This is a genomic window from Microbacterium sp. S1037 (assembly GCF_048381605.1).
GTDB lineage: Bacteria > Actinomycetota > Actinomycetes > Actinomycetales > Microbacteriaceae > Microbacterium > Microbacterium testaceum_B.
The window spans coordinates 362,966-420,636 of the sequence record NZ_JBLWIG010000001.1; the positions used below are offsets into that span (position 1 = coordinate 362,966).

48 protein-coding genes (2 of these 48 running past the window's edge) are annotated in these 57,671 nt (G+C 71.7%); 24 read left to right on the plus strand and 24 right to left on the minus strand.

The features are described 5' to 3' along the window. From ACMW4R_RS01555 to ACMW4R_RS01605, 11 genes are all read left to right on the plus strand, one after another. Positions 1 to 1,195: the 3' portion of a glutamyl-tRNA reductase gene (locus ACMW4R_RS01555; RefSeq protein WP_058596536.1), read on the plus strand. It extends 137 nt beyond the left edge of the window; 1,195 of the gene's 1,332 nt are visible here — the last part of the coding sequence; its start codon lies off the left edge, out of view; the stop codon is at positions 1,193 to 1,195. Positions 1,196 to 1,577: 382 nt separating this feature from the next. Then, a complete protein-coding gene (locus ACMW4R_RS01560) occupies positions 1,578 to 1,859 on the plus strand; it encodes a hypothetical protein (protein ID WP_058614900.1) in 282 nt (93 codons plus the stop codon). 92 nt (positions 1,860 to 1,951) lie between these two features. Continuing rightward, positions 1,952 to 2,527 carry an HhH-GPD-type base excision DNA repair protein gene (locus tag ACMW4R_RS01565; protein WP_058629808.1) on the plus strand — a complete coding sequence of 192 codons (576 nt, stop codon included), beginning with the start codon at positions 1,952 to 1,954 and terminating at the stop codon, positions 2,525 to 2,527. A 121-nt stretch (positions 2,528 to 2,648) separates the two neighbouring features. Then, complete coding sequence (locus tag ACMW4R_RS01570; RefSeq protein ID WP_058596539.1) at positions 2,649 to 2,981, plus strand: hypothetical protein; 333 nt, start codon at positions 2,649 to 2,651, stop codon at positions 2,979 to 2,981. A gap of 17 nt (positions 2,982 to 2,998) precedes the next feature. Continuing rightward, entirely contained in the window at positions 2,999 to 3,310 is a 312-nt protein-coding gene (locus ACMW4R_RS01575; protein WP_058596540.1) for a pore-forming ESAT-6 family protein, read from the plus strand. Positions 3,311 to 3,498: 188 nt separating this feature from the next. After that, entirely contained in the window at positions 3,499 to 4,311 is an 813-nt protein-coding gene (locus ACMW4R_RS01580) for an FHA domain-containing protein (RefSeq protein WP_418298953.1), read from the plus strand. Beyond that, on the plus strand, positions 4,311 to 4,586 hold the full coding sequence (locus ACMW4R_RS01585; protein WP_418298954.1) for a hypothetical protein: 276 nt from the start codon (positions 4,311 to 4,313) through the stop codon (positions 4,584 to 4,586). Before ACMW4R_RS01580 ends, ACMW4R_RS01585 begins: the two co-directional genes overlap by 1 nt. Then, positions 4,583 to 5,932 (plus strand): EsaB/YukD family protein, encoded by a 1,350-nt coding sequence (locus ACMW4R_RS01590; RefSeq protein WP_418298955.1) that lies wholly within the window; start codon positions 4,583 to 4,585, stop codon positions 5,930 to 5,932. The genes ACMW4R_RS01585 and ACMW4R_RS01590 overlap by 4 nt, the downstream gene beginning before the upstream one ends. Then, the gene (locus ACMW4R_RS01595; RefSeq protein WP_418298956.1) at positions 5,929 to 6,723 is read left to right on the plus strand and encodes a hypothetical protein; all 795 of its coding nucleotides are present in this window, start codon (positions 5,929 to 5,931) and stop codon (positions 6,721 to 6,723) included. Before ACMW4R_RS01590 ends, ACMW4R_RS01595 begins: the two co-directional genes overlap by 4 nt. After that, positions 6,720 to 10,907: a type VII secretion protein EccCa gene (gene eccCa, locus ACMW4R_RS01600; RefSeq protein ID WP_418298957.1), complete on the plus strand. Its 4,188-nt coding sequence runs from the start codon at positions 6,720 to 6,722 to the stop codon at positions 10,905 to 10,907. The genes ACMW4R_RS01595 and eccCa overlap by 4 nt, the downstream gene beginning before the upstream one ends. A 228-nt stretch (positions 10,908 to 11,135) precedes the next feature. Then, positions 11,136 to 12,446: a hypothetical protein gene (locus ACMW4R_RS01605; protein ID WP_418298958.1), complete on the plus strand. Its 1,311-nt coding sequence runs from the start codon at positions 11,136 to 11,138 to the stop codon at positions 12,444 to 12,446. A gap of 368 nt (positions 12,447 to 12,814) precedes the next feature. Here ACMW4R_RS01605 and ACMW4R_RS01610 read toward each other — a convergent pair whose 3' ends face one another. The 3 genes from ACMW4R_RS01610 to ACMW4R_RS01620 form a co-directional block, all read right to left on the minus strand. Continuing rightward, complete coding sequence (locus tag ACMW4R_RS01610; RefSeq protein WP_418298959.1) at positions 12,815 to 17,446, minus strand: SCO7613 C-terminal domain-containing membrane protein; 4,632 nt, start codon at positions 17,444 to 17,446, stop codon at positions 12,815 to 12,817. 78 nt (positions 17,447 to 17,524) lie between these two features. Next, complete coding sequence (locus ACMW4R_RS01615) at positions 17,525 to 19,225, minus strand: amidase (RefSeq protein ID WP_418298960.1); 1,701 nt, start codon at positions 19,223 to 19,225, stop codon at positions 17,525 to 17,527. Beyond that, positions 19,222 to 20,256, minus strand: coding sequence for an agmatine deiminase family protein (locus ACMW4R_RS01620; RefSeq protein ID WP_418298961.1), 1,035 nt, complete (start codon positions 20,254 to 20,256; stop codon positions 19,222 to 19,224). Before ACMW4R_RS01620 ends, ACMW4R_RS01615 begins: the two co-directional genes overlap by 4 nt. Before the next feature lie 201 nt (positions 20,257 to 20,457). Between ACMW4R_RS01620 and ACMW4R_RS01625 the strand changes: the two genes are divergently transcribed. Continuing rightward, positions 20,458 to 21,456: a LacI family DNA-binding transcriptional regulator gene (locus ACMW4R_RS01625; protein ID WP_418298962.1), complete on the plus strand. Its 999-nt coding sequence runs from the start codon at positions 20,458 to 20,460 to the stop codon at positions 21,454 to 21,456. A gap of 140 nt (positions 21,457 to 21,596) precedes the next feature. Continuing rightward, positions 21,597 to 24,428, plus strand: a complete 2,832-nt coding sequence (locus ACMW4R_RS01630; protein ID WP_418298963.1) for an ATP-binding protein — start codon at positions 21,597 to 21,599, stop codon at positions 24,426 to 24,428. Between the two features lie 11 nt (positions 24,429 to 24,439). On the opposite strand, the gene ACMW4R_RS01635 is transcribed toward ACMW4R_RS01630, so the two are convergent. The 6 genes from ACMW4R_RS01635 to menC all read right to left on the minus strand — a co-directional run bounded on the left by ACMW4R_RS01635 (position 24,440) and on the right by menC (position 31,454). Continuing rightward, positions 24,440 to 25,243, minus strand: coding sequence for an ABC transporter permease (locus ACMW4R_RS01635; protein ID WP_058615089.1), 804 nt, complete (start codon positions 25,241 to 25,243; stop codon positions 24,440 to 24,442). Continuing rightward, entirely contained in the window at positions 25,240 to 26,250 is a 1,011-nt protein-coding gene (locus ACMW4R_RS01640) for an ATP-binding cassette domain-containing protein (RefSeq protein ID WP_058595287.1), read from the minus strand. The genes ACMW4R_RS01635 and ACMW4R_RS01640 overlap by 4 nt, the downstream gene beginning before the upstream one ends. Before the next feature lie 155 nt (positions 26,251 to 26,405). Next, entirely contained in the window at positions 26,406 to 27,452 is a 1,047-nt protein-coding gene (locus ACMW4R_RS01645; protein ID WP_418298964.1) for a tetratricopeptide repeat protein, read from the minus strand. Position 27,453: 1 nt separating this feature from the next. Further along, the gene (locus tag ACMW4R_RS01650; protein WP_418298965.1) at positions 27,454 to 28,788 is read right to left on the minus strand and encodes an AAA family ATPase; all 1,335 of its coding nucleotides are present in this window, start codon (positions 28,786 to 28,788) and stop codon (positions 27,454 to 27,456) included. A gap of 7 nt (positions 28,789 to 28,795) precedes the next feature. After that, positions 28,796 to 30,184, minus strand: a complete 1,389-nt coding sequence (locus ACMW4R_RS01655) for a glycine--tRNA ligase (RefSeq protein WP_363336546.1) — start codon at positions 30,182 to 30,184, stop codon at positions 28,796 to 28,798. A gap of 136 nt (positions 30,185 to 30,320) precedes the next feature. Beyond that, on the minus strand, positions 30,321 to 31,454 hold the full coding sequence (gene menC / locus ACMW4R_RS01660; RefSeq protein WP_418298966.1) for an o-succinylbenzoate synthase: 1,134 nt from the start codon (positions 31,452 to 31,454) through the stop codon (positions 30,321 to 30,323). A 330-nt stretch (positions 31,455 to 31,784) separates the two neighbouring features. Here menC and ACMW4R_RS01665 point away from each other — a divergent pair, with 330 nt between their 5' ends. Beyond that, positions 31,785 to 32,597: an SDR family oxidoreductase gene (locus ACMW4R_RS01665; RefSeq protein ID WP_418298967.1), complete on the plus strand. Its 813-nt coding sequence runs from the start codon at positions 31,785 to 31,787 to the stop codon at positions 32,595 to 32,597. A gap of 5 nt (positions 32,598 to 32,602) precedes the next feature. Then, a complete protein-coding gene (locus tag ACMW4R_RS01670; protein WP_058595283.1) occupies positions 32,603 to 32,812 on the plus strand; it encodes a hypothetical protein in 210 nt (69 codons plus the stop codon). Positions 32,813 to 32,815: 3 nt separating this feature from the next. Here ACMW4R_RS01670 and ACMW4R_RS01675 read toward each other — a convergent pair whose 3' ends face one another. Next, the gene (locus ACMW4R_RS01675) at positions 32,816 to 33,502 is read right to left on the minus strand and encodes a GNAT family N-acetyltransferase (RefSeq protein WP_418298968.1); all 687 of its coding nucleotides are present in this window, start codon (positions 33,500 to 33,502) and stop codon (positions 32,816 to 32,818) included. Between the two features lie 256 nt (positions 33,503 to 33,758). On the opposite strand from ACMW4R_RS01675, the gene ACMW4R_RS01680 reads away from it, so the two are divergent. Beyond that, a complete protein-coding gene (locus ACMW4R_RS01680; protein WP_418298969.1) occupies positions 33,759 to 34,163 on the plus strand; it encodes an MFS transporter permease in 405 nt (134 codons plus the stop codon). A gap of 4 nt (positions 34,164 to 34,167) precedes the next feature. On the opposite strand, the gene ACMW4R_RS01685 is transcribed toward ACMW4R_RS01680, so the two are convergent. Beyond that, the gene (locus ACMW4R_RS01685) at positions 34,168 to 35,496 is read right to left on the minus strand and encodes an MFS transporter (RefSeq protein ID WP_058595280.1); all 1,329 of its coding nucleotides are present in this window, start codon (positions 35,494 to 35,496) and stop codon (positions 34,168 to 34,170) included. An 85-nt stretch (positions 35,497 to 35,581) separates the two neighbouring features. Continuing rightward, complete coding sequence (locus tag ACMW4R_RS01690; RefSeq protein ID WP_058626175.1) at positions 35,582 to 36,154, minus strand: TetR family transcriptional regulator; 573 nt, start codon at positions 36,152 to 36,154, stop codon at positions 35,582 to 35,584. Between the two features lie 81 nt (positions 36,155 to 36,235). On the opposite strand from ACMW4R_RS01690, the gene ACMW4R_RS01695 reads away from it, so the two are divergent. Both ACMW4R_RS01695 and purU read left to right on the plus strand, forming a co-directional pair. Then, a complete protein-coding gene (locus ACMW4R_RS01695; protein WP_418298970.1) occupies positions 36,236 to 37,354 on the plus strand; it encodes a zinc-binding alcohol dehydrogenase family protein in 1,119 nt (372 codons plus the stop codon). Positions 37,355 to 37,416: 62 nt separating this feature from the next. Then, positions 37,417 to 38,298, plus strand: a complete 882-nt coding sequence (purU, locus tag ACMW4R_RS01700; RefSeq protein ID WP_058595298.1) for a formyltetrahydrofolate deformylase — start codon at positions 37,417 to 37,419, stop codon at positions 38,296 to 38,298. Positions 38,299 to 38,344: 46 nt separating this feature from the next. Here the strand turns inward: purU and ACMW4R_RS01705 are convergent, their stop codons facing one another. The 7 genes from ACMW4R_RS01705 to ACMW4R_RS01735 form a co-directional block, all read right to left on the minus strand. Next, entirely contained in the window at positions 38,345 to 39,226 is an 882-nt protein-coding gene (locus tag ACMW4R_RS01705) for an FHA domain-containing protein (protein WP_418298971.1), read from the minus strand. Positions 39,227 to 39,240: 14 nt separating this feature from the next. Next, positions 39,241 to 39,516 (minus strand): hypothetical protein, encoded by a 276-nt coding sequence (locus tag ACMW4R_RS01710; RefSeq protein WP_058626178.1) that lies wholly within the window; start codon positions 39,514 to 39,516, stop codon positions 39,241 to 39,243. A 97-nt stretch (positions 39,517 to 39,613) separates the two neighbouring features. Then, on the minus strand, positions 39,614 to 40,369 hold the full coding sequence (locus tag ACMW4R_RS01715) for a FadR/GntR family transcriptional regulator (protein ID WP_058595275.1): 756 nt from the start codon (positions 40,367 to 40,369) through the stop codon (positions 39,614 to 39,616). 19 nt (positions 40,370 to 40,388) lie between these two features. Continuing rightward, positions 40,389 to 41,540, minus strand: coding sequence for a mandelate racemase/muconate lactonizing enzyme family protein (locus tag ACMW4R_RS01720; protein WP_418298972.1), 1,152 nt, complete (start codon positions 41,538 to 41,540; stop codon positions 40,389 to 40,391). A 31-nt stretch (positions 41,541 to 41,571) separates the two neighbouring features. Further along, positions 41,572 to 42,525, minus strand: coding sequence for a carbohydrate ABC transporter permease (locus ACMW4R_RS01725; protein WP_241490352.1), 954 nt, complete (start codon positions 42,523 to 42,525; stop codon positions 41,572 to 41,574). Continuing rightward, the gene (locus tag ACMW4R_RS01730; RefSeq protein WP_418299880.1) at positions 42,512 to 43,387 is read right to left on the minus strand and encodes a carbohydrate ABC transporter permease; all 876 of its coding nucleotides are present in this window, start codon (positions 43,385 to 43,387) and stop codon (positions 42,512 to 42,514) included. Before ACMW4R_RS01730 ends, ACMW4R_RS01725 begins: the two co-directional genes overlap by 14 nt. A gap of 77 nt (positions 43,388 to 43,464) precedes the next feature. Next, positions 43,465 to 44,838, minus strand: coding sequence for an ABC transporter substrate-binding protein (locus ACMW4R_RS01735; protein ID WP_418298973.1), 1,374 nt, complete (start codon positions 44,836 to 44,838; stop codon positions 43,465 to 43,467). 221 nt (positions 44,839 to 45,059) lie between these two features. Between ACMW4R_RS01735 and ACMW4R_RS01740 the strand changes: the two genes are divergently transcribed. Together ACMW4R_RS01740 and ACMW4R_RS01745 are read left to right on the plus strand one after the other, a co-directional pair. After that, positions 45,060 to 45,584, plus strand: coding sequence for an ArsR/SmtB family transcription factor (locus ACMW4R_RS01740; protein ID WP_058613688.1), 525 nt, complete (start codon positions 45,060 to 45,062; stop codon positions 45,582 to 45,584). Further along, entirely contained in the window at positions 45,581 to 46,792 is a 1,212-nt protein-coding gene (locus ACMW4R_RS01745) for an MFS transporter (protein ID WP_058613687.1), read from the plus strand. Before ACMW4R_RS01740 ends, ACMW4R_RS01745 begins: the two co-directional genes overlap by 4 nt. Positions 46,793 to 46,795: 3 nt before the next feature. Here ACMW4R_RS01745 and ACMW4R_RS01750 read toward each other — a convergent pair whose 3' ends face one another. Both ACMW4R_RS01750 and ACMW4R_RS01755 read right to left on the minus strand, forming a co-directional pair. Then, a complete protein-coding gene (locus ACMW4R_RS01750; RefSeq protein ID WP_058595272.1) occupies positions 46,796 to 47,758 on the minus strand; it encodes a serine hydrolase in 963 nt (320 codons plus the stop codon). A gap of 48 nt (positions 47,759 to 47,806) precedes the next feature. After that, entirely contained in the window at positions 47,807 to 49,783 is a 1,977-nt protein-coding gene (locus ACMW4R_RS01755; protein WP_418298974.1) for a M13 family metallopeptidase, read from the minus strand. Between the two features lie 182 nt (positions 49,784 to 49,965). Here ACMW4R_RS01755 and ACMW4R_RS01760 point away from each other — a divergent pair, with 182 nt between their 5' ends. Further along, entirely contained in the window at positions 49,966 to 51,294 is a 1,329-nt protein-coding gene (locus tag ACMW4R_RS01760; RefSeq protein WP_418298975.1) for an MATE family efflux transporter, read from the plus strand. 118 nt (positions 51,295 to 51,412) lie between these two features. Here the strand turns inward: ACMW4R_RS01760 and ACMW4R_RS01765 are convergent, their stop codons facing one another. Further along, positions 51,413 to 52,468 (minus strand): hypothetical protein, encoded by a 1,056-nt coding sequence (locus ACMW4R_RS01765; RefSeq protein WP_418298976.1) that lies wholly within the window; start codon positions 52,466 to 52,468, stop codon positions 51,413 to 51,415. Between the two features lie 95 nt (positions 52,469 to 52,563). Further along, a complete protein-coding gene (locus ACMW4R_RS01770; RefSeq protein ID WP_058626183.1) occupies positions 52,564 to 53,253 on the minus strand; it encodes a TrmH family RNA methyltransferase in 690 nt (229 codons plus the stop codon). A gap of 70 nt (positions 53,254 to 53,323) precedes the next feature. Here ACMW4R_RS01770 and ACMW4R_RS01775 point away from each other — a divergent pair, with 70 nt between their 5' ends. The 3 genes from ACMW4R_RS01775 to ACMW4R_RS01785 all read left to right on the plus strand — a co-directional run bounded on the left by ACMW4R_RS01775 (position 53,324) and on the right by ACMW4R_RS01785 (position 56,345). Then, positions 53,324 to 54,601, plus strand: coding sequence for an Nramp family divalent metal transporter (locus ACMW4R_RS01775; RefSeq protein WP_418298977.1), 1,278 nt, complete (start codon positions 53,324 to 53,326; stop codon positions 54,599 to 54,601). Positions 54,602 to 54,611: 10 nt separating this feature from the next. Then, positions 54,612 to 55,247, plus strand: a complete 636-nt coding sequence (locus ACMW4R_RS01780; protein ID WP_058626185.1) for a metal-dependent transcriptional regulator — start codon at positions 54,612 to 54,614, stop codon at positions 55,245 to 55,247. 675 nt (positions 55,248 to 55,922) lie between these two features. Next, positions 55,923 to 56,345, plus strand: coding sequence for a hypothetical protein (locus ACMW4R_RS01785; protein ID WP_153004694.1), 423 nt, complete (start codon positions 55,923 to 55,925; stop codon positions 56,343 to 56,345). A gap of 48 nt (positions 56,346 to 56,393) precedes the next feature. Here ACMW4R_RS01785 and ACMW4R_RS01790 read toward each other — a convergent pair whose 3' ends face one another. Beyond that, on the minus strand, positions 56,394 to 57,671 hold the 3' portion of the coding sequence (locus ACMW4R_RS01790; RefSeq protein ID WP_418298978.1) for an HAD-IC family P-type ATPase. Its footprint extends 1,164 nt past the window's final position; only the last 1,278 of its 2,442 coding nucleotides appear in the window; its start codon lies beyond the right edge, outside the window; the stop codon is at positions 56,394 to 56,396.

The following is a 57,671-nucleotide window of genomic DNA, read 5'->3' on the forward strand; positions in this document are numbered from 1 at the left end:
CACCTGCAATCGCTTCGAGGCGTACGTCGACATGGACGAGCCGGTCACCGCGGGTGTCGCCCTCGGCGTCGAAGCCACCCTCGCGGCGATCGAGAGCGCCACGGGCGTCCCCGCACGCGAGCTCGAGGGCTCATACACCGTTCTCGGCGGCAGCGAGGTCGCGGAGCACCTGTTCGCCGTGGCATCCGGGCTCGAATCCGTCGTGGTCGGCGAGGGCGAGATCGCCGGCCAGGTGCGCCGCGCACTCACCGAGTCGCGCGAGCAGGGAACGACCTCGGCCGAACTCGAGCGACTCTTCCAGCGGGCGTCCGAGGCTCAACGCGGTGTGAAGAACTCCACCGCGATCGGCCGGGCCGGGCGATCGCTCGTGCGCCTCGGCCTCGAGCTCGCGAGCAGCCGCATCGCCGACTGGTCGACCCAGCGCGTGCTGCTGGTCGGAACCGGCGCCTACGCCGCAGCGACCGTCGCCGCCCTCCGCGACCAGGGCGCCGAGAACATCTCGGTGCACTCGCCCTCGGGCCGCGCCGCGAAGTTCGCCGCGAAGCACGGCCTGCACGCCGTGTCGGCCGAGACGTTCCCCATGGCCGTCGCGCACGCCGACCTCGTGATCACGTGCACGACGAGCGAGCACCACGTCGTCAGCGCCGCGACCTTCGCCGCGGGCCGCACCGCGGTCGAAGCGGCTGCTCCCGCAGCGACCGGCTGCCCGGTCGACCACTCGGGTCGCCGTCTGGTGATCGACCTCGGCTTGCCCCGTAACGTCGACCCCGACGTCGCCACGGTGCCCGGCGTCGATCTGCTCGACCTCGAGACCATCCGCCTCCACGCCCCGCTCGAAGAGCTGCAGGCGACGGATGCCGCGCGCGACCTCGTCCGCGACGCCGCCCGCCGCTTCGTCTCGGTGGGAGAGCGCAAGAACATCACCCCCGCCGTCGTCGCCCTGCGCGCGCACGTCTTCGGGGTTCTCGACGCCGAGGTCGCGCGCGTCCGCGCCCGCGGCGACGAGGGCGGCCAGACCGAACAGGCCCTGCGTCACCTCGTCGGCGTGCTGCTGCACACCCCCACCACACGCGCGCACGAGCTCGCCGAGACCGGGCGCGCCGATGAGTACATCGACGCCCTCTCGGCCCTGTTCGGAATCGAGGTCGCCGAGTCCGCGACCTCCGCCGAGCGCCCGGTGGCCGACGCGGGCTGACGCGTTCCGCTGCGTGGCCGGGCGCGGGTGCGCTGCGGCGTGGGTGCGCTGCGGCGCGGGTGCGCTGCGCCGTGACCGGCGGAGGATCCGGGACGAGCGGAGGACTCACCCCCGGCATCCGTCCTCCCTTTGTCCCTGATCCTCCCACTGCCACCGGCACGGGGCTGCGGAGGGACTTCGGGGAGCGGGAGGCTGCGGCATCCGCCTTCCCGTCGCTGAAACTCCTCCCCGCGGGGTCTGTGGGCCGAGAAACCGTGACCGGCGGAGGACCTGGGACGAACGGAGGACTCACCCCCGGCATCCCTCCTCCCTTCGTCCCTGATCCTCCGGGCGTCACGAAAGTCGGCACAGAAGCAGCACCCCGTCGGGCAGGATGGACGCCATGAGCACTCCCGCATCCGAGGTGTACCGCGTCGCCGGGGAGAAGCGCTCCGGCAACGGCCTGCGCTGGGCGGCGACGGTGGTCATGGGGCTCTTCGACGCCGGGACCGATGCGCCGTCGGTGAGCGAGGTCGTGATCCGTCGGGCCGATGGCTCTCTCGTCAAGCGGCTCCCGCCCGGCGACGTCGAGCACTTCGAGAAGCAGCTCACCGAGGTGACGGCCGACCTCGGCGAGATGGATGCCGTGCCCTTCGCGCAGAAGTGGATCGCCGAGCCCGAGTGAGCGAGGCCGGTTGAGCGAGGCGGGCCGCGCGAAGCGCGACGCGGGGCGGCGCGACGCGGGACGGATGCGGACGGCCGCGCGAGAATGGACGCATGAGCCTGCGCATCACCGACGACCCCGCCGCCGACGACCTGCTCTCGAGCAATCCCCTCGCGCTCCTCATCGGGATGCTCCTCGACCAGCAGGTCGCGATGGAGACCGCGTTCGCCGGACCGCTGAAGATCCAGGAGCGCACCGGAACGATGGATGCCGCGACCATCGCGCACGAGAACCCCGACACCTTCGCGGCTGCTTTCTCGCAGTCTCCCGCGGTGCACCGCTTCCCGGGATCAATGGCGAAGCGCGTGCAGGCACTGTGCACCGCGATCGAGCAGGACTGGGGAGGGGATGCCGCGGCGATCTGGACGCGCGACGATCCCGACGGCGCAACGGTGTTGAAGCGCCTGAAGGCACTGCCCGGATTCGGCGAGCAGAAGGCCAAGATCTTCCTCGCGCTCCTGGGCAAACAGCGCGGCTTCACCGGCGCAGGATGGCGTGACGCCGCCTCTCCGTACGGCGAGGACGGGTCGTTCCGTTCCGTCGCCGACATCACGAGCCCCGAGTCGCTGACCAAGGTGCGCGAGTTCAAGCGCGCGGCCAAAGCAGCAGCGCGCGAGGGCGCTTCCTGACTCCTCCTCCCCAAGATGAGGGTTTGGGGAGAGTCCTCCACATCGGCTTCCTCGGCCGTGACGACCTGATTAATGTCGACTCGTTCGTCATCCCCGATTCACGACCGAAGGGTGGTCTCTCGTGAAGTTCGCAATGGGTTCCAGCACGCTGGGCGTGCTGAGCAAGGCAACATCGGGCTCGAGCGACGAGCTCTCACTGCTCGTCCGCCAGCTCTTCGAGGCCGCGGAGCCTCTCGAAGGACAGTTCCAGGGCGCCGGTCGCGCAGCCTTCGATCGCTTCAAGTCCCGCACCGACGAGATCTCGGCTGAACTCCAGCTCTCGCTCGACGGGGTGCTCACCGGCATCACGGGCATGGACCGCTCGTTCCAGGAGGGCGAGGCGGCCATGGTCGACGAGACCACGAGCCTCGAGTCCGGTTCGTCGTTCGACGCCGCGCGCTTCGGCGCACGCTGAGAGAAGGAGACGCCCGCATGGTGAACCAGGCCGATCGTCGCGACTACTCGGTCGCGGCCTCGCAGAACGCTCAAGACAATTTCAACCGCATCGCGGCCCAGCTCGAGTCGCTGATCGATCAGCGCGACCGCGACGTGCAGGCCGCGATGGCGGACTACGCCGCCGACGGGGTGTCCGAGGACTACCACGGCAAGGAAGTGCGCTGGAAGAACGCCGCCGCCGAGGTACGCGGCATTATCCAGACCCTGCGCTCGTCCCTCGAGCGCAATGACGAGGCCGCACAGGCGGCGCTGGGCAAGGCTCGCGCCGCCGTCGAGTCCATCGGCTGACACGCGACACGACGGCGTCGGGCGTTCGCGTCCGGCGCCGTCGCCGTTTCGCGACGGACTTCTCCCCGCCGGTCGCACCCGCGAAAGCAGGTCCCATGTGCGGCGGGATCACGCTCGTGGGCTCGAGAAGAGGCCGGCGCCGGGGGACGTTCTCGGTGCGGTCAAGCCCGCGGGGCCAGGAGAGACGCATGAAGAAGGTACTGGTCGATGTCCAGGGAGGCGGCATGACCACGAACGAGGCGCTGCGCCTCGCCGACGTCGACCCGCTCGTGTTCACGCAGCGGGCGCACGCGGGGCAGCTGAGCGGCGCGGCGGCGCTCGACATCGTGATGCCCCTCGCCGTCCTGGCCGCGGGCATCGCCGTCGCGATCGCCGGTCTCCCCGTCGTGGGCACTGTCCTCATCGCCGTCGCGCTCGTCCTGCTCACCGCGACCGTCTGCCTGCTCGGCCGTACCGGGCGCACACTCGGAGCGGTCACCGTCGACATCCGTTTCGTCCGTCGGTCGACGGGAGCAGCGGCCGGACCCGGCGCGCTCCTCGCGCTCGTCAGCGGGGCCTTGGGAGCGTACGACCTGCGGCGCGGCCGCGACCCGTTCGCCCCCGCCATCGCCGCGTTCGCGTTCCCCGACGACGGCGGTGGGGCCTTGGCATCCGTCCGTCCGCGCCGCGGGATGGTTCCGACCCTGGCTCTCGACTCGGGCGAACGCCTCTCGCTCGATACGGCGCTCGTGCTCGGACGCGATCCGGTCGCTCCTGCCGACGCCCCCGCGCAGGTGTACCGCTGGGCCGACATGTCCCGCACGCTGTCGAAGTCGCATGTCCGCCTCGAGTGGGACGGCCGGCAGGTGTGGGTCACCGACCTCGGTTCGACCAACGGCACGCTAGTGCGCGGCGCAGGAGCATCGACGCCGCTCCTCGCGCACCAGCGCACGCCCGTGCCCGGGACCGTGACGCTGGAGATCGGCGATCGCGTGTTGACCATCCGAGAGGCAGGCCACTGATGCCCGACCAACGCGACGCGGTGCTCATCGAGCAGGCGAAGATCCAGCGCATGCGTCTGGGGTCGGCCCTGCTCTACGGCCACATCGGCGAGCGCCGCACCGTCAACGACCACGCGAAACGGCTGATGGGCACGATCGTCATCGCCGCCGTCGCGTGCGCAGCGTGCGTCGGGGTGTCGTTCGTCTCTCAGCTGCTGAGCGAGCGAGCGGAGACCTCGTCGACCGTGCAGACCCCGTCTACCGTCCCCACCCCGACCGGAGCCCCGACCCCGTGAGCATCTACACCCGCGTGACCGTGGCGGGCGCGCAGCGCCGTGTCGAGGTCGTCGTCCCCCGTACCGAGCCCCTCGGCGCGGCTCTTCCGCGCCTCATCGACCTGCTGGGCGAGACCGCGGGAACCGTGGCGCGGCCGCTCGCAGTCGTCGCGCCCGACGGTGAGCAGATCGACATCGCCCTCACGCCGCAGCAGCTCGACCTGGTCGACGGGTCGCTCGTACGTCTCGTGCGACTGGATGCCGCTCCCCCACCGCCCGTGGTGATCGACGTCACCGACGCCGCCGCCGACGCGCACGACGCGCGGCCCGACCGGTGGGACGACCGCTCTCGCACGGTCGCGGGCTCCGTCGGGATCGCCGTCGCCTTCGCCCTGGCCGGATGGACGGCGCCCTGGAACGCGCCGGCCGTCGGCGCGTTCAGCCTGCTCGGGGCCGCGCTGTTCCTGCTCGGGGTGACGATCGCGCTCGGTCTCGGCGGTCTCCGCCGGCTGTCGGTGTGCGTCGCGGCGGCTGCCGCGGGACTCGTTCTGCCGGTGGGCACCGCGACCTCCGCCGCGCTCGCGGCCGCCGGATACCCGGCCACCGCCACCCTCGTCGCCGGGATCGCCGCGGCGATCGCGGTCGGCTCGACCGCCGTCGTGCTCGCCGTGGGCGTCGCTCATCATCGACGGGGAGCGGCCGCCGGCGGCGCCGTGGGTGCCGTCCTGGCCTCGCTGCTCCTCGGTCTGGTGCTCGCGTGGGTCGACGTGGTCTCGGCAGCGGCGATCACGGGCGTCGTGGCGGCCTTCGCGACGGGCCCGCTGCCCTGGATCGCGCTGGGAGCAGCCGGCCTCACCGATCTCGATCAGCGCGCCGCCGAGGGATCCCCGCCCACCCGCCGCCGCACCTTCGCGGCGATCGACGAGGCCTACGCGGCGCTCACGTGGAGCGTGGCGGCCACCGCGTCGATCATCGGCGTGACGGGCGTGGTCCTCGCCCTCTCCGGCACGATCTGGACCGAGCTGCTCGCGCTCGCCCTGTTCCTCGTCGCCGCGCTGCGCACGCGCGCGTTCCCCCTCCGCTCGCAGGGCTGGCTGCTGTGGGCGGCGGCCGGCACCATCGCGGCGGCAGCGCTCCTGGTGCTGCTGTCGGGCGATCGAGGGTGGATCGGCACCGCCGTGGCCGCCGGGGGAGCCGCGATCATCGCGGCAGCGGTGCTCGTCCGCCCGCGGCCACACGTCCGCGCGCGCCTGCGCGGGGTGGGCAACATCGTCGAGTCGCTCGCGGTCCTCTCCCTCCTCCCGCTGCTCGTGGGATCCCTCGGCGTCTACGCCGATCTGCTGGCGATGTTCGGCGGTCAGCCGTGACCGTGCTCGACTCCCGCGCCCTCGCCACCGCGGTGTTCGGCAGCGGCGCCAACGGGCGTATCGAACTGACCGCCTGGGATGCCGCGATCCGCGGCAGTCTGTCGACCACGCGTCGCATCGGGGTGCTGTCCCTGTCGCCCGCGGCCGGGACGAGCACGGTCGCCCACCAGCTCACGCGGGCTGTCGCCGCACGGCGCAGCGCCCCCGTGCTCGCGGTGGACGTCTCGTCCGGTGACGACGGACTCGGCCCACGCCTCGGCGCCGCGCCCGTCGCTCCCGACGAGACGCGCGCGGGAGCGCGCACCACCGCCGAGGCCCTGTCCGGGCTCGAGGTCTCCGGCGGGGTCGTCGCGCTGCGCCCGCGCGACAGCACGGACGCGGTCGGCACCTGGCTCGGTGAGGCCGCCCCCATCACCCGCTTCTTCGACGTCGCGATCACGGACTTCGGGGTTCGGCATCCGCTCGTCGACCTCGCCGCGTGCGCCGCGCTGTGCGACGTCGTGTGCCTCGTCAGCGACGGGCGTCGGTCTCCGGTCGAACACGCGCGGTCCGTGGTGGCCGCGATCGCCGGCCTGCCGGAAGCGCCGACGGTCGTGCTGGCGCTCGTCGACCATGCGCGCGAGGGTGACGCCGTGGCCCGCGCCGTCGCCACAGGAACGCCGCATCCCGTGATCGCCGTGCCGTTCGACCCGGGCCTGCGGGCGGGCGGCGCTGCTCGGCGCTCTCTGACCCACCGCGCCATCGTGCGTCTGGCCGCTGCCCTGGTGCGCGCCGAGGAGACGGCCGCGTGAACGTCCGGATCGTGCACCGCCCGGCGCGGATCAGTGAACCCGTGGAACCCGCCGACGACGTCGTCCTCGCCCCGCCCCCGCCGATCGGCGAAGGACCGACCGGCTTCCCCCTGCAGTCGCTTCTGCCGATCGTCGGGAGCCTGTCGTCCATCACCATGATCGTGCTGCTGCGCAACAACCCGATCATGGTGGTGGTCGGCGCCGTCATCCTCGTCGTCGCGATCGTCGGCGGTCTCGGCATGGCCTTCACGCAGCGGGGCAACGCCGCCCGCCAGCGGCGCGTGCAGCGCGAACGCTATCTCGACTACCTCGAGGAGACGCGCGAGACGGTGCGGGAGCGGGCCGACCGGCAGCGCGACGCAGCCCTGGCCCTGAACCCCGCCCCCGGCACTCTCGTCGAGATCGGAGCCGACCCGGCGCGGCGCTGGGAACGACGCCCCGGCGACGCCGACTTCCTGCGCGTGCGAATCGGAACGGGCGACCTCCGGGCCGTCGAGGTGGCCCTGCCCGCCGAACAGAACCCCGTGCAGCCCTTCGACCCGGTCATGCGCGAGTCGGCGGAACGGATGGTCCGCCTCGCGGGGGTCGCCCAGGGGATGCCGGCCACCGTCGACTTGGAGGGCGGCGGACACGTGTCGATCGTCGGCGACCGAGCTGACACCCTGCCCGCCGCGCGCGCCCTCGTGGCCCAGATCGCCGCGTTCCATTCGCCCGATGACGTGCACATCGCGGCCGTCGTCGCGCCGCATCGGCTGGACGACTGGCGCGGACTCGACCTCGTCCCCCACCTGTCGTCGGACGCTCCTCCGAACGGAGCCGTCGCCGCGCGGCGCCTTGCTCCCCGTCTCGACGACCTCCTCTCGCTCCTGAGCGCCGAGCTCCGCGACCGCGTCGCGACCGCCGCCGCCTCCCGACGCGCGGGGCGCCGCACGAAGCCTGGGCGCCTGATCGTCGTCATCGACGAGGGCGAGGGCGCGGCGACCACCGTGCCCCGTCTGGACGCAGCGCTGAGTCTGGCCGACCTCGGCATCACTGTCGTCCACGTGGTGGACGACAGGCTGAAGGAACCGCCCACCGTCGGGGTGCGCGTGACCGTCGCGGAAGGCATCGCCACCATCGAGACACCGGGTTCGGGCGAGGCCCCGGCCACCGGCATCCGGATCGACCCGGTCTCGAGCGAGGCGCTCGAGGTGATCGCGCGCCCGCTCGCGGGGCTCCGCCTCACCCGCACCTCCGCCGAAGACGCCGGCACCTCTCTCGCCCCCGATGTCACGCAGCTCCTGGGCGTGGACGACGTGGATGCCATCGACGTGAAAGCCGCGTGGCGGGTGCGCAGCGCCGCGGAGTTCCTTCGCGTGCCCATCGGCGTCGACGACCGGGGCGGCCCTGTGCTGCTCGACCTCAAGGAGTCGGCGCAGCTCGGGATGGGCCCGCACGGGATCTGCATCGGCGCGACCGGCTCCGGAAAGAGCGAGCTGCTGCGCACGCTCATCCTCGGGCTCGCCCTGGCCCACTCGCCCGACGACCTCAGCATGATCCTCGTCGATTACAAGGGCGGCGCGGCGTTCGCGCCGTTCTCACGGCTCCCTCACGTCGCGGGCATCATCGACAACCTCGCCGACGACCCGCAGCTGACCGAGCGCGCTCGCTCGAGCATCCAGGGCGAGGTCGTGCGCCGGCAGCGCCTGTTGAAGGATGCCGGGAACGCGGCATCCATCGGTCACTATCGCCAGATGCGCCGCGAGCGACCCGACCTGCCCGCGCTGCCGCACCTCTTCCTCGTCATCGACGAGTTCGGCGAGCTGCTGACCGCCGAGCCCGACTTCGTCGAGCTGTTGCTGACCATCGGACGCATCGGCCGTTCGATCGGGGTGCACCTGCTGCTCTCGAGCCAGCGCATCGAGGGCGGTCGCCTCCGCGGTCTCGACACCTACCTCTCGTACCGCATCGGTCTGCGCACCTTCTCGGAAGCGGAGTCGTCCGTCGTGCTCGACACCCCGGATGCCTTCCACCTCCCCGCCATCCCCGGTTTCGGCTACCTGAAGGTCGACACCTCGGTCTACACCCGCTTCCGCGCCGGTTACGTCTCGGGACCCGTTCCCGACCCCGTCGAGGCCGGACCGCGACACGACGACGCACCGCCGGTCCTGCCGCTTCCCGCCTACGACCTGCCCGAGCACGAGGTCGAGGCCGAGGAGTTCGACAGCGCAGAGCCCGAGACCCCGACCACCGGCCGTACCCTCGTGCAGGCGGCGACCCAGCGTCTCGCCCGCGGCGCCACCCGCACGCGGCCGGTCTGGCTGCCGCCGCTGCCGCCCGTCCTCACGCTCGGCGGCGTGCTGCCGCAGGCCGACGGCGCCGGGACGCTCCGCGCCCCGATGGGCCTCCTCGACAACCCCTCCACGCAGACGCAGTCACCCTGGATGCTCGACCTCACCCGTTCCGGCGGGCACGTGTCGATCACCGGAGCACCCCAGTCGGGACGCTCGATGTTCCTGCGCACCCTCGCGGCGTCGCTGTCGTTCACGCACTCGCCGCGTCAGGTCAGCATCTACGGCATGGACCTCACCGGCGGAGGCCTCGCGCGCATCGAGCCGTTCCCACACGTCGGCGGCGTCGCCACGCGCGGGCACCGCGAGCGCCTCACGCGCCTGCTCGAGGAGCTCACCGCGATGCTGGCGACGCGCGAGCGCGTCTTCCGCGACCACGGTCTCGACTCGCTCGCCGACATGCGCCGCCAGCACGCGCGAGGGCGTCTGCCCGAGCTGCCGAGCGCGGACGTCGTCCTCCTCGTCGACGGGCTCGGGGCGCTGCGCCAGGACTTCGACGACCTCGAGGCGCCGCTCGCCCAGCTCCTGGAGCGGGGTGGGAGTTTCGGCATCCATGTCGTCGTCGCCCTCTCGCGGTGGAACGAGCTGCGCATGAACCTGCAGGGCCTCATCGGCACGCGCCTGGAGTTGAAGCTCAACGATCCCGCCGACTCGCAGATCGCCCGCAAGCTCTCGACGACGCTCAAGGCCGATCAGCCGGGCCGTGTGCTCACCGACGACAAGCTGTTCGCGCAGATCGCCCTCCCGCTGCTCGAAGAAGTCGACGACGGCGACACGGGCGAGGCGCTCGAACAGCTCGCGCGCGAGAGTGCGGCGCGCTGGGGCGGTCAGGGCGCGGCTCCGATCCGCCTCTTGCCCGAAGAACTGTCGCCGGCGGAGTTGCCCGACGCGATCGACGAACCGGATGCCGTGCCCCTGGGGCTCCGCCAAGACACGATGCAGCCCGTGCTGCTCGATGTCGTCACGCGCGACCCGCACCTGCTCGTGCTGGGCGACAGCCGCTGCGGCAAGACCACGGCCCTCCGCGGGATCGTGCGCGGCGCGATCGACCGGCACACCCCCGAGGAGCTCGTCGTCGCGCTCGTGGACGCGCGCGGCGAGCTGGTGTCAGAGGTGCCGGACGCGTACCTCGGCGGACACGCGTCGTCGGGACGACAGGCGCGCCTGCTCGCCGAGTCGATCGCCGTCGAGCTCGAGAAACGCCAGAGCGACCGCGATGCGGGCCCGCGGATCCTGGTGATCGCCGACGACTTCGACATCCTCTCCGCCGGCGGCACCGAGCCCCTGCGCCCCCTGCTGCCCTACCTGGCGTCGGCTCGCGATCTGCGCCTGAACGTCGTGGTCAGCCGGCCGGTGGCCGGCGCCGCGCGCGCGATGTTCGACGCGGCGCTGCAGGGTATCCGCGATACCGGCGGCACGGCTCTGATCATGTCGGGCGACCGCTCCGAGGGCGCGATCCTGCCGAAGCTCTACGCGGAGCCCATGATCGCCGGACGCGGCCGTCTCGCGCGGCGCGGCGAGCGGCCGACGCTGGTGCAGGTGGCGAACTTCGTCGCGGGGCAAGGCGCCGGGGAAGGGGCGGCCGTGGATGCATCGGAGGGTGCGACCGCGGAGGCGCGAGATGCCGCCGAGCAATCGGCGGTGCTCGGCGACGCGGCGACGATCGGCAAGGCGCCTTCGCCCGAGGCCGGTGATGCACCGGACGCGGAGCCCTCGACATCCGGGACCCTCCCAGCCGGGCCGGTCGGCTCCGGACGGGACTCCGGGTCCGCGGCATCCGTGACCGGGACGGCTGCGACGGGTGGCGATGAGCCGCCGTTGACCCGCCGACGGAGAGCCCACCGCAACCCGTAGGTGGGATCGCCGGGGAGCGAGGTCGGTGGGCGAAAGGATGCCACCAGACTCGGCGCGGACGGGGAAGGGGCGGGTGAATTCGCGCCCGCGTGAACCGCCCCGCGGACGGATCAGCCGCCCTTCGCCGCGCGCCATTCACCCGGCCGGGGGCGCAGCGCAAGTCGTGTCGGAGGCGCAGCCCGACGAGAGAATCGACGGTCCGCTCCGCCTCTTCGAAGGGCTCCTTCCATGACCACTCCCCCGGTTCCGAGTCGCCGCTCGGTGCTGGTCGGCGCCGCCTGGAGCATCCCGGCAGTGGCCGCTGCGACCCTCGTGCCCGTGGCATCCGCGTCCACAACGACGACGCTGACCTTCGACCGGTCGACGTACAGCGGAACCCTCTGCGCCGACATCACGGGGGCGTACGTGACGGTCACGGCGAACGGGATCGCCGTGGCCGGTACGAGCGTGACGGTCACCGCCTCGACCGGCTACCGGTTCGAGAACGGTGCCGCGACGTTCACGGGAGTCTCCGACACGATCGGCCGCGTCGACCTCCCGACGCTCCGCGTCCACACGGCGGGAAGCACGGGCGTCCTGACAGCGACGACCACGGATGCCACGGCCACCGCCACCCTCACCTCCCCGGCGAGCACCACCACGCAGGGGCTCCATCGCCGCATGTGGATCGACACCGGAGCCGCGTACCCCTCCGGAAGCACGGATGCCACGGTGCCCACGGGAAGCCGCGCGGTCGGGACGCTGGTGACTCTCGACCCCAGCGGTGTTCTTCGCCGCGGTACCTCGACCGTCGCGAGCACCGTCACGTCGGCGTTCGCCGAGCTCGAGAAAAGCAACTACCTCGTCGTCACCTACGTCGACTCGACCGGCATGCACCGCCGCATGTGGACCGACACCGGAGCCGCGTACCCCACCGCGAACGTGGATGCCACGGTGCCCGCGGACAGTGTCGTGGTGGGCACGTTCTTCACCATCGACCCCGGAGGCGTGCTCCGTCGCGTGGGCACCACGGTCGCCAGCGGCGTCACCTCGGCCTTCGCGGAGTTCGACAAGAACAACTACCAGACCCTGACCTGGGTCGACGGAACCGGCATGCACCGCCGCATGTGGACCGACAGCGGAGCGCCGTACCCCTCCGCGAGCATCGATTCGTCAGTGCCCGCCGGGAGCGTCGCCGTGGGCACCCTCCTCACGCTCGGCCCGGATGCCGTCCTTCGCAAAGGCACCACTTCGGTCGCGACGGGTGTCACCTCCGCCTTCGCCGAGCTCGACAAGAGCAACTACCTCACCGTGACCTACGTCGATGCCGCGGGCATACACCGCCGCATGTGGACCGACACCGGGTCCGCTTTCCCCTCCGGGAGCGTGGATGCCACCGTCCCGGCCGACAGCACGGCGGTGGGCACGCTGCTCACCCTCGACCCGAGCGGCGTCCTCCGGAAGGGGACGAACACCGTCGCGACGGGTGTCACGTCCGCTTTCGCCGAGCTCGACAAGAACAATGCCGAGTCGGTGACCTGGGTCGACGGGAGCTGCTGAGGCGGCGCGGGGCCGCGCGTTGCTGCACGTACACAGCGGGTCGCGGGCACGCGCGTTTCGGCACGTATCCGGCGCGGCGCTCGCGTTGCCGCGGCACGGCGTGTGCGCGGGCGGGCTTGGACGCGTACGCAGAATCGGAGATGCGCCGCAGATCCGGACCACGAGCGCGGGTTGATCCGAATCCGGCGCACATCTCCGAATCTGATGCGCGGCCGTGCGCCGGGCCGGAGCGGGCGCACCGCGCCGAAGCGCGACGAACCCGCGCACAGCGCCCAGCCGCACCCCACCCAGCCGCACCCCACCCAGCCGCACCCCACCCAGCCGCACCCCACCCAGCCGCACCCCACCCAGCCCAGCCCCGCCCCGCGTCAGCGCAGCGCGCGAATCGCGAGAGCGGCGGCCTTCACCTCGCGGATGCGGCGCTCGTATGTGGCCGCGACGACGATGAGGAGCACGCCCGCGATCCCGAGCCACAGCCACCACAGCCCTGACACGCTCTCGTAGATCGAGGCGATCCAGGGCCAGAGCTGCGCGATGGCGTGCACGATCAGCACGACCCCGCCGAGCAGGACGGGCGCCTGGAGCTTGGAGCGGGCGCCGACCAAGAGCACGGCGAGGGCGGCGGCGCCGAGCGCGATCACGCGCCAGAGCGCGTTGTCGCCGACGAAGTCGAACAGCAGAGACGGGACGAGCAACAGGGCAAGACCCACACCGAGGGCGGGCCAGCTGCGGAGCTCGGGACGAGCGCGGAGCGAACGGATGCCGTGCCACACGAGCACGGCCGCGATCGGCGCCGTCACGAGCTCGACGGGATCGGCGGATCCCGTGACGAGGGCGACGGCTCCGAGCGCCGCCGCGACGCCCACTCCGGCCCAGAACACGAGCGCGCGGTGCGCTCCACTCCAGAGCACCGCGAGGGCGAGGATCGCGAGGATCGTCACCGCCGCACGAAGGCTTTCGTCACCCACCGCCGCGAGCCGCAGGGCGGAGAGGAGCGCCGCGAATCCCAGCGCCGTCAGCACGGCCGCGGGAGAAGCGAAGGCGGGGACGGCGTCGCCCCGGCGCCGCAGAAGAACCGCGACGACCACGAGAGGAACCGCCACCGCGAGCACCCAGGCGTCGAACGCCGGCCGGTCGAGGTCGACGACACCGCGCGCGCCGCCCGCAACCACGAGAGCCAAACCCGCCACTCCCAGCGTCGGCAGGACAAGCGGCCGCAGCACCGCGCGCGTCACGAGCGCGGCCGCGACCAGAAGCGCGACCGAGGCACCGAGAACCGCGATCGCGCGCGAAAGCTCGTCGGCGACGAGGGCCGCGGAGGGGAGGAGAGCCACACCGATTCCGAGGCTCGCGAGGCCCGTCGCCATCGGGGTCAGGGGCCGCTCCCGCAGCCCCGCTGCGGCGGCGAGGAGCACGGCGGCGAGGGGCAGCGTCATCCCCTCGATCGGGCGGATGCCCGCGCCGAGGCCGGTCACGGCGACGAGCGCCGCTCCCCCGAGGAGGACGGACACCACCGGGATACCGGTCAGCGCATGCCGCATGCGCAGCGCCGCGGCCCCCGCAGCGCCGAGGACGAGCACGGCGAGGACAGCCCGCACGATCGGGCCGGCATCGACCGCGACGAGGACGGTCTCGCCGACCGTCAGCACGACGGCCGCCGCGATGACGGCTCCGCGTCCGATCGGCAGAGTCCAGCGCGCGGAACGACGCCCGCACCCCACGGCTGCAGCGGCCAGGGCCGCGGCGACCACGAGCACGAGCCCATCGAGGAGCGGGCCACCGGACTCCCCGCGCTCGGCGACGCGGAGCAGCTGCGCCCCCCACACGAGAAGGAGCGACAGCGCGCCCGCAGCGGCGACCGCGAGCGGAAGCACGTCAGGTGTCCGAGCCGGACGCACCCAGGCGCCCGCGACGAGGAGCGCTGCGCCCGCCACGCCCGCGACGATCACGCGGACGGTGTCGTCGGCATCCGTCACCGCCGTGGGGACCAGCGCCAGCGCCGTTCCGGCGAAGGCGATCACGGCGGGCGCGGCGACCGAGCGCCCGTCGACACGGCGCCGCGCACGCTCGTTCGCGGCGGCCAGCAGCACGAGAACGCCCGCGAGCGGGAGGGTGTACACCTCGACCGTCTCGACCCGTTCGGACGACAACTGCAGCCACAGTGCGCCAGTCGCCAGCGCGACCGCGAGCCAGACGAGGTGACGCCGGAAACTGCGTGAGACGAAGAGCCCGTCCGCATCCACGGACCAGATCAGCGAGGTGATCGCGACGACGACGAGGGGAAGCCAGACACTCTCGCGCGGGGCGAGCGCCGTCACCGACAGCAGAGCGACCACCCCGGTTCCGGCGTCGACGAGGATCCGCGTGCGAACGTCGCCCCGCAGGACAGCCAGCGCCACCGCGGCGGCAAGGAGGGCGACGGACGCGACCGCGACGCTCGGCACCAGCTCGACCGGCTCGAGTGGGCGGATGATCGCGAGGGTCGCCATCATCGCGAGCAGCGGCCAGACGACCGCCGCCCCGGGCCGCAGAACCACCCAGGAGCGACACGCGCGGCCGAGGACGATCCACGCCGCGGCGCCGGTGGCAAGGAGGCCGATCACGGCCCAGCACGTCGACGCGGCGCGATCGGTGTTGCCGAACACCGCGAAGACCGCCGCCGACAGGAAGACGATCGCGAGTCCCACGAAGGCAGCCGCCTCGCGCTGTCCGGCGTCCCATCCACGCGGAGGCGCGAGCGGACCACGCCAGGGAGCGAGGGCGAGCAGCAGGCAGATCGACGCGACAGACCCGACGGCTTCGAGCGGCCCGAGACCGACGACCTCGAGACCGAGACCCTCGAGCGCCGCGGCGGGGACGAGCCACGCGCTGCCCGCCGCGAAGGCGACGAACACCCCGGTCGCGGGCACGCGTGCCAAGGGGGTGACGGATGCCAGCATCCACAGCACGACGAGGAATCCGAGGGTCGCGACGGTCCACGCCAGGGGCGACGAGAAGGACAGGACCCAGCCGGTCAGGAGCGCGAGGCTCCCCGCGACGGCGGACACCGCGACATCGCCCCGTCGCCGCCTCAAAAGCACCACGCCGGTGATCGCCAACGCGATGTACCAGAGCACGATCGCGAGGCCCACACGCCACTGCGGACCGACGAGGAGCAGAACGCCCGCGCCAGCCCACCACACGACGAGACGGCGACTCGCGCCGCGCCCGGTGAGACGCCAAACGAGGGCAGCCAGCACCACCGCGGCGACGAGCGAGACGACGGCCGCGGTGCTCGTGGCATCCACGTCGTTCACGACGAAAGCGGACTCGCCGAACAGCGGGAGCAGGAGACTCAACGGAGCGCCAAGCGCCGCGAGTGCCCAGAGAAAGGGTGCCACCGCGGCCAACCCCGCGCCCGCGGCCGCGGTCAGCGCACCGGCGAGCAGAGCCGTTCGAGCGGCTCCGGTGCCGATACGAACCGCCACGGCTTCGAGAGCGAGGGCGATGACCACGGCAACCAGGAGGGGAACGGTGACGGTGACCGTGGCATCCGCGAGACGGACGACCGTGGCCGTGACACCGGACCCGAGAGCGAGCACCGCGAACGGCGCCGCGACGGTCGCGACGGGAGCCGCACCGGTGCGGAGGAACGCGCCGGCGTGCACGGCGAGCAGCGCGGCGAGCGGCACGCTCGCGGCGACCGGCGTCCACGCGCTCTCGGGGTCGAGGACGAGCGCGGAGATCAGGGCGAGGACCGCGCCGACTCCCGCGAACGCACGCAGGGCGGTGGTCTCGATCGCGACGGATCCGAGGTCGGCCCGGGCGAGCCGCCGCACCAGGGGCGCGGCGAGGGTGAGGACGAGGATCGTCAGTCCCGCGGCGTACCACCCGAGAGTGACATCGCGGGACAGGAGGCCCGCGACGACCAGAGGCGGGCCGACCGCGAACGACGCGACGCCCGCGGACAGCGGTGCACGGAGACCCGCGAACCGCGCCCACACGACGAACCCGATGCCGGCGAGAACCGCCGCCCACCCCCAGTAGACGCGCGCGTCCGCACCGGACGCCCCGGCGAGGTCGTTCGCGCGCACGGCCCACACGTCGAGCGCCACGAGGGCTATTCCGAGGAGCGCGATACCCTCCGCCGTGGCCGTCAGTCGTCGACGGCGCAGAACGGATGCCGTGACGATCACGCCCGCGGTCAGAGCGCCCACGATGATCGAGCGAAGGACGAGACCACCGCTGACCCACGCCACCGTGAGGAAGAACGCCGCGGCCACAGCGAGCAGCACGACGCCCACGGAGAGCAGGAAGACCTGCACGCCGGAGCGACGCGGTTTGGCGGGCTCGACGGGCGTCGGCGGAGGGAAGGCCGGTCCGCCCTCGCTCGGACCGCCCGCGGGCTGCGCGGTCCCGGCACCCGGGAACGGGTGCAGCTCACCCGGAGGGGCGAACCCGGGAGGGGCCGTGAACGTCGGGGGCGCCGCCGCCTGAGCGGCCACCGGCATCGGGGGCCGGGAGCCCGGCGCCGGCACGCCGGCCGGGGCGGAATCGGGAACCGGCTCGGGATCGGGAACCGGCGAGGAACCGGGAACCGGCGCGCCGGCCGATTCCTCCGCGGGAACGGGCGCCTCGCGAGCAGGGGCCGGAGCGTCGGGGGCAGACGCATCGGGACCAGGAACCGGAGCCTCGGCAGCAGGAACCTGCGCCGCCGCGGGAGCAGCTGCGCCCGGAGAAGCCGAGGAGGCCGGAGCCGCCGCGCCCGCCCGCGCTGAGGCATCCGCTCGGATCACTCGCAACGCCTCGTCGCGCGCGTGCACGAGACCGGCGATGTGCTGCGACAGCGACAGGACGTCGAAGGTTCGCGGGTCGCTGAGATCGAGTCCGCACGTCGCGCACGGCGACGCCGTGATCGGCGCGAAGCACCATGGGCAGCGCGATGTGTCGGTCAGTAGTTCGGGCTGCGACGGCCACGCCCTCCCGTGACTGCCCCCGTGCCCTCCCGCGACTTCCGTCATGGTCCCCCCTCGGCGTCGGTCGTGCTCCAGGCTAGCGAAGCGTCCGCGCCGGGAGAGGTTGTCCACAGCCGGGGAGCTTCAGCCCCGCGTGTGCAGAGGGGGCGTCCGCGGCGGCACCACGCGCCGCGGACGCAGCGCCTCGAACGCCGCGCCCAATCGCAGCAGAGACGTGTCGTCGTAGGCCCGACCGGCGAACGTCAGGCCCACCGGCATCCCGATGTCGCCCATCACCCCCATCGGCACCGTCACGGTCGGCACCCCGCAGTGGCGGATCGCGAGATTGCCGGTCGAGACCCAGACGCCGTTGCGCCAGGCGATGTCCGCCGAGGCGGGGTTCACGTCGGCGTCCGCGGGCGCGACGTCGCTCTGCGTCGGGAAGACGAGGGCGTCTAGGGCCTCGGCATCCATCCACTCCTCGAGATCGCGGCGCCGGGTCTCCTCCAGACCGCGCAGCCCCTCCTCCAGGTGCGGGATCTCGGTGAACGCCGTCACCGGGTGCTCGCGCACGTGCGCGGGGTAGACGGCGATGTCGTCGTCGAAGCCCGTGTAGCGGTCGGGCAGCGCACCCTCGGGGTGCGGGAAGATCTCGGCGCCGTCGACGACCGCGAGGCCGGGGTGTCCGTTCGCGCGGAGGAAGTCGTCCCACGCCCACGCCGACAGGTCGACGATCTCGCGATGAAGGAACTCGGGCGACACCAGACCGCGGGTCGCGATCGTGGGCGCCCCGGGCCGGTCGCCCTCGTAGTTGCTCAGCAGGGGGAAGTCGGTCTCGACGACGATCGCCCCCGCGGCCTCGAGGTCGGCGCGCGCGGCCTCCCACAGGGCGATCACCGACGGCCGCGGTTCGATGCGCTCCCCCGTCGGGCCGCCCACGCCCTTCGGACCGGTGCCCACGAGCGGATCCCCGCCGAGGAAGAGGCGAGGGATGCCGATCCGCTTACCCACCAGCGAGGCGTCGGCCGCGAGCGCGGCGTACGACTCCGGCCGGACCTCGGACGCGGCCGGCAGCGGCACCCACGGCTGCGCGCGCCAGAAATCGCCGCGCGTTTCGGGATCATCGGCGACGACGACGTCGAGCACCGCGAGCAGGTCGGCCATCGATCGCGTGTGCGGCACGACGACGTCCATGGTCGGCACCAGCGGCCAGTTGCCGCGCACCGAGATCACGCCGCGTGAGGGGGTGTACGCGCAGAGTCCGTTGCAGGATGCCGGGGCCCGCCCGCTCGACCACGTCTCCTCGCCGAGACCGAAGACGCCGAACGACGAGGCCGTCGCCGTCCCGGAGCCGTTCGACGAGCCCGAGGCGAAGGCCGAGGTGAGGTAGTCGGCGTTGTACGGGCTCTCGGCCCGTCCGTACAGGCCCCGCTGCATGCCGCCGTTGGCCATCGGGGGCATGTTCGTGCGCCCGAGGCAGATGGCGCCCGCGTCACGCAGCCGCTCGATGGTGAAAGCGTCGCTCCGCGCGACGAGATCGGCGAACGCCGGGCTGCCGGATGCCGCGGTGAGACCGCGCACGAGGTAGCTGTCCTTCGCGGTGTAGGGGATGCCGTCGAGCGGGCCGCGCGCCTGCCCCGCGGCGCGACGCGCATCGGATGCCTCGGCCTCGGCCCGTGCGTCGGGGTTGAGGACGACGACGGAGTTCAACTTCGTCGCGGAGTCCGGCCCGTCGTACGCGGCGATGCGCGCGAGGTGCGCGTCGACGAGCTCGACCGCGGTGGTCTCGCCCGCGGCGAGCGCGGCGGCGAGCTGGGCGATGGTCGCTTCGGTGACCTCGATCATGAGCCCACCTCCGGCTGCTGCTGGGTGATGCAATGGATGCCGCCGCCCCGGGCGTACAGTTCGCGGGCGTCGACCGTGACCACCCGGCGTCCCGGATACGCCTCCTCGAGGATGCCGCGCGCCCGATCGTCCGCCTCGGGCTCGTCGAAGCCGCAGGCGATCACGCCGCCGTTGACGACGAGGTGGTTCACGTAGCTCCAGTCGGTGTCGCCGTCGGCGTCGCGGATCGTGGCGGGCGCGGGCAGGTCGACGATGTCGAACGGGCGGCCGGCGGCATCCGTCTGCTCCCCGAAGAAGGCACGGAGCTCGGCCGAGACGGCGTGGTCGGGGTGCGCGGGGTTGCGCTGGTCGTGCAGGAGCACGACTCCGGGCGAGGGCATCGTCGCGACGATGTCGACGTGCCCGCTCGTGCCGAAGTCCTCGTAATCGCGCGACAGCCCGCGCGGCAGCCAGACCGCGTGCGTCGCGCCGATCGTGCGGAGCATCTCGGCCTCGACGCGCGCGCGGTCGGCGTAGGGGTTGCGCCGCGGGTCGAGCTGCACGGTCTCGGTGAGGAAGACCGTTCCCTCGCCGTCGACGTGGATGCCGCCCCCCTCGTTCACCAGGAGAGACGACACGAGTTCCGCGCCGGCCGCCTCGGCGACGAACCGACCGAGTGCGGCGGACTTCCGCCAGGTGCCCCACCAGTGGTCGCCCCAGCCGTTGAACGTCCAGACGACCGCTCCCAGCACGCCCGGGCGCTCGGGATCGAGCACGAACGTGGGGCCGGCGTCGCGCATCCAGAACTCGTCGACCGGCGCTTCGAGGATCTCGATCTCGGACGAGAGCATGCGTCGCGCCCGAGTCACCTCGGCGGGGTCGACGACCATCGTCACGGGTTCGAACTCGGCGACGGCGTGGGCGACAGCGGTCCAGGCCGCGTAACCGGCCTCGCGTTCGGCGTCGGTCTCGCCGAGGGTGGGTCCCTCCGCGGGGAAGGCCATCCAGGTTCGGGTCTGCGGGGCTGTCTCGCTCGGCATGCGCCAGCTCATCGGCGGGCCATCTCTTTCGGTCGGAATCGGGGTCGGCGTGCGGGGGGACGGCGAGGTGGATCGTCGTCGATCACCCCTGCTCGAGCCCGAGGCTACGGAACCGGTGTTTCAGCCCGTGGACTCGGGGTGTTTCAGGGACATTAAACGTTTAAGTCGACGTCGGCGCAAGAGTCGATTCGACGTCGGGTACTGTCGGGCCGTGTGACGCCCCGCAAACCGACGCTGCACGACGTGGCCGCCGCCGCCGGCGTCTCGATCGCCGCCGCGTCGTTCGCGCTCCGCGACAAGGCCGGCGTCTCCCCCGAGACGCGGGAGCGCGTGCTCGCCGCCGCCCGCGCGCTGGGCTACGTCGTCAACGCGCCCGCGCGCAGCCTCCGAACCGCCCGATACGGTGCGATCGGGCTGTACCTCCCGCCGGGCGCGACGCGCCTGCCGTATTACACGGAGTTCGCCTTCGGGGTGGTCGACGCCGCCGACCGGCGCGGTCTCTCGGTGATCCTGCTCCCGCATCGCGAGGCCGACGACGACACCCCGCCGACGGCGTTCGTCGACGGGTACGTGGTGGTCGACGGGACGACGGACGACGCCGGGGTCCGCGCGATCCTCGACACCGGCCGTCTGGTGATCAGCGCCGAGCACCTCGTCGGCGGAGAGGGACGCGTCGCGGGGAGCGTGGTCTATGACCACGAGAGCGCCCTCCGCGGACTCCTCGACCATCTGACCGACCGGGGCGCCGGACGCATCGCCGCGGTGCTCCCCGCCGCGGGAACCGCGTGGAGTCGCGAGCTCACCGCGACCTACGAGACGTGGACCGCCGAGCGCGGCGGCATCCCGATCTCACGCGCCATCGGCTTCATTCCCACCGCCGAGGAAGTCGACGCGGCCGTGGGCGACATCCTGGCGACGGAGCGTGTCGACGCCCTCATCGTGGGCCCGAGCGGGTCGGCGGCACCCGCCCTCGAAGCCGCCCACCGCGCCGGGAGAGGGGTCGGCGCCGACCTCCTGCTCGCGGCGTACGTCGATGAGCCGATGCACGCGCTGCTGACCCCGACGGTGACATCGTTCGACCTCGAGGCACGCGAGGTCGGCGCGGCCTGCCTCGAGCTGTTCACCGCGGTCCAGGACGCCGATCCCCCGACCGACCGCGTGCAGGTCAGGCTCCCGCGGCTCGTCGTGCGCGCGAGCACCGCGAGACCATAGGCGGCGCGCGCCGGATTCGGACGGATGCATCGGATTCGGACCGAATGCCCCATTTCTTCCGGATCAGGTGACGGTCTCCGAATCTGCGAGGGCGCACGCGCTCGTGGGGCGACGCCGGGCGGCCACCTAGAGTGAATCCCGTGCGGGTGCGGTTCTTCGGCGGGTTGAGCGTCGCCACGGATGACGGGGATGCCGTCGTGCCCGGGCGCGGCCAGCAGTCGCTGCTCCTCCGCCTCGCGGTGGATGCCGGCACCACCGTGAGCGCCCGCGCCCTGGTCGAAGATCTCTGGCCCCTCGACGTCCCCGACGACCCCCGGGCGGCCCTGCAGTCGCTCGTGTCGCGCCTGCGCCGCGCGCTCCCCGCGGGCTCGGTGTCGTCCACGCCCGGCGGTTACCGCCTCGACGTGGACCGCCGCGACGTCGACATCACGCTCTTCCAGGACCTGGTGGCCGAGGCCCGTGAGACCGACGACGGCGCCCGCGCCCGCGAAGCGCTGGCACTGTGGACCGGCGACGTCTGGACACCGGGCGAGGGCTTCGACTGGCTCGTCCGCGACCTCCTCGAAGATCGCGCCCACGCCGAGCGCCTCGCCGCGGCGGCCCCCGCACCCGCGGCTCCGCCCGTGCTCCCCGCCCCGGTCACGACCCTGATCGGCCGAGGTGACGAGCTCGACGCCATCCGCGCACGTCTCACCACGGACCGGCTCGTCACGATCGTCGGCCCGGGCGGAGCGGGCAAGACCACGCTCGCCGTCGAGACCGCCCGCGGACTCGCCGGTGCGATCGTCGTCGAGCTCGCCCCGGCCGCGGCGGGAGAGGTCTGGACGGCGATCGCCGGTGCCGTCGGACGCGGCATGCGCGTGCGCGACACGACCGGCGCGACCTCGACCTCGGCCGAGCGTGTCGCCGAGGCGGTCGCCGGACGCGAGGTGCTGCTCGTGCTCGACAACTGCGAGCACGTGACGGGCGAAGCGGCGGACGCCGCGCTGACCCTCCTCGGGATGAGCGAGGGTGTGCGCGTCCTCGCGACGAGCCGTGAGCCGCTCGGCATCCCGGGCGAAGCCTTCGTCGACCTCGGCCCTCTGCCGCCCGCCGATGCGGACGCCCTGTTCGGCCGCCGCGTGCGATCCGCGCGCGGGAGCGAACCGACGCCGGACGAGCACGAGGCCGCCGCCCGGATCGTGCGCCGCCTCGACGGGCTCCCCCTGGCCATCGAGCTCGCCGCCGCGCGCTCGCGCACCCTCACCCTCGCCGAGATCGACGCCGGCCTCGACGACCGCTTCGCCCTGTTGTCGCGCGGACCGCGGCTCAGTTCGGAGCGACACCGCACCCTCCGGGCGCTCATCGACTGGAGCTGGGACACCCTCACCGACCCCGAGCGGGTCGCCCTGCGCGCCGAGGCCGTCTTCCCCGACGGCATCGGCGCCTCGGACGCCCGCGCCGTCGCCACGGCCTTCGGGGTGGATGCCGACACTCTCGACGCCCTCGTCGACCGCTCGCTCCTCACCCGGCGTGACGGACGATTCCGGATGCTCGAGACCGTGCGCGAGTACGGGCTCGACCGGCTGCGCACCGACGGCGAGGAGGAGCGGTACCGCCGCACCGCCGCCGACGTGCTCACGGTTCTCGCCGCGCGGTGGGAGCAGGACGTGCGTGGGCCGGGGCTCCCTGCTGCCCTCGCCTGGTTCGACGCGAACGACGAGAACCTGACCGCGGCGCTCCGCGCCCTCGCCCGGGCGGGAGACCGTCGCGCGGGAGCAAGACTGCTGCGCAGCCTGCTCTGGCCGTGGGCGATCCGCGAGCGCAGCGACGACCTGCGGCGCGCGGTCGCCGACGTCGCCGATCCCACGACCCCTCTCGACGACGAACCGACCATCGTGGTCGAGGCGGTCGCGCTGTTCTCGGCCACCTTCCCCGAACCCGGCGGCACGACCGGCCTGTCGCCCGAGGTCTTCCTGGCCCGCCGCCTCGAGCTCGAGGAAGCCGCTCACCGACACCCCTCGGAGGTCACGGCGCTGATCCCGCCGCTGCTGCGTCTCGCGGGCTCGGTGCTCGCCGTGGGGGACGGTGACGCCGCCCGAACCTGGCACGTCGACGTGACCGACACCGAGCTGCACGCCGCACCGCCGTGGTCGCGGGCGATCCTGCACACGCTGCACGCCGGGGCCGCGCAGAACGCCGGAGACGCCGCCACGCTCGGCGTCGAGAGCGGCCGCGCGCTCGAGATGTTCACCGCGATCGGCGACCCGTGGGGCACCGGCTTCGCGAGTCAGCTGCGCGCGGAGTGGCTCATCCTCGAGGGCCGCCTCGACGAGGCACTCCTCGTCACCGACCGCTCGAGCGACGCGATCCGCGGCCTCACCTCGGTCTCGGACTTCCTGCAGCAGCGCGCCCAAGCCGTCGGCATCCTGCTCCGTCTCGGACGGGACGACGAGGCGCGCGCCCGTGTGGAGGAGATCGAGCGGCTCGCCGACGCCGACGGCTCGGTGCGCTCCGTCGCCCAGGCGGCCATGACCGTGGCCCATGTCGCGGTCGCCGCCGGCGACGGAGCCGAAGCCCTTCGCGCGGTCGAACGCATCACGCTCGAACCCGGCTTCCCGGATCAGTTCGTGGCGTGGCGCGACGCGCAACGCGCGCAGGCACTGCTGCTGCTCGATCGGCACGACGAGGCCCGCGACGCGCTCCGCTCAGCGCTCGAGCGCGCGATCAGGTCACGGGACTTCCCGATCGTCGCGACGGTCCTCCTCGCGATCGCCGGGTGGAACGCCGCGACGGGGCGTCGCTCCCGCGCCGAAGAAGCCCTCGCCCGGGCCGCCGCCGTGCGCGGGGCCGCAGACGTCCGCGACCCCTTCTTCGTGTGGACGCGCGAGCGCCTGGCCGAGCTGCCCGAGGCTCCCACGACGGAGGGCCCCGGCATCCGGACGCCCCTGTCGGACGTGGATGCCGAGGCCCTCGCGGCCCTGCTCGACTGAAGCCCGCTCGGCTAGGCCTTGCGCATGTAGGCGCGCACCGTGAGCGGAGCGAACACCGCGACGATGACCGCCGCACCGATGAGCGAGATGAGCGCGTCGGAGCCGACCGTGCCGCTGTTGACGAGGTCGCGCACCGCGGTCACGAGGTGCGACACGGGGTTGACGTTGACGAACCACTGCAGCCACGAGGGCATCGTGTCGGCGGGGACGAACGCGTTGGACAGGAACGTCAGGGGGAACAGGATGATCATCGAGATGCCCTGCACGCTCGAGGCGCTGCGGGCGATGACCCCGAAGAACGCGAAGATCCAGCTGATCGCCCACGAGCACGCGATGACGAGGAGTCCCGCCGCGACGACGGCCCACAGGCCCCCCTCGGGCCGGAAGCCCATGACGAAGCCCATCGCGAACGTCAGCGTCGTCGCGATCGCGTAGCGGACCGTGTCGGCCAGCAGCGCCCCCGACAGGGGCGCGATGCGCGCGATCGGGAGGGAGCGGAACCGGTCGAACACGCCCTTGTCCATGTCTTCGCGCAGCTGCGTGCCGGTCACGACCGAGGTCGTGATGACCGTCTGCACGAGGATGCCGGGGATGATGATCGGCAGGTAGTTCTGCACGTCGCCCGCGATCGCGCCGCCGAAGATGTACGTGAACATCAGCGTGAAGAGGATCGGCTGCAGCGTCACGTCGATGAGCTGCTCGGGCGTCCGCCGGATCTTCAGCAGACCGCGGCCCGCCATGGTGAGGGTGTTCTGGACGGTCTGCGCGAGGCTCGCGGTGCGCGGGAGGTCGCGTTCGAGGGTGAGGGCGCTCATGAGCGGACTCCTTCCAGGGCGTCGGCGTTCTCGTGCGCCGGGCGGTCGTCGGTGGGCACGCCGGTGCCGGTGAGGGTGAGGAAGACCTCGTCGAGGGTGGGCTGCTGCACACTGAACTCGCTCAGGTGCACGCCCTCCTCGCGGAAGGCCACCAGCAGGTCGGTGACCTGATCGGGGTCGGACATCGGCACCGTGAGGCGCGCCGCCTCCGGAGAGACGATGGCCGTGGCATCCAGGACACGTCCGACCGTCGCGCGGGCGACGTCGAGATCGGAGCCGGGCTGCAGACGCAGCACGAGCGACGCCTGCCCGACCGAGGCCTTGAGCTCGAGCGCCGTGCCCTCGGCGACGACGCGTCCGCGGTCGATGACGGCGATGCGGTCGGCGAGCTGGTCGGCCTCGTCGAGGTACTGGGTGGTGAGCACGACGGTGGACCCGGATGCCACGAGCCGGCGGATCGTGTCCCACATCTGCCCGCGGGTGCGGGGATCCAGGCCCGTGGTCGGCTCGTCGAGGAAGATGAGCGGCGGCTGGGCGATGAGGGATGCCGCGAGGTCGAGCCGGCGACGCATACCGCCGGAGAACTTCGCGAGGGGACGCGATGCCGCCTCGGTGAGGCCGAACTCCTCGAGGAGTTCGCTCGCCTTTCGACGGGCGTCGCCCCGGGAGAGGCCGAGGAGGCGCCCGAAGATCATGAGGTTCTCGGTGGCCGAGAGCTTCTCGTCGACCGAGGCGAACTGCCCGGTCAGGCCGATGAGCTGGCGCACGACGTGCGGCTCTCGGGCGACGTCGTGGCCGAAGATCTCGGCCCGACCGCCGTCGGGACGCAGCAGCGTCGTCAGCATGCTGATGGTGGTGGTCTTTCCGGCGCCGTTGGGGCCGAGCACACCGTAGACCGTGCCGGCTTCGACGACGAGATCGACGCCGTCGACGGCCCGGTTGGAGCCGAACGTCTTGACGAGCCCTTCGGCTCGGACCGCGGGAGAGCGGGTGGATGAAGTGGTCATGACGACAGGATGCGCCGGGCGCACTGTCGTGCTCCTGTCACCGCGACGGGGGCGCTGTCACGGCGCTGTCAGGGGCGCTCGCGCGCGTCTGTCGGTGTCGGGCGGATCGGCCCGCGGTCTCGCCCCGGGCGGGGCGGCCGGCACGGCCTCGGCCTTCACTGGGCGGGCGGGCGCAGCTGCGTGAACTTCACCTCGTGCACGGTCCAGGCGGCGAGGGCGACCAGCGGCAGGATCCCGACGAGGGGGAAGAAACCCGTGATGATCGTGGCGAGGTATCCCACAGCGATGACCGCTACCGCGAGCACCGTCACCACCTCGTTCGCGCGTTGGCGGGCGAACAGCCACATCGCGCGTGCGACCGCGCGCTCGCGCAGGGGGCCGAGCACACCGACACCGATCGCCGTGACGCTCACGAAACCCAGGGCCGCGCCCAGGCGCGAGCCGAGCGGCATCCCGAGGACCTGCACGAAGATCGCGAACGTGAAGAAGGGGGTGACCAGTGTCGCGAGGGTGGCGAGTCCGATCAGGCGCCGCACGAGCAGGGCGGTCGCCACATGCGCCACGTAGGGCGGAACGCGAGCGAGCGGATGCTCGCTCAGCACGCGGCGTGCCGTCATGATCGCCTCGGCCCGGCGCCCGGTGAGCGCCTGCGCCCCGGCGAGCATCTGCCCCACCATCGGATCCGTCGGTGCGATGCGGGCCGCCTCTTCGGCGAGGCGCAGGGCCTCCTGACGCCGGGGGACCTCGATGAGCGCGATCGACGACGCCGCGGTGAGGGCCTCGACGCGTTCGTCGTCGGCGACAGCGTTCGCGAGGGCCGCCTCCGCCTCGACCCGGGCGGGCCCGAGGAGCCGTCGCTCGCGGAGAACGCGGGCGAGCAGGACGCGGAACTCGCTGCGCCCCGGGTCGAGCCGCACCGCTTCGCTCGCCCATCCCGTCGCCTCGACCAGATCGCGGGCGAACGTGATGCGGGCGAGCAGGGCGGCGGCATGCGCGCGCAGCTCGGCGTGAGCGAAGGCCAGACGCGCGTCGCGCTCGGCGGCCTCGAGGTCGCCGGTCTTGAGGCGCGCGTAGGCCGTCAACGCCAGGGCCGGCCCGTGGTCGGGCTGCTCGGCCAGTACCCGCTCGAGGATCCGCAGCGCGTCCCGCGGCTCGTCGAGCAGGAGATACCGCCGCGCCTCGGCGATCGGATCGGGGGCCATCTCAGATGCGGTGCCGCTTGAGGTAGGCCCGCAGCTGACCGAACGTGCCGTCGTCGATCCCGTACTCGAGCACCGGCTTGATCTGCTCGAACCATTCGCGCGTGGAGGGCACGACCTTCGCCGCGGCCCTCTCGAGATCGGCGGTGCCGATCATGCGCGGAACCCCGGATGCCACGGACTCGGTGAATGCGGCCTCGATCGCCTGGTGCACGACATAGGCGATGTCGGCACCCGAGAACTCGGCCGTCCGTCGCGCCACCTCTCGTGCGTCGACCGCAGCCACGGGCTTGTCCCGCAGGGTGTTCTCGACGATCGCGACGCGCGCGGGCTCGTCGGGCGGAAGCACGAGCACCGTGCGATCGAGTCGTCCCGGACGCCGGAGCGCCGGGTCGACGTCCCACGGACGGTTCGTGGCGGCGAGGATGTAGATGCCGTCGTTGTCGGCATCCACCCCGTCGAACTCTTCGAGCAACTGGCTGGCGAACATCCGCAGGTACTGGGACGACGAGCCGCCGGACGTCCGGCGCCCGCCGATCGCGTCGAACTCGTCGATGAAGATCACGCACGGGCGCGCGGCGCGGGCCGCCTCGAAGAGGGAGTGGATCGCCTGCTCGGTCTCGCCGAAATGCGGACGCACGAGATCGGCGAGCGTCGCGTGCACGAAGTTCGCTTCGAGCTCGCCCGCGATCGCGCGGGCGATGAACGTCTTTCCACAGCCCGGCGGGCCGTACATCAGCAGACTGCCGCGCGCGGCCTTGCCGAACATGCGCGCCATCTCGGGATTGCGCATCGGAAGGAGGAACGCGCCGTTCAGGTGCTGCTTGACTTCGTCGAGCCCCGCGACGTCGGCAAGGGTCACCGCCGGACGCTCGACGTCCCAGGCCGGCTTCTCGACCTGTTCCGCGGAGATCCCGACGAGGGGCGGGTCGTCCGGCGGGGTGTCGGGCGCGGCGGGGGCCGGCCCGGTCGCCGCGGCGGGCGCGGGCACAGCGGGCGGGGGCGCGGCGGGAGGCGTCGCGGCGGGCGACGTCGCCCAGGGCGCGGGAGGCGGAGGCACCGACGCCGGGCCGGTCGGAGCCGCACCCGTCGCGCTCGCGCCGGGTGCGGCATCCGGAGCCTGTCCCGCGCGCAGGCGCGCCGCCATCAACCGCGCCCGCAGCACGTTCACGGTGGCCGCGTTCGCGCCCTGCTCGGCAACACGATCGATCTGCACGGCCGCCTCGTCGAGGTGGTCCTGCAGCAGCAGCTCTATGAGGTCGACGCGCAGACCGATGTTCCCGGGGTCGGCCTCGACGGCCGCCCGGATGATCTCGACGAAGTCCTCGGAGCCCGTCATGACCCGATCAGGCTCCGCGCAGCCGTTCGGCGAGGTAGCCGTGGAGCGCGTCGAGGCCGATGCGCTCCTGCCCCATCGTGTCGCGGTCGCGCACGGTCACGGCGTTGTCGTCGAGCGAGTCGAAGTCCACCGTGACGCAGTACGGGGTGCCGATCTCATCCTGGCGGCGGTAGCGACGGCCGATGGCTCCGGCATCGTCGAAGTCGATGTTCCATCCGGCCGCGCGCAGCGTGTCGGCGACCTCACGGGCCAGCGGCGACAGGCGCTCGTTGCGCGAGAGCGGAAGAACGGCGACCTTGACGGGCGCGAGCCGCGGGTCGAGCTTGAGCACCGTGCGGGTGTCGGTGCCGCCCTTGGCGTTCGGAACCTCTTCTTCACGGTAGGAGTCGACGAGGAACGCCATCATCGCGCGGGTCAGACCGAACGACGGCTCGATGACGTACGGGGTGTACTTCTCGCCCGACGCCTGGTCGAAGAACGTGAGCGACTGACCCGACGCCTCGGAGTGGCTCTTGAGGTCGTAGTCGGTGCGGTTGGCGACGCCCATGAGCTCGCCCCACTCCTTGCCCGGGAAGCCGAAGCGGTACTCGACGTCGATCGTGCCGGCGGAGTAGTGCGCGCGGTCGTCCTCGGGGACGTCGAAACGCTTCATGTTCTCGGGGTCGATCCCGAGGTCGATGAACCAGTTCCAGCAGGCCTCGACCCAGTGCTCGAACCACTCGTTCGCCTCGGCCGGAGGCGTGAAGTACTCGATCTCCATCTGCTCGAACTCGCGCGTGCGGAAGATGAAGTTCCCGGGCGTGATCTCGTTGCGGAACGCCTTGCCGACCTGGCCGACGCCGAACGGGGGCTTGCGACGGGATGCCGTGAGCACGTTCGAGAAGTTCACGAAGATGCCCTGCGCGGTCTCGGGACGCAGGAAGTACAGACCCGACTCGTCGTCGACGACGCCGAGATACGTCTTGACCAGGCCCGAGAACGACTTCGGCTCGGTGTACTGGCCCTTCGTGCCGCAGTTCGGGCACGGGACGTCGGCGAGGCCGTTCTCGGCCTTACGGCCCTTGCGGGCCTCGAAGTCCTCGATGAGGTTGTCGGCGCGGAAGCGCTTGTGGCAGTGCAGGCATTCCACCAGCGGGTCGGTGAAGGTCGCGACGTGGCCGGACGCCTCCCACACCCGCTTGGGCAGGATGATGCTCGAGTCGAGGCCCACCATGTCACCGCGCCCGCGGACGAACGTCTGCCACCACTGGCGACGGATGTTCTCTTTCAGCTCGGTGCCGAGGGGGCCGTAGTCCCACGCCGACCGCGAACCACCGTAGATCTCACCGGCCTGGAACACGAACCCGCGGTGGCGGGCGAGGGCGATGACCTTGTCGAGGCGGGACTGTTCGGCCACGGTGGCTCCAATGGTCGGGAAAGCTGTGGGATGCCGCGGATGACGCGGACCCCCAGTTTACCGAAGCGGCCCGTCGCCGCCGGGCCCGTGCGCCGGGCTCGTGCGCCGGGTCCGCGCCCCGGGTCCGTGCGGCGGTTCAGCGCGTGAGGCGCTCGCGTCGCACGGTCACGGCGTCGAGAGCTGCCCCGTCGATCTCGACGCCGAGGCCGGGTCCGGTGGGCACGCGAACGTGCCCGTCCTCGATCACGGCGGGTTCGGTGACGATGTCGCGCGTGTAGAAGCGGGCGGATGCCGAGATGTCACCCGGCAGCGTGAAGCCGGGCAGGGCGGCGAGAGCGGCGTTGGCCGCGCGGCCGATCCCCGTCTCGAGCATGCCGCCGCACCACACGGGGATCCCAGCCGCGCGGCACAGGTCGTGCACCTCCACGGCCTCGAGGTAGCCGCCCACGCGACCCGCCTTGATGTTGACGATCGCCGCGGACCCGAGCGTCAGGGCGTCGGCGGCCGCCTTCGCCGAGACGATCGACTCGTCGAGGCACACGGGCGTCCGCAGCTTCTTCGCGAGCTGCGCGTGGTCGACGAGGTCGTCTTCCTGCAGCGGCTGCTCGATGAGCAGGAGGTCGAAGCGATCCAGTTCGGCGAGGGTGTCGGCATCCTGAAGCGTGTACGCCGAGTTGGCGTCGACCTGCAACGGGATGTCGGCGAAGGTCCCGCGGACGGCGGCGGTGTCGGCGATGTCGCGCCCGGGCTTGATCTTGATCTTGATGCGGACGTACCCCTCATCGAGGTATCCGCCCACGACGTCGACCAGCTCGGCGGGATCGCTCTGGATGCCGACCGAGACTCCCGAGGGCACGCGGGTCTTCTCGGCCCCGAGGTACTGGCCGAGGCTCCGCCCCTCGGCGCGCAGCGCGGCGTCGATCACCGCGAGCTCGAGGCCCGCCTTGGCCATGCGGTGCCCGACGAAGGGGCGCAGGATGCCGGGAACCTCCTCGGGCGCGAACGTCCGGCGCTCGAGCAGCGCCGGCACGAGATAGCGGCTCAGCACGTCCCACGCGCCCGCGGTGTATTCGCTGGAGTACAGCGGTTCGGCCATCGTCACGACCTCGCCCCAGCCCACGCCGTCCGCGGTCTCCGCCGCGACGACGATCACCTCGCGCACGGTCTCGGTGCCGAACGACGTCGTGAACGGCGAAACGAGGGGCAGGTGCAGCACGCGGAGCTCCACGGCATCCAGGGTCACGGGCGAGGCGGGGCGGGTGAGGAGCATGACGGCAGGCTAACCGTGCGCCCGCGCGGACCGGGGGCGCGCTCACGGCGTGCCGGTGGCGCACCCGCGGCGAGCCGGGGGCGCACCTTCGGCGAGCGAAACTTCTGAAAGATCGGCGCTCGGGCCGCTTCCCTGGGACCGAGCGACCTTCCACCGCCGGTTTCTCAGGAGTTTCGCTCGCGGTCCTGCCGCAAGCCGAGGACCGGCGAGGGCCGCCGAGGGCCAGCGGAGGGACCGGCGACGCCCCCCGGGCGCCGGAGACCGTAACGCCCCCTCCCGCACCTGGCAAGGCCGACGACCGCGCCGCCCCGCACGCGTACGGTCGGGCGCATGAGCGACGACTTCACCCCCCGCCACGCGATCGTCACCGGCTCCGACTCGGGGATCGGTGCGGCCACCGCCCTCGCCCTCGCCGACGCCGGGATCGACGTCGCCGTGACCTACCACTCCGACAAGGACGGCGCGGAAGAGACCGCCGCCGCCGTCCGCGCCCGCGGATCCCGCGCAATCGTCGCGCAGTTCGACGCGACCGATTTCGGCGCGGTCCCGGATGCCGTGAACGCCATGGCCGACGAGCTCGGGGGCCTCGACGTCTTCGTCAACAACGCCGGCGGCGGGATCGGGGGCTCGTTCCTCGACCTCGACTTCGACACGTGGCGCACCGACATCTCGCTCAACCTCGACGGCGCGTTCCTCGCCCTGCACACGGCCGCACGCCGCATGGTGGAGGCGCGCAGGGGTGGCCGACTCATCGTGGTGTCGAGCGTGCACGAGCACCAGCCGCGCGTCGGATCCGCCCCCTACGTCGCCGCGAAGCACGGTGTCGGCGGCCTCATCAAGACGATGGCCCTCGAGCTCGGACAGTACGGCATCACCGCGAACGCCGTCGCCCCGGGGGAGATCGCGACCCCCATCAACGACATGTCGTCGGAGGATGCCGAGCGCACCCACCGCCCCGGGATCCCGCTCGGTCGCCCGGGCAAGCCCGAGGAGATCGCCGACGTGATCCGCTTCCTGGCGTCTCCTTCGGGCTCGTACGTCACGGGCGCGAGCTGGGTCGTCGACGGCGGGATGCTGCAGATGGGCCCGCAGGCGGGCTCGCACATGGATTCGGACGCATGGCGTTCGGCCGGAGAGAAGTGAGAGCGATGAGCGACGACAAGAGCTTCGAAGAGAACCGTCACGATCAGCTGACGTCGGCTCCCAAGGCCACCGAAGAAGACGCGGCCCCGCGCTTCGACGTCACCGAGCACGACGGCGTCACACGCATCGACGTGCGCGACGATGCGGCCGTGCGACCCGGCCCGGGTCAGGGCGACCCCGCGGCCGAGAAGGACGAGCCGGTCTCCGGCGACTGAGGCTCAGACGATCAGGTAGCCGCGACGGTCGAAGCCGCCGATCCGACGGCCGGATGCCAGCTGCCCCCGCAGTTCGTCCCGCACGCGCACGCGCCACGCGGCGGCGGCCGGCGGGTCGGTCCGACGGAGGGCCTCGATGTCGTCGGGGATCTCGACGACCGCGCGAACGGTGTCATCCGCCGGTGTCGGGGCGGGCGGTTCGGCGAGAGCCCACGACACCATGAGTCGGTCGGACTCGTCCCCGCGGTTCACGTCGTCGGGCATCTCGCCGTACTGGTTGATTAGATAGTCGGTCACGCGCGTGCCGAGCACGGCGAGGTTGAAGTGCGCGTTACGCGCGATGAGCGGGTCGAAAGTCCAGGTGATGTGCCCGATCCCCCGCCCCAGCGCCCACTCGCGCTGATGGTTCTTCAGCTGCCGACCGAGGCCACGGCCCTGATAGCCGGGCAGGACCCCGGTGATGTGCGAGTGCATCGACCGCTCGGCGGGCGGACCGAAGAACGCCGCCGAGGCGCCGATCATGTGCTCGCCGTCGAAGAGCCCGACGACGTAGTTGCCGGAGTGCTCGAGCGCCCGCAGGATGTTCGCCGGCATCGTCGCCCGGTCTCCGACCCACACCGCATCGAACAGGCGCGAGGCCTCGTGGATGCCCTCGATCGTCTCGAGGGGACGGATGTCGATCTCGCTCATGCCCCGAGTCTGGCATCCGGCGACAGCACCTGCGACAGTGTCGGCGACAGCGCCCGCGCCTCTCACCCTCGTCCCACTTCTGACGCTTCGTGTCCCACATTTCGCCACTTCACGGCGCCTCAACCAGCAATAAGTGGGACAAGGGATGCCGCACCGGGCCTGGAGAGCCGGAACAGCCCACCGCGTGACGAAAGACCGGGTCGACTCGTCACACCAGTGACGCCGCACCGCGCGGGCCCGACGGGAGGACGAGACGATGAGAGCCGGACGCATCACCACCGCCCGCCGCACGCGAGGGGTGTTCATCGCGACCGGGGTCGGCGCGGGGATCGTGGTCCTGATCGCTCTGGGGCTCTTCCTGCCGCTCCTCGGGTTCCTCGCCGGGGCCACCGCGTCGACCGCAGGTCTCATCCCCTTCCCCGCGCTGAGCGTGACCCTCGCGACGCTGGTCGGCGTCGTCATCGTCGCGGGACTGCTCCTGCTCGCGCTCACCCGCCGACGCACGGGCGTCGCGATCGTGTGGGTCGTGCTCGCCGTTCTCGTCGCACTCGCCGTGACGGTGTTCCCGCTGGTGGCCGTGGCATCCGGATCAGCGGAGCGGGCCTCCGACGTCGCTCCGCTCATCGGCGAGCTGTGGGGTCGGCTGACCGGCGGGGCGTGAGCCGTCAGCGGGGCAGCTTGTCGATCCCGCCCACGTGGCGGATCGTGCGACCGCGCTCGACGGCGATCGCGATCCCGCCGACGAGCCAGAGGGGCACCTGCATGAGGAACGCCCAGCGGAAGGCGTCCAGGGAGTAGGTGTCGGGGGTCCCGGCACCCTGCACGTCCATCGCGATGCCGATGAACAGGATCGCGAGGAGCGCCGCGAGGAAGCCGCCGCCGTTCACGATGCCCGTCGCGGTGCTGAGCCGGTGGCTCGGCGTGAACGTGCGGGCGTGGTCGAACGCGATCATCGACGCGGGGCCGCCGGTCGACAGCGCGAACATCAGCACGATCAGCAGCCACACCGGAGCGGGTCCCGGCCAGACGATGACGACGATCCACACCGCCGCCTGGAACACCACGGTCGGCAGGACGAGCCAGCGCGAGCGCCGCGTCGGGTGCCGGCTCGACAGCGCGCCGATCACCGGTCCGCACAGGATGCCGAAGAACACGAGCGTCGTCATGATGAGCGACGCGGTGGCCGGTGCGAGCCCCTCGCCCGCGGTGAGGAACGGGAACCCCCACAGCAGCATGAACGCGGTGCCCGCGAACGGCGTGGCGAAGTGCGACCAGAAGCCGAGGCGCGTGCCCGGGTGCGCCCACGACTCGCGGAACCCCTGACGCAGGTCGGCGGAGGATTTCACGACGCGGATCGCGCCCGTCTGCGTGTCGACGGACGTGTCGACCGGATCGGAGCGCCGTTCGGGCGGGCGGTTGCGGATGATCAGGTACGTCAGCACACCGAACAGCACGCCGAGCCCGGAGACGCTGCCGAACGCGACGCTCCAACTCGTGGCGTGCAGGAGGGCGGCGAGCGGCACGACGGCGATGATCTGCCCGAACTGGCCGATGATCCCGGTCAGCTGCACCAGCAGGGGTGCTCTCTGCGCGGGGAACCATGTGGCGATCACGCGCAGCACGCTGGGGAAGATCGCCGCGTCACCCGCGCCGATGAGCACGCGGGCCAGGATGCCGATCCCCACCGCATCGGCGAACGCCATGACGAGCTGGCCCGCCGCCATCAGCAGCATGCCGATCGCGATGATCGGGCGGGCGCCGAAGCGATCGAGGAGGAGGCCGACCGGGATCTGCATCGCGCCGTAGACGAAGAGCTGGATGACGGCGAACATCGACAGCGCCGAGGCGTCGGCGTGGAAGCGGGTCGCCGCGTCGACGCCCACCGCCGACAGCGAGGTGCGGTTCACGATCGACACGACGTAGGCGAGCAGCCCGATCCCCCACAGCAGCCACGTGCGCCACCCCGGGCGGTCGAGGCGCAGGGAGTCGGTCACGGTTCCAGGCTATCCGCGCGCACCGACATCCGGTCGCGGGGTGGCGCGGCGGAGGCCACGGCACGACACGGCGCAACCGAAGCGGTCAGGAGGCGAGATCGCCGAGCACGTCGGACATCCGCTGCCGGACCTCTTCGAGATGGCGGGTCAACGGCATCCGGTTCTCATCCGCCAGCCATCGCTCGAGAGCGGTCTGCAACAGGTCGACGGTGAGACCCGCCACGACACGGGACGTGAGCGGATCGGCGCCGCGCGCGGCGCACCCCGCGCGGATCGCCTCGCGCAGGTCGGCCTGCTTCTGCAGGTCGCGTTCACGGAGGGCAGGCTCGTCCTCGATGATGCGACGGGATGCCGCCATCTGATCGCGCCGCGGCTCGAACCTCTCCGCGGCGAGTGCGCGCAACCCCGTCCACGCGATCGAGAACGGCGCCGCCCCGGCCGGAGCGGCGGCCAGCATCGCCGTCGCCAGGCCCGGGATCTCGTCGTCGCCGAAGAAGACCTCGCGCTTGTCGCTGAAATGGCGGAAGAACGTCCGCCGCGTGACTCCGGCGCGCTCGACGATGTCGGGCACGGTCGTCACGCCGAAACCGCGCTCCTCGAAGAGCTCCAGCGCGGCGACGCGGAGCCTCTCCCTGGTGTCCGGAGCCCATCTCGCCATGCCTCGAGCATAGGTGATGTCACTTGGTGTCATCAGGTCTATAGTGAAGACACTTCGTGTCATCACTGCGGAAAGGCCCCGATGTCCACCCACGCTGCGGCGATCATGCCGGCACCCCGCGCTCGCCTGACCGTGACGACCCTGCCCACCCCGACGCCCGCTCCCGACGAGGTCCTCGTCCGGGTGCGGGCCGTCGCGGTCAATCCCGTCGACTGGGTCATCCAGGGCACCAGCCGGGTCACCTACCGGTGGCTGCGCACCCCAGCCGTCCTCGGCTCCGACGTCGCCGGGGAAGTGCTCGCGACGGGCGCGAACGTCACGCGCTTCCGCGTGGGACAGCGGGTCTTCGGCCTCGCCACCGGAACCGACCGCGGGCGCGATCCGCTCCGCGAGGGCGCATTCCAGGATGCCACCGTGTTGAGCGAGCGGCTGACGACGGCGACGCCGACGTCCCTCTCCGACGAGGAGGCCGCGGTCCTCCCCCTGGCCGTCTCGACCGCGGCCTGTGCGCTGTTCCAGCCCGCCCATCTGGGGCTCCCCACCCCCTCCGCCGAGACCACGGGAGGCGGTGCCGGCGTGGTGGTGGTCTGGGGCGGCTCGACCAGCGTCGGGATGAGCGCCGTCCAGCTCGCCCGCGCTGCCGGCTACGACGTCGTCAGCACCGCTTCGCCGCGCAATGCCGACCTCGTGCGATCGCTCGGAGCCGACGCCGTCGCCGACCACGGCTCTCGGACGGCCGTCGACGACCTCGTCGCCGCGATCGGCTCGCGCCCCGTCGTCGGCGCGGTCGCGCTCGGCGCCGGATCGGCGGACGCGTGCATCGACATCCTCGCGCGCACCGGCGGCACGCGACTGGCCCTCGCCAGCACCCCGTACTCGCTCTCCGGCCTCGTCGGCCGTCGCCGCCTGTTCCCGGCGATGATCCCGGTCTTCTCGCGCATCGGGCTGGCGACCGTGCGATCGATGCTCCGCGCGCGACGCCGTGGCATCCGGGCCGCTTTCGTCTGGGGAAGCAGCCTGCGCGACGACGACCTCGGGCCGCGGCTCTGGGGCGAGGTGCTGCCCCAGCTCCTGGCCGACGGGCGCCTGCGCGCCCTCCCCGAGCCGATGGTCGTCGGCACAGGACTCGCGGCCCTCCAAGACGCCCTCGACCGGCAGCGGGCGGGCGTCTCGGCACGCAAGATCGTGGTGCGACTCTGAGCACCGCCGAGTCGGGACGGGGCGTGGTCAGCGACGTCACCGGCGCACGGCAGAATGGACCGATGGTCTCCGCGAGCCCCCACCTGCAGCCCGATCACGCGTGCCTCATCGTCCACGGCAGCGACACCCCCGGCATCATCGCCGCCGTGTCGGCGCTCATCGCCCGCCAGGGCGGCAACATCGTCGCCTTCGACCAGTACTCGGACGACCCGCGCGGGGGTGCGTACTTCCAGCGCGTCGTGTTCTTCCGGCCGAACCTCGCCGCCGCTTTCCCCGAGATCGAGGCCGACCTCGCCAAGACCCTCGGCGACGGCTTCGAGCTGGAGTGGACGCTCACCGACCTCTCCACGCCGAAACGCATGGCGATCCTGGCGTCGAAGCAGGACCACTGCCTCCTCGACCTGCTGTGGCGTCACCGCCGCGGCGACCTCCCCGTGAGCATCCCGATGGTCGTGTCGAACCACACCACCGCGGCGGAAGACGTGCGCTCGTTCGGCGTCCCGTTCTTCCACGTCCCCTCGACGCCCGGCCCTGACAAGTCGGCATCCGAGGCTCGCATTCTCGAGCTGTTGGTCGGCAACGTCGACTTCGTCGTGCTCGCGCGCTACATGCAGATCCTGTCTCCCGAGTTCCTCGAGAAGATCGGCGTGCCGGTGATCAACATCCACCACTCGTTCCTCCCGGCGTTCATCGGTGCCGAGCCGTACAAGAAGGCGAAGGAGCGCGGGGTCAAGCTCATCGGCGCCACCTCGCACTACGTGACGAGCGACCTCGACGAGGGTCCGATCATCGAGCAGGACACCGTCCGCGTCACGCACGCCGATTCGGCCGCCGAGCTCGCGCGCCGCGGCGCCGACGTCGAGCGCCAGGTGCTGTCGCGCGCGGTGCTGTGGCACGCCGAAGACCGCGTCATCCGCCACGGCAACCACACGATCGTCTTCTGACGCCCGAGCGTGATGCCGGCTCGCGGATGCCGCGGCCCCGACCTCGTCAGTCCGGATCCGTCGCGCGGCTGAGCGGACCCGTTCCCCCGCGCGGGGGCTGCTTGCGCTGATCGGACAGTTCGCCGCCGACGCGTCCACCGTACGGACGGCCGTGATCGGCGAACTCCGCTCGGAAGTACGCCAAGCGCCAGTCGCCGAGCTCGATGCGCGCCCCGGTGCGCAGGATCCGCCCGTCGCCGCGGCGTCCCTCGATCGACGCGCCTCCGCCCCCGACTGCGTCGAAGCCATAGAGCACGTACTCGTCGTCGCCCTCGTGGCGGATCTCGGCGTGCACGGGAGCGAGACCCGGCAGGCGCAGGTCGGCCTCGTCACCCGAGCCGATGACCGTGCGCTCGGGCAGGAGGTCGAACTCGCGCGGTGGCTTCCCGTCCCAGGTCGCCGACCCGACGGCGAAGATGAGACGCGGTCGCCCAGACCCCGGCGTGTAGTGCGTCGTCGTGATGCGGCGACGTACCGTGCGGTTGACGGTGGGCACGAGCGGCAGGGGCGTTCCGGGCGGCACCGGCACCGACGGACCCCGGTCGCGCCGGACGAGCAGCGGCGCGACCGCCGCGACCGACCCCAGCCGGATGTGCGGCGAGCCGGTGACCACTCGCTGCAGAACACTGCTGCGCACATCCCCGAGGTGCAGGATCGGCCCCTCCGGCCCCTCCACGCGCACTGAGATCCCGCGCGCGGCGAGCGCGTCGGCGACGGTCGCGAGTTCGGCGAGCGTGCGCCGGCCGTTGCCGGGCAGGCGCGACGGATCGTTGATCACGACGCGCACCTCCGACCCCGCGGCGGTGACGGTCCCCTCGAACGACGGGGTGCCGGCATCCGCCCCTCCGACTTGCTCGGCGAAGGTCAGGTCGATGTCGAGGCGCACCATCTCGGCGCCGCCTCTCAGTTGCCGCGGTACGGGTCGGAACCCGCCGCGGTGTCATCGCTGGTGGTGACGCGCAGCGTGCCGTTGAGCTTCCACGTGGCGCGGGGAGCGTCGGGCCCGATGTCGCGCGGCACCTCGATCGTCATGTCGACGAACGAATAGTTCACGGCTGCGCCTCGGCCGGTCAGGTACGACCACATCTCGCGACCGAGGTCGGTCCAGTCGGTGATCGAGTGCCCCGACGGTCCCGTGGGGTCGGCGAACGGGTCGGTGGTGGCGGTGGAATCGGACATGACGGCATCCCTTCGGTCGGTGAGGGGCACCAGGCTCCCACCGGGGACGGAACACGAAGGAGGGATTGCGCTTCGCGTCCTGCTGAGGCAGCGTCCGTCAGGGACTCAGGTGGTGCGCGCCGTCGGGGAGGCGTCGACGACGCCACGACCCGAGGATGTGCTCCTCCATCGCGACGCGCGCCGCGACCGCGTTGCGGGCCTCGATCGCCTCGAACACCCGCTCGTGCTCCGCGAGGGTGCGGGGCACCGCGTCGACGGGGTTGTTGCCGTCCCACCGGGCGCTCTGTCGCGGACGCACGAAGAACGAGCGCGCGATGGTCGCCGCGATCTGGTTCTTGGACGCCGACATGACCGAGAGATGGAACTGCATGTCGGCCTCGAGGAAGGCGGGATTGTCGTCCTGCAGACGACGCATGTCGTGCAGGTGACCCTGGATCTGCAACAGCGACTCGGCGCTCCCGGTCGCCGCGACCTCGCTCGCCATGACGCCCTCGAGCGCGGCCCGCACCACACTCACCTCGTCGAGCACACCGAGCGACTCGTCGTGACGCACGAGCGAGTCGAAGACGAGGGGGTCGAGCACGTTCCAGTCGTTGAAGGGACGCACGCGCGTGCCGCGCCCCTGGGCGACCTCGACGAGACCCTTCTCCTGGATGCGCTTGACGCACTCGCGGATCACGGTGCGGCTGACCCCGAACTCGTCGCACAGGGCCTGCTCCGGCGGAAGGTACTCCCCGATGGCGACGGCACCCGTGACGATCGACTCGACGAGATCCTCGAGAACCCGGGCGCCGATCCGATCGATCTGTCCCCGCTTCGGCACCCCGGCGCGAGGCTCGGCGGCGGGAAGCATGGAGAGCACTCTACTCCGCCTACCGCTCCACGCTCCGGCGGACGCCGAGTTCGAGACCGGTGCGACTGTCGCGCACGTGCGGGCCCTGCTCACCGCCCCACACGAACTCCGCCGCGCCCGCGTGGAGCGCCTCGTCGATCGCAATCCCTCCCCCGGGGAGATCGCCCAGCACGAGGCCGCCGTCGGCCACCTCGTAGTCGACGGTGACACCGGTCGGCATCTGCGCGGTGGTGACCTCGGTCAGTAGGTGGTTGGGGATCGCCGTGGCCACAGCCATCGTCGAGGGGTTCGAGGTCATGCCGATGGGGCTCACGGGCAGGTCGCGCGCGTGGGCCGCCACGGCGACGCGCAACGAGTGCGTGACGCCCCAGACCGCCGCGGCCTGGACGATGTCGACGGCCTCCGCGTCGAAGAGCTGACGGTACTGCTCGAGGCCCGTGAGGTTCTCGCCCGTCGCGACGGCCGGGGAGATGGCATCCCGCAGCCGTCGCATACCCGCCGCGTCCCAGCGGCGGAGCGGCTCCTCGACCCACGCGATCTCGACGCTCTGTTCGAGGTGCTGGATGTAGCGGATGGCCTGCGGCAGGTTCCACGACTCGTTCGCGTCGAGCATGACCAGCGGCTCGTCGGTCGCTTCGCCGAGCACGTCGCGCACGAGCGCGAGCCGCTCGGCGTCGTGCCGGTAGTTGCGGCCTCCCTTGAGCTTGGCCGCGGTGAAGCCGCGGTCGCGCATCGAGGCGTAGAAGTCGGAGAGTCCCGCGGCGTCCAGGGCGATGTCGAGCCCCGACGCATAGCCCGGGATGTACCGGTCGCGGCCCCCGAGCAGGCGCCACAGCGGCTCGCCCAGGGCTTTCGCCTTGATGTCCCAGAACGCGCTGTCAAGGGCACCGATGCCTCCGAAGACGGCACCGCCGTGCCCGTTCTTGAACATGCGCGCGATCATCCGGTCGTACAGCCACGACGTCGCGCGCGGGTCCTCGCCCTCGACGGCCTCGAAGAGCTGCGGGATGCCGTCGTGCATCCCCATCCCGACGCCCTCGATGCCCTCGTCGGTCTCGACGATGACGAGCGGCAGGGCCGTGACGCCGGAGGCGATGAACCCGTTGACGTCGCCGACGGGGCGCCCCCAGTCGAGCGTGGTGTTGATCAGGCGGTAGCCGGTGATCTTCATGACTGAACCTCTTCTCCCCGGGTGACCGGGGTCATTCCTTCGTCCCGCCCGCCGTCATCCCCTCGACGAGGAATCGCTGCGAGAACAGGAACACGATGAGGATCGGCGCGATCGACACGATCGTGGCCAGAGCCATCACCGGCAGGTCCAAAGTGACGGATGCCGAGGACGTGGGGTTGAACAGCGGCACGTTCGACAGCAGCTCGGCGAGTCCCACCTGGATCGGGGCCTTTCGACCGGGCTCCATCACGAACGGCAGGAAGTAGTTGTTCCAGTTGCCGACGAGGTTGAAGAAGCCCACGAGGGCGATCACGGGAGTGGCGAGGGGCAGGGCCACCGAGCGGAAGACCCGCAGCTCGCTCGCGCCGTCGATGCGCGCCGCGTTCAAGAGGTCCTGCGACACGCTCGTCGTGAAGTAGATGTACGTGAGGTACACCCCGAACGGGAAGAAGGAGAACGGCAGGATGACGGCCCACGGCGTGCCGACCAGCTTGAGCGCGCTCATCTCGAGGAACACCGGCAGGACGAGGGCGGTGTTGGGGATGAGCATGACGACGAGCGTGAGGATCAGCAGGACCCCGCGGAAACGGAACTTCGTCATCGCGAGCGCGTAGCCGGCGGGGATCGTGACGATGAGGGTGATCACGAGCGCCACTCCGGTGTAGAGCGCGGCGTTGCCCGTCCACTGCCAGATGATGCCGTTCTGGAACTCGCTCAGCCGCGACCAGTTGTCGGCGATCGTCGCGAACGAGCCGAACGAGAACGGCGGCTGGCCGGTCAGCTCGGTGGAGGATTTGGTGGGCGCGAGCAGGAGCCAGACGATCGGCATCCCGAAGACGAAGACGAAGACCAGGATGACGACGGTGACGAGAGCCTTCCCGAGGAAGGCGGCGGGGGTCAGGGTGCGCCGTGTCGCGCGTGCTCCCGACTCGCTCGCGCGCGAGTCCGCTGCGCGCGAGGTCGTTCGTGTTTCAGTCGCGTTCAAAGAGTCCTCCTCGGAAGACGAAGAAGGCCGCGAGGCCGGCGGCGACGACGAGCAGCATCAGCGAGATGGCCGCGGAGCCGTTGAAGTCGTTCTGACGGAAGGCGTAGAGGTAGGCGACCTGGTTGAGGGAGTAGTCCAGGCCCACCACGCCCTTGCTCGCCTGGGACAGCACGCGCGGCTCGACGAAGAGCTGCGTACCGGCGGCGAGCGACATGACGGCCATGTACGCGATCCACTTCCGCAGCAGCGGGATCTGGATGTACCAGGCGGTGGCGATCGGGCCTGCTCCGTCGATGCGGGCGGCTTCCATGACCTCGACGTTGATGTTGTTCAGGGCGCCGTACATGATGACGATCCACCCACCGGCGCCCGCCCAGAAGGCGATGACCGTGAAGACCACCGGGAGGTTGCCCTCGTTGCCGACGACGTCGACGAAGGTGTTGAAACCCAGCGCACGGAGGAGGCCGCTGACCGGGCTGACGGTCGGATCGAGCATGAAGAGCCAGAGCAGCACGCTCGACGCCCCGGCCAGGGCGCCCGGGATGTAGAAGATGAAGCGCGATGCCGACGACAGCCAGCGGACGCGGATCGCGTGGACGATCACCGCGAGGATCACGACGATGACGATGAGGCTCGTCAGCCAGATGGCGATGAACGCGGCGACATGGCCGACGGCGGGGAGGAAGCGGTAGTCCTGCACCGCCTTCAGGAAGTTTTCGAAGCCGACGAAGGCTCCATCCTTGGTGAACGCCAGGTAGGCGGCGTAGAGGGTCGGCAGGATGCCGAACGCCAGGAGCAGGACGACGTATCCGCTGACCATCAGGTAGCCGAACGTCGACTGGGCTCGACGCAGAGAGAGCATGCTCACGTCCGTTCTCAGGGGGAAGGGGCTGGCCGCATCCGCTCGTGAACGCGGCCAGCCCTGAGGAGGTGCGGGGGTTACTTCTCGACGTCGTAACCCTGGACCTGCGCCTGGTTGTCCATCTCGGTCTGCCACGCCTGGGTGGCATCCGAGAGGGGCTTACCGGCGCTGATCACCGGGAGGGCGACCTTCGAGAACGCCGCCTCGATGCTGAAGCTCGGGTAGCCCCAGCCCTGCCAGACGGAGCTGGCCGCGGTCGAGATGCTGGACTGCAGATCGCCGGTGAAGAAGCCCTGGGCGGCCTGCTCCTTGAGCCACGCGTCAGCCGCGGACTGGTAGGCGGGCAGACCGGAGGCGAGCTTCACGGAGTCGTCGGAGCTCGTGACGTACGTGAGGAAGGTCTTCACGGCCTCGAGGTTCTTCGAGTGGCTCGAGGCGTACCAGACGCCGCCACCGACGTTGCCGGTCACCTTGTCGCCGTCCGACCACGTGAGCGGGGCACCGGCGCCGATGGTGCCGGCGGTGTAGTTCAGGCTCTTCTCGTTGTCGAACAGCGCGCCCGCGTACCAGGCCGGGCCGGGGATGCCGACGAGCTTGTCCTTGTACTTCGACACGAAGTCGGCGCCGAAGACGCTGTCGGTCACGAGCGTGCCGTTGGCCAGCATGTGGTCGATCAGATCGGTCGCCTTCTTCGAGTTCGGGTCGGAGAAGTTCGAGGTGAAGGTGTTGCCGTCGACCTGGAAGATCGGGGCCTCGGCACCCCAGTAGTACACGTAGGGGGCCTGGAACGAGTCGCCGACCGAGCCGAGGATGTAGCCGGGGTGCTCGGCGGCGATCTTGTCGCTGAGCGCCTCGTAGTCCTCCCACGTCGTGGGGACGGAGTATCCGAACTGGTCGAGCAGCGGCTTGTTGTACCAGAACAGCACCGGCGCGAGGTCGTTGCGGAGGCCGTAGACGGTGTCGTCGACGGTCATGGGGCCGAGGGCGCCCTTGGTGAAGCCGTCGAGGAAGCTCTGGTCGAAGAAGCCCTTGTTCAGCGGGGCGGCGAACGCCTGCTGTCCGTTGTTCTCCTTCGACGCCCATGAGGTGTCGTTCTGCTGCGTCGAGAACACGACGTCGGGCCAGCCTTCGCCGGACTGGTCGAACAGAGCGACCTTCTGCTGGAACGATCCGGATCCGCCGGAGCCGCCGTCGTAGGTCTCGATGTTGATCTTGACGTCGGGGTTGGCCTTTTCGAACGCCTGCGCGATCGGCTCGCGCGACGAGTCCACCCAGACGGTGATGGTGCTGGACGGGTCCTGCTCGGCGGCGGTGAAGCCGTACTGGCTGTCGGACTCGTTGCCGCTGGTCCCGGTGCTCGGGCTGCACGCGGTGAGGGCGAGGGTGGACGCCACGGCGACTCCACCCACGAGGGCGAGGCGACGGCGAGCGCGGGAAACATGCTGCGTCATTGCGGAAGCTCCTGTCTTCTTCGACGAGGTCGGGTGACCGGATGCCAGCATAGGGCATACGTCATATGTTTACACAACAGGCGAGATGAATCCGTGACGAAACGCCCTGGGATCCGCGTGATCACGCGGAATTGATCCGACACCAGAGCGCGGCGGGCACCGCGGTGGCGACCCCCAAAGACCCATTTGACGGTCTGCCAGAGGCCGACGAGCATGGCACCATGACCTCGCTCGACGAACTTCGCGCCCTGTCGCACCCGCTCCGGCTGCGGCTGCTGTCGCTGCTCACGGCGACCGCCCTCAGCGCGGCCGAGGCGGGGCGCGAGCTGGGCGTCGCGCAGGCATCGGCGAGCTACCACCTGCGCGTCCTGGAGCGGGCGGGGCTCATCCGGGTGGTCGAGGTCGAGCGCGTGCGCGGCGGCGAGGCGAAGCGCTACCGCCACGAGGCGTCCTCGAAACGCTACGACGTCGACATCCCGGCCGTGACGCGCTCGCCCGAGACGGAAGCCGAATACATCGACGTGCTCGCCGAGGAGTTGCGTCGCCGATCGCGTCAGCGCATCGACGGCCCCGCCCTGAGCACCGACGCCGAGTTGTGGCTCGACCCCGCGGTCTGGCGCCGGATCGTGCAGCACGTCGGCGAGGCCTCCGCCCTCCTCCACGCCGCCGCGCAACCGCCGCGCACGCCCGGAACCGTGCCCGTGTCGATGACCGCGGCGCTGTTCCCTCTGCGGCGCCCCCGATGAGCGGTGCGACACCGGGCCCGCTCGCGCACGCGCCCTTCCGGTGGCTCCTCGCCGCCCGGACCACCGCCATCGTGGGCAACGCCGTCGCTCCGATCGCCCTCGCCTTCGCGGTCCTCGACCTGACCGGATCGGCGGCCGATCTCGGGATCGTGGTGGCCGCGCGCTCCCTCGCGAACGTCGGCATGCTCCTTTTCGGCGGGGTCATCGCCGACAGACTTCCCCGCAACGTCGTACTCGTGGGTGCCTCGCTCGCCGCGGCCGCGACTCAGGGCGTCGTCGCCGCCCTGGTGCTCACCGGCACCGCGGCGGTCTGGTCGCTGGCCCTCCTCGGCATCGCCAACGGAGCGGTCGCCGCCGTGAGCCTGCCCGCGGCGGCCGCACTCGTCCCCGATACGGTTCCCGCCGCGCTGCTACGCCCGGCCAACGCCTGGCTGCGACTCGGCCTGAACGCGGGCAGCATCCTCGGCGCCTCGGCGGGAGCCGCCGTGATCGCCCTCATCGGCCCCGGCTGGGGCCTCGTGATCGATGCCGTGGCGTTCGCCGGCGCGGCTGCCCTGTTCTCGCGCCTGCGGGTCCCGCACACTCCACGGCCCCCTTCGCCCGACTCCTCGGTGCTGGTCGACCTCCGCCACGGGTGGCGGGAGTTCTCGAGCCGTCGATGGATCTGGATCGTGGTCCTGCAGTTCGCGGTCCTCAACGCCGCGTTCACCGGTGGCACCACGGTGCTGGGGCCTCTCGTGGCCGACGAGACGTTCGGGCGCGGCGGCTGGGGACTCGTGATCGCCGCACAGACCGGCGGTTTCGCGCTGGGGGCGCTCCTCGCCCTGCGGTGGCGGCCACGGCGCGCCCTGGGCATCGGCGTCGCCGCGATGGCATCCGCGGCTCTTCCCGTCGCCACGCTCGCCCTCGCACCGACCCTGCCAGCCCTCATCGCGGCCTTCGCCCTCGGCGGCTTCGCGATCGAGCTCTTCGCGATCGCCTGGGATCAGTCACTTCAAGCTCACGTCCCCCGCGAGGCCCTCTCCCGCGTCTACTCGTACGACATGGTGGGGTCGTTCATCGCCGTCCCCCTCGGTGAGATCGTCGTCGGGCCGCTCGCGCACGCCGCCGGCACAGTCCCCGTCCTCCTCGGGTGCGCGGCGATCATCGTCGTCGCGACGGCGGTCGCCGCCAGTTCGCGCAGCGTCTGGAGCATCCGCGCCGACTGAGCGTCAGTACACGTACTCCATCAGCTCGACGCCGAGCACGCGGAACGCGTCGTGTGCGCGCAGCCGGTGCGAGATCGAGAGGTCGTCGAAGTTGACGATGAGCGCGTACGCGACTCCCGCGCGGGGGCCGCCGAGCACTCCCGCCTCGGCCCGCACCCCGGCCGCCCGACCCGTCTTGTTGATGAACAGCAGCCCGTGCTGGTCGTTTTCATGCGCGAACGGATCGAGACCGGTGGCGGATGCCACGAGCGAGAGGTCGTGGTTCAGGCTCAGCCATTCCGCGACCTGGGCGCTGACGCCGGGCGAGACCACCGTCGAGTTCACGAGACCGGCGAACAGCTCCGCCATCTCACGGGCGGTCGAGAGCGCCACGTGCGGAGCGTCGTCCGGGCCGCGGTCGTCGCGGAAGCGATCGAGGAGCGCCGTCCGGCGCATCCCCAGCTGCTCCGACCGCGCGCGCACGGCCTGCAGACCCACGCGCTGCAGGAGCGCGTTGACCGCGAGCGCGTCGCCGGCGGAGGCGGCGAGCACCGCGACGTCGGCGATCGGCAGCGCGGGGGCCTTGAGGTGCTGCCACATGCCGCCGACCGCGGCGCCGTGCACGGTCGAGCGGTCGATGATCTCGAGCGCGTCGATGGTGCCCGCCTCGATGGATGCCGCGACCTCGATGAGGAGCGGGACGACGCCGAGCCCCCCGACCGGGAGGGTCAGGAAGTCGTCGCCCCCGAGCACCTGCGCCCCGCCGTCCAGCTCGTCGATGCGCACCGAGACGCGCGCACCCGACGCGGCGAGCTCGTCGAGCGCGCGCAGCGTCGCCGTGAACGAGCGTCGCCCGGCCGCGGCGCGGCGCGGAAGACGCTTCGGCCCCTTCCGCCCAGCCCCCCGGAGAGCGGGCGCGTCGCGTCGCGACGACTCGACGGCACCGCCGAGGGGCTCGGGGGTGGCGGGTTCGGGAACCGGGGGCATGCCCACGAGCGTGGCTCCTTCCGGGTCAGAAGAGCAACAAACTCCGCCTCACCAAATGGTGACGCGCTGGTCTGCGTCGAGCCAGAGAGCATCGCCCTCGGTCACCTCGAACGCCTCGTAGAAAGCATCGATGTTACGCACGATCTGATTGCAGCGGAACTCGTTGGGCGAGTGCGGATCGATCGTGAGGAGGCGGATGGTCTCGGCATCCCGACCCTTCTGCTGCCACACCTGCGCCCAGCTGAGAAGGAGACGCTGGATGCCACTGAGCCCGTCCACGACCGGACCTTCGGGGTCCTGCCCCTCGGCTTCGAGCGAGAGGCGGTAGGCCGAGATCGCGATGCCGAGTCCGCCCAGGTCGCCGATGTTCTCACCGATCGTGAGGGCACCGTTGACGTGGTGCTCCTCGGACAGCCCCTCGGGGACGAGCGCGTCGTACTGGGCGATCAGGGCCTTGGTCCGCTCCTCGAACGCCGCGCGATCGGCATCCGTCCACCAGTCGCGCAGCGACCCGTCGCCGTCGAACCGGCTGCCCTGGTCGTCGAAGCCGTGCCCGATCTCGTGACCGATCACGGCACCGATCCCGCCGAAGTTGGCGGCCGAATCGCGGTCCGCGTCGAAGAACGGGTACTGCAGGATCGCCGCGGGGAAGACGATCTCGTTCATGAGCGGGTTGTAGTACGCGTTCACCGTCTGCGGGGTCATGTGCCACTCGTCGCGGTCGATCGGCTGACCGACCTTGGCGAGCTGACGGTCGTGCTCCCAGACGTTGGCCCGGCGGACGTTGCCGATGAGGTCGTCGGCGGTGATCTCGAGGTCGCCGTAGTCCTTCCAGCGCACGGGGTAGCCGATCTTCGGCGTGAAGGCGTCGAGCTTCGCGAGCGCGCGCTCGCGCGTTTCGGCGGTCATCCACTCGAGCGAGCGGATCGAGCGGCGGTAGGCCTCGATGAGGTGCGCGACGAGACCGTCCATGGCCTCTTTCGCCGCCGGCGGGAAGTGCCGCTCGACGTAGACCTTGCCGATCGCCTCGCCCAGAGCGGCCTCCGCGAGGCTCACGCCGCGCTTCCACCGCTCGCGGTTCACGGGAACACCCGTGAGCTGGGTGCCGTAGAACGAGAAGTTCTCGGCGACGAAGGCGTCGGGCAGGAACGCCGCCGCGGAATGCACGACCTTGAAGCGCAGCCAGGCCTTCCAGTCGTCGAGGCGCTCCGCGACGAGCAGTTCGCCGAGGGACTCGACGAAGCTCGGCTGGTAGACGACGACCTCGGCGAGCGCGTCCTCGTGACCGGGGGCGACGCCCGCCCGCCACGCGGCGAGGTCGACGCCGGCGAGCGCGACGGTGTCGTCCCACGACTTCAGGTTGTAGGTCTTGACCGCGTCGCGGCTGTCTTCGCGCGACCAGTGGTGGGTCGCGATCTCGGTCTCGAGGGCGAAGACGCGCGCGGCGTCGTCGGCCGCCTGGGCCACGCCCGCGAGGTCGAGGATGCGCTCGATGTGCGCGCGGTAGGCGTCGCGCGTGTCGGCGAAGTTGTCGAGGCGGTAGTAGCTCTCGTCGGGCATCGAGAGGCCGCCCTGGTAGAGGACGGGGACGTACCGCGTGGGGTCGCCCGGGTCGGGCTCGACGAAGAGGGCGATCAGACCGCTCATGCCCTCGCGCTCGAACTCGCCCGTGAGCCGCAGGAGCCCGGCGACGTCGTGCACCTCGTCGACCCGTCGCAGCTGCTCCTCGATCGGCGTCCGGCCGAGCTCGTCGATGCGGGCGGTGTCCATGAAGCTCGCGAACAGGTCGCCGATCTTGCGGGCCTCGGTGCCCGGTTCGGCCTGCTGCGACTCCTCCACGATCGCGCGGACGTCTTTCTCTGCCTGCTCGGCGATGAGGTGGAAGGCGCCCCAGCGCGCCTTGTCCTCGGGGATCTCGGTGCGCTCGAGCCAGCGGCCGTTGACGTGGCGGAACAGGTCGTCCTGCGGGCGGATCTCGTCGCTCAGTTCGTCGAGCGCGAGGCCGGAACGGGGGGTCTCGGTCATTCAGCCAGGATAAATCCCCGTTCTTCGGTGCGGGCTGGGGACGGCGACATTGGCCCTTCGCGGCGCCTGTCGCCGGGTGCCGGGGGCCTACGCGCTTCGCCCCCCTCGCGACGCCGTCCCATATGAAGCCCGCGCTCACGCCCGCCCCGCGCGATGTCGGTGGGTCGCCCTAGGCTCGACGCGTGACCACGCGACCGCCCGAGACGCTCAACCGGTCCATCCTCCGCCTGGCCATCCCGGCGCTCGGTGCGCTCATCGCCGAGCCGCTGTTCCTCATCGTCGACGCAGCCATGGTCGGGCATCTCGGCGTCGCCCCGCTCGCGGGGCTCGGGATCGCGGGGGCGGTCCTGCACACCATCGTCGGCCTCATGGTGTTCCTCGCCTACTCCACCACTCCCGCCGTGGCGCGGCGATTCGGCGCGGGCGAGGTCGGGCGCGCGGTCTCGGTCGGGATCGACGGCATGTGGCTCGCGCTCACCCTGGGCGCCGTCCTGGCTCTCGCCGGCGTGTGGTCCACCCCGGCGGTCGTCGACGCGTTCGGCGCCGCTCCCGACGTCGCCGAGAACGCCCGCGTCTACCTGTCGATCTCGATGTGGGGTCTTCCCGCCATGCTCATCGTCTTCGCGGCGACGGGCCTGTTGCGCGGGTTGCAGAACACCGTGACCCCGCTGTGGATCGCGGTCGTGGGATTCGCCGCCAACGCGGCTCTCAACGCCGTCTTCATCTACGGATTCGGCTGGGGGATCGCCGGGTCGGCTGTGGGCACCGTCATCGCGCAGTGGGCGATGGTCGGCGCCTACGTGGTCGTGGTGGGCCGGCTCGCGCGGCGGCACACGGCATCCCTCCGCCCGGAGCGCGCCGGCCTCGGGGGCACCGCCCGCTCGGGCGGGTGGTTGTTCCTGCGGACGCTGAGCCTGCGCGCGGCGTTCCTCGCCACGGTCGCCGTCGCCACGCAACTGGGGTCGGCCGAGCTCGCGGGGTGGCAGATCGCGTTCACGATCTTCTCCACGGCGGCTTTCGCGCTCGACGCCCTGGCGATCGCCGCTCAAGCCCTGATCGGCGCGGGTCTCGGGGCCGGTGATCTCGCGGCCGTGCGCCGCGTCCTGCAGCGCACAGTCGCCTGGGGGGTGTGGTTCGGTGTCGCGGTCGGCATCGTCATCGCCGCGGCGTCCGGCGTCGTCGGGATCGTCTTCACCGGCGACCCCGCGGTCGCCGCGCTCATCCAACCGGCGCTGCTCGTGCTCGCCGTCGCTCAACCGCTCGCGGCGGTCGTGTTCGTGCTCGACGGCGTGCTCATCGGCGCCGGAGACGCGCGGTACCTCGCCCTCGCGGGCGTGCTCAACCTCGTCCCGTACGCTCCTGCCCTCGCGGCGGTCGCCCTCTGGGCAGGCGGAGGCGCGGCTGGTCTCGCGTGGCTGTCGGCCGCGTTCTTCGGCGTGTACCTGCTCGCCCGGGTCGTCACACTGGGCCTGCGCGTGCGCGGTCAGGCGTGGACGACAGCGGGCGCGTGAGCGCGTTCGTCAACGTGCGCGGTCGTGAGTGGACGGCAGCCGGCGAGCGAGCTCCGACGTGCGCGATAACGCGACGACGACCGCGCTCCCGCGAGCGACTTCGCCGGCCCGCAGCGCCTCAGCCCGCGGGCTGGTCAGCGTACGACACGTTCCCGCCGCGCTGATCGGCCGAGTTCGCGGCCGCCGGCGCGTACCCGATCTGCGAGCTGACGCCCGGCGTCGGGTTGCCCCCGGTGCCGGCGGAGTACGAGAGGGTGAACGAGAGGACGTCCTTCGCAGCGAGGGCCGACGACAGCTTCAGCAGCACCGACCGCCGTCCTCCCGAGACGGTGTTCTCCGCCACCGTCAGCAGCTTCGACACCGCCTTGCCGTTGACCGTGACGCTCTTGGGCGTGATGCCGCCCCCGATCGCGGCATCGAACGAGACGCGGATCCCGTCACCGGCCTTGATGGGGTTCGGACCGATCGACGTGAGGGTCGCGGATGACGGCCGGTGGGCCGACCCATTGCCCGACGTGATCTTCGCCCACTTCACCTTCAGCGCACCCCCGAACGGCTTCGCGCTCACGGGCTTGCCGGCCGTGATCTTCCAGACGTTGTCGGAGGTGTCGGCGTCATCGTTCGGGGTCTTCAACCGCCACGTGTACGCGGTGTCCGCGGGCGCGAAGACGTCGTTGGGGTAGTCGCCGAGGAAGGTGGCCTTCGGGCGCACCAGCACACCGGTGAAAGGATCGGTGCCCGGCGCAATCGTCGCCGTGAACGTCGCCGTGTAGGTCGCGCGGTTGCCCGACATCGTGGGTCCGCTGAACTTCGCCGCCGCGGAGCCGGCCGACGTGCGGGTGTCGTAGGTGAAGCCGACGACTTTCCAGAGCCGACTGTCGACCTCGAGCGTCAGGACGATCGTTCCCTTGTACGCGGTCGTCCCGGTGTTCACGATCACGGTGCCCGCGGGCTCGGATGCGTCGAACCGCTGCGTCAGCGCGGGGGTGAAGAGCGGGATGCTGCTGCCGAACTGGGGACCTTCCAGCGCGAGGTTGACGGTCTTCGGGGTCGCCGCCCACGCGGGCGTCGCGGTCACCGCGGTCGCGATGGCCATCGTCGGCACGGCCCACGCTCCCACCTTGAGGAACGAGCGGCGGTCGAGACCGGAAGAGATCGGCGAGAGCGAGTTCACGAGGGGTCCATCCGTTCGAGGAGCGAGGAAACGGCGTACCCATCGATTCTTCGCATGGCACGCCGGTTCTCAAGGCCTGGACCATGAGAAAGCTCTCACGCCCAGCGGCGACACCACTCGTACATGACGACGGCGGCGGCCGAAGCCGCGTTGATCGAGCGGGTCGACCCGTACTGGGTGATCTCGACGACAGCGGATGCCGCGGCGAGCGCCTCGGGAGAGAGCCCCGGCCCCTCCTGCCCGAAGAGCAGCACGCACGCCTCGGGGAGGTCGGCGCGGTCGACCGGCACCGACCCGTCGACGTTGTCGATCGCGATCACGGGGAGTCCGGCATCCCGCGCCCACGCGGTGAACGCGTCGACGTCCTCGTGGTGGCGCACGTGTTGGTAGCGGTCGGTCACCATCGCGCCGCGACGGTTCCAGCGGCGCTTGCCGATGATGTGGACCTCGGCCGCGAGGAAGGCATTCGCGCTGCGGACGATCGAACCGATGTTGAGGTCGTGCTGCCAGTTCTCGATCGCGACATGGAACGGATGCCGCTTCGCGTCGAGGTCCGCGACGATCGCCTCCATCGTCCAGTAGCGGTACTCGTCGACGACGTTGCGGCGGTCGCCCTCGGCGAGGAGCTCCGGGTCGTAGCGCGGATCGTCGGGCCACTCCCCCGGCCAGGGGCCGACTCCGTGGGTGGGAGCGTCCGCCGACTCGGGCGCGGGGCGCGTGGCATCCGTCGGCTCGGTCTCGGCCGCGCCCTCCGGCGCCGGCGCGGGCTCGTCGGCATCCGTCACCGCCTCAGGCTACCCGGGCTGGATGATCGGCTCTCTTTTCGGCTGGCCGAAAAATGGGTAATATTTCGGGATGCCGAAAACTACCGAGGTGATCGACCGCCGACGCGCACCGGGGCGGGCCGCATGGCTCCTCGGACCCGCCATGGTCGCCGGCGTGGCCTACCTCGACCCCGGCAACGTCGCGAGCAACATGACCGCGGGCGCGAGCTTCGGGTACCTGCTCGTGTGGGTGGTCGTGCTGGGCAACGTGATGGCCTGGCTCATCCAGTACCTGTCGGCCAAGCTCGGCATCGTCACGGGCGAGAGCCTCCCGCAGATCCTGGGGCGCCGCCTCCGAGGCCGCGGGGCGCGCCGCGCTTACTGGCTCCAGGCGGAGCTCGTCGCGATGGCCACGGATGTCGCCGAGGTCATCGGCGGTGCCGTGGCGCTGCACCTGCTGTTCGGCATCCCCCTCGTCTGGGGCGGGGCGATCACGGGCGTCGTCTCGATGCTCCTGCTCCTCGTGCAGTCGCGCCGCGGCGCGCGCGCGTTCGAGACCGTGCTGATCGGCCTGCTGCTGATCATCTCGATCGGCTTCACCTTCGGCCTCTTCTTCGCTCCTCCCGACGCGAGCGGCGTCGTCGCCGGTCTGATGCCGCGGTTCGAGGGGACGAACTCGGTGCTGCTGGCCGCGTCGATCCTCGGCGCGACGATCATGCCGCATGCGATCTACGCGCACTCGGCGCTCAGCCGGGACCGCTTCGCACCGGACGCACCGACCGAGGCTGCGGGCCTCGAGGATGCCCGCGGCATCTCGACCCGGCGCCTGCTTCGTGCCACGCGATGGGACGTCACGATCGCCCTGGCCGTCGCGGGGACCGTGAACCTCGCGATCCTGCTGCTGGCCGCGGCGAACCTCGCCGGGGTGGAGGGCACCGACAGTCTCGAGGGCGCGTACGCGGCGCTCCGCGACGGGCTCGGTCCGCTGGTGGCGACGATGTTCGCGGTCGGGCTTCTCGCCAGCGGGCTGGCGTCCACCTCGGTCGGCGCCTACGCGGGAGCGGAGATCATGCACGGCCTCCTGCGCGTCCGCGTCCCGCTGCTCGCGCGCCGTCTCGTGACGCTCGTCCCGGCCCTGGCGATCCTCGCGGTCGGCGTCGACCCGACGCTCGCGCTGGTGCTGAGCCAGGTGGTGTTGTCGTTCGGCATCCCGTTCGCCCTCGTTCCGCTCGTCGCCCTGACTTCCCGACGCGACCTCCTCGGCGACTATCGCAACCGCGCGATCACAACCTCGGCCGGGATCGTCGCCGCCGTCTTCCTCATCGCCTTGAATGCCGTCCTCCTGTGGCTCGTCCTCACCGGCGGATAGGCTTGCCCGCGTGGAATCGCCCGTAGCCGACGACTATCTCAAGGCGATCTACCACCACACCGAGTGGCAGAACGACCCCATCACCCCCTCACAGCTCGCCGCCGTCCTCGGACTCGCGCCCTCGAGCGTGACCGAGATGGTGAAGAAGCTCGCCGCGCAGGGACTCGTCACGCACCGCCCCTACGGCCCGGTCTCGCTCACCGCCGCGGGGCAGCGCCGCGCCGCGGGCGTCATCCGTCGACACCGCCTCATCGAGACGTGGCTCGTCCGCGAGTTCGGCTACGCCTGGGACGAGGTGCACGACGAGGCCGAGATCCTCGAGCACGCCCTGAGCGACCGCCTGCTCGAGGGCATCGACGCCCGCCTCGGGCGACCCCGCTTCGACCCCCACGGCGATGCGATCCCGGATGCCACCGGCTCGGTCGACCGCGAACCCTTCGTGCTGCTTTCGGCGGCCGCCCCCGGGCACGCGGGCCGCGTGCTTCGGGTCAGCGACCGCGATCCGGAGCTGCTCCGGGCGCTCGTCGAGCGCGGGATCGACGTGGGACACGAGCTCGAGGTCGTCTCCAAAGAGACTGTGCGTGCCGACGGCGTCGACGTCGAGCTGCCCCCGGGCGCGGGCGAGTCGGTCTGGCTGACGCGCTGAGGCCCCTGCCGCGGTTTCGCAACCGCGGTGTGCCGTCGTGCGGTGTGCCGTCGTGCGGAGTGCTGAGCGGGTGCCCCGGGCCACCGCGCCGTCACGCGGAGTCCGTGGCGACACGCCGGATGGCGGGCACCCCGCACCGGCGTGTCGCCCACGAACTCCGCCGGGCGGCACAGCACCCGGCGCCAGACGCCACCGTGCCGTTATGCGGAGTCCGCGGCGACACGCCGACCCACACCCACCCCGCACCGGCGTGTCGCCCACGAACTCCGCCGCACGGCACGCCGAGCGGCAGCCGACCACCGCGCGCCGTCAAGCGGATTCCGTGACGACACGCCGACCCACACCCACCCCGCACCGGCGTGTCGCCCACGAACTCCGCCGCACGGCACGCCGAGCGGCAGCCGACCACCGCGCGCCGTCACGCGGAGTCCGCGGCGACACGCCGACCCACACCCACCCCGGAACGGCGTGTCGCCCACGAACTCCGCCGCACGGCACAGCACACGAGCACCCCGAGGCGGGCACCGGCACGAACTCCGCCGGACGGCACACAGGGGGCCGCCGTCATCGACACCACACGAACGGATGCCGAGGACCCGAGGCCCGCGCGCGCGATCCGCGACCGCTACGCTGACCCACACCGGCACCCGGCCGGCCCGGTGAACGCGAGGACCCATGACCCCTCCTACGCAGGTGCGCCGCCCCGTCGCGGTGACCGTGGCGATCGTGCTGGTGTACATCGGCGGTCTGCTGAACACCGCTCTCGGCGTGCTCGTGCTGCTGTCGCGCTACGAGGTGAGCGCCGATCTCGTCCTGCCGGTGTCGCTGGTCGGGGCGGCAACAATCCTGCTCGGCCTCCTCACCGTCGCGGGCGGCTCGGCCCTCTCGCGCGGCAGCCGGCTGGCGCGCATCCTTCTCACGGCGTATCTCTCGGTGCTCGTCGTGCTGCAGGCGGTGGCCATGGCGTTGACGGAGCTCGACCCGATCCTCACCGTGGCGCTCATCGCCGCACTCGCGGTGATCGCGGCCCTGTGGATCCCGCGCGCCGCCCGCCGCTACTTCACCCGCGCGGCCGTCGAAGCCACCACCATCGTCTGACCCAGCACGAGCCCGGGCAGATCCTCCGACCCCGAGGCCTCGCGAACGCTACGCCGCGACCGCGTCGGCGGGCACTCGTCGAGCCAGCAGACGACGCACGAAGCGGCGGTGCGCGAAGCGCACGGCCTCGATCGCGGCGAGCGCGGTGACGACGACCGCGGTGATCAACCACGCGCCGTCTTCGCCCGGGTCTTGCAACTGGAAGAACTCACCCAGCGCCGGAATCGTGAAGATCGCGGTGAGCGCGATGAACATCGCCCCGACCACGAGAACCTTCACGCGTGTGATGGGGCGCGACAGCACCGTGAGCACCCAGATCGCGACGATCGCGAGGATGATCGTCGCCCCGGTGCGCAGCTGCGCGACCGACAGACCGAGATCCATCGCGAGCCGCGTGTACACGGTCAGCGAGACCGCGATCACGATGCCGGCCGGGATCGCGAAGCTCAACGAGCGTTTCAGGAAGCCCGGCACGTACCGTTGCGTGTTGGGGAGGAGCGCGAGGAAGAACGCGGGGATGCCGATGGTGAGGCCGTCGGTGATCGACAGCTGACGCGGCAGGAACGGGAACTCCATGACCAGCACGCCGAAGAGGACGGCGAGCCCCGTCGCGTACACGGTCTTGGTGAGGAAGAGCATCGAGACGCGCTCGATGTTGGCGATCACCTGACGTCCCTCGGCCACGACCGACGGCAGGTGCGAGAAGCGCCCGTCGAGCAGGACGAGTCGCGCGACGGCCTTCGTCGCCGCGGCGCCCGAGTTCATCGCGATGCCGATGTCGGCGGTCTTGATCGCCAGCGCGTCGTTGACACCGTCACCGGTCATCGCCACGACGTGCCCTCGCGCCTGCAGCGCCGTCACGATCCGCTTCTTCTGGTCGGGAGTCACCCGGCCGAACACCGTGTGCTCCTCGAGGACGCGTCCGAGCTCGTCATCATCCTCGGGCAGACGGCGCGCGTCGTACCCCTCCGCGACGTCGAGCCCGACCTCGCGCGCGATCGCGGCGACCGTGCGGGGGTTGTCGCCCGAGATCACCCGGACCGCGACGCCCTGTTCGCGGAAGAACGCCAACGCCCCGGCGGCATCCGGACGGACGGCCTCGATGAAGGTCAGCACCGCCACCGGGACGGGCTCGCCGCGGAACCGCTCCATCGACACATCGTCATCGTCGAGCGGCGTTGGCGTGTGCGCGAGCACGAGGGTGCGCCGACCCGACGACGCGAGCCGGGTCACGGCGGCACCGAGCTCGGAGTCGGCATCGGCCGCCCGGTCGCCGAAGACCATCTCGGGAGCGCCGAGGACCCACGTGCCCGCCGCACGCTCGGC

Coding starts and splice junctions, on each gene's coding strand:
- menC (WP_418298966.1), bottom strand. CDS start 31,454: ATGCTCCTCACCCGCCCCGCCTCGCCCGTGACCCTGGATGCCGTGGAG.
- ACMW4R_RS01680 (WP_418298969.1), top strand. CDS start 33,759: ATGAGAGCCGGACGCATCACCACCGCCCGCCGCACGCGAGGGGTGTTC.
- ACMW4R_RS01665 (WP_418298967.1), top strand. CDS start 31,785: ATGAGCGACGACTTCACCCCCCGCCACGCGATCGTCACCGGCTCCGAC.
- ACMW4R_RS01755 (WP_418298974.1), bottom strand. CDS start 49,783: ATGACCGAGACCCCCCGTTCCGGCCTCGCGCTCGACGAACTGAGCGAC.
- ACMW4R_RS01740 (WP_058613688.1), top strand. CDS start 45,060: ATGACCTCGCTCGACGAACTTCGCGCCCTGTCGCACCCGCTCCGGCTG.
- ACMW4R_RS01695 (WP_418298970.1), top strand. CDS start 36,236: ATGTCCACCCACGCTGCGGCGATCATGCCGGCACCCCGCGCTCGCCTG.
- ACMW4R_RS01735 (WP_418298973.1), bottom strand. CDS start 44,838: ATGACGCAGCATGTTTCCCGCGCTCGCCGTCGCCTCGCCCTCGTGGGT.
- ACMW4R_RS01675 (WP_418298968.1), bottom strand. CDS start 33,502: ATGAGCGAGATCGACATCCGTCCCCTCGAGACGATCGAGGGCATCCAC.
- purU (WP_058595298.1), top strand. CDS start 37,417: ATGGTCTCCGCGAGCCCCCACCTGCAGCCCGATCACGCGTGCCTCATC.
- ACMW4R_RS01705 (WP_418298971.1), bottom strand. CDS start 39,226: ATGGTGCGCCTCGACATCGACCTGACCTTCGCCGAGCAAGTCGGAGGG.
- ACMW4R_RS01690 (WP_058626175.1), bottom strand. CDS start 36,154: ATGGCGAGATGGGCTCCGGACACCAGGGAGAGGCTCCGCGTCGCCGCG.
- ACMW4R_RS01575 (WP_058596540.1), top strand. CDS start 2,999: ATGGTGAACCAGGCCGATCGTCGCGACTACTCGGTCGCGGCCTCGCAG.
- ACMW4R_RS01640 (WP_058595287.1), bottom strand. CDS start 26,250: ATGACCACTTCATCCACCCGCTCTCCCGCGGTCCGAGCCGAAGGGCTC.
- ACMW4R_RS01730 (WP_418299880.1), bottom strand. CDS start 43,387: ATGCTCTCTCTGCGTCGAGCCCAGTCGACGTTCGGCTACCTGATGGTC.
- ACMW4R_RS01615 (WP_418298960.1), bottom strand. CDS start 19,225: ATGATCGAGGTCACCGAAGCGACCATCGCCCAGCTCGCCGCCGCGCTC.
- ACMW4R_RS01610 (WP_418298959.1), bottom strand. CDS start 17,446: ATGACGGAAGTCGCGGGAGGGCACGGGGGCAGTCACGGGAGGGCGTGG.
- ACMW4R_RS01650 (WP_418298965.1), bottom strand. CDS start 28,788: ATGACGGGCTCCGAGGACTTCGTCGAGATCATCCGGGCGGCCGTCGAG.
- ACMW4R_RS01715 (WP_058595275.1), bottom strand. CDS start 40,369: ATGCTTCCCGCCGCCGAGCCTCGCGCCGGGGTGCCGAAGCGGGGACAG.
- ACMW4R_RS01620 (WP_418298961.1), bottom strand. CDS start 20,256: ATGAGCTGGCGCATGCCGAGCGAGACAGCCCCGCAGACCCGAACCTGG.
- ACMW4R_RS01605 (WP_418298958.1), top strand. CDS start 11,136: ATGACCACTCCCCCGGTTCCGAGTCGCCGCTCGGTGCTGGTCGGCGCC.
- ACMW4R_RS01560 (WP_058614900.1), top strand. CDS start 1,578: ATGAGCACTCCCGCATCCGAGGTGTACCGCGTCGCCGGGGAGAAGCGC.
- ACMW4R_RS01670 (WP_058595283.1), top strand. CDS start 32,603: ATGAGCGACGACAAGAGCTTCGAAGAGAACCGTCACGATCAGCTGACG.
- ACMW4R_RS01585 (WP_418298954.1), top strand. CDS start 4,311: ATGCCCGACCAACGCGACGCGGTGCTCATCGAGCAGGCGAAGATCCAG.
- ACMW4R_RS01565 (WP_058629808.1), top strand. CDS start 1,952: ATGAGCCTGCGCATCACCGACGACCCCGCCGCCGACGACCTGCTCTCG.
- ACMW4R_RS01710 (WP_058626178.1), bottom strand. CDS start 39,516: ATGTCCGATTCCACCGCCACCACCGACCCGTTCGCCGACCCCACGGGA.
- ACMW4R_RS01750 (WP_058595272.1), bottom strand. CDS start 47,758: ATGCCCCCGGTTCCCGAACCCGCCACCCCCGAGCCCCTCGGCGGTGCC.
- ACMW4R_RS01635 (WP_058615089.1), bottom strand. CDS start 25,243: ATGAGCGCCCTCACCCTCGAACGCGACCTCCCGCGCACCGCGAGCCTC.
- ACMW4R_RS01580 (WP_418298953.1), top strand. CDS start 3,499: ATGAAGAAGGTACTGGTCGATGTCCAGGGAGGCGGCATGACCACGAAC.
- ACMW4R_RS01720 (WP_418298972.1), bottom strand. CDS start 41,540: ATGAAGATCACCGGCTACCGCCTGATCAACACCACGCTCGACTGGGGG.
- ACMW4R_RS01775 (WP_418298977.1), top strand. CDS start 53,324: ATGCCGAAAACTACCGAGGTGATCGACCGCCGACGCGCACCGGGGCGG.
- ACMW4R_RS01785 (WP_153004694.1), top strand. CDS start 55,923: ATGACCCCTCCTACGCAGGTGCGCCGCCCCGTCGCGGTGACCGTGGCG.
- ACMW4R_RS01645 (WP_418298964.1), bottom strand. CDS start 27,452: ATGGCCCCCGATCCGATCGCCGAGGCGCGGCGGTATCTCCTGCTCGAC.
- ACMW4R_RS01745 (WP_058613687.1), top strand. CDS start 45,581: ATGAGCGGTGCGACACCGGGCCCGCTCGCGCACGCGCCCTTCCGGTGG.